Source organism: Sulfuricurvum sp. (assembly GCF_028681615.1).
Taxonomy (GTDB): domain Bacteria; phylum Campylobacterota; class Campylobacteria; order Campylobacterales; family Sulfurimonadaceae; genus Sulfuricurvum.
In genome coordinates, this window is record NZ_JAQUHV010000012.1 from 1 (window position 1) to 57,671 (window position 57,671).

The window sequence follows — 57,671 nt, forward strand, 5'->3', positions numbered from 1 at the left end:
TTCATTTTAGTGCAGAAGTTGGAAAACGTAAGGGGTCATGGAAAGGTGGAACTATCGGGCATAGTATAGAAATGCTCGATGATGAAAGCGTACAAGAGTGTTTCATTCGGTATTGTCAAAAAGAAAATTTAACATTCATTGGACATGAATCAATTAGTAAAGAAGATATTATCAAATGATGTTTGAAGCGCAGCTCCTTGAAGCTATGAAAAATATACAGAAACAACTTGATTCCGCCCTCAATGAAATATCCGAATTAAAAGGGCTGTTTCATAGCGATTATGTAACGGTTGCGGAAGTGGCCGTTATGAAAGGGGTAAGTGAAGAAGCAATCCGAAAGAAGATCCGGAACGGAGATATCGATCCGAAATTTGATATCCGAAAAACAGGGAGAACGACATATATCAAACGTACAGCAATAGAGAAGATCACAGTTCGTAAAAGCGCTTAATAAAATACACTCTACATGTAGTGATGTATTTTACAGAGTCCTTTGAAAACTTATTGTCAAACTGAGCTTTTTATGGAGTGCATAGTAGCTTCGGCACACCAAGTCAAGTACTTCTATATGCTGTACGTATAGAACTTACTTGATGCCTATGCACTACCCAAAGAGCTTTTTATGATGTAGTGGTATGCCATTAGAGGATGTCTGCGCCACTTCATCACCGAGAGTTCAATAAAAGGAATTAATATGCAGCAGTATATTGGGACAAAAATTATTAATGCAAAACCTATGAATCGGTTGGAATACAATCAGTTTCGTGGGTGGGAGTTGCCCGCTGATGAAAATGGGGCTGATGAGGTGTTTTTGGTTGAGTATGTCGATGGAGGGCAAGCAAATACCTCTGAATTTGCTGGGTATATTTCATGGTCTCCCTCTGAAGTGTTTGAAAATGCTTATAAATCTTCGGGGAATTTGTCTATAGGCGATGCTATTGTATATCTTGGAAAAGGGTATACAGTCACACGTAAAATATGGAAAGAGCAAAATTTATACCTTCGTCAGATTGAAATCGATGGCGTTACATCTATAGTACTTATTGCTAAGGATGATAATCATATGCAAGTATTTCATGCCCAACATCATGATTTAATTGCTAATGATTATGTAATTAATTTTTAAATATTTCCCACTAATTGTGGGAAATATAGCTTTTTATAAAGTGCAATATTATGGGATCACTCATGGGAGTGGGTTGCACTGTACGAAGAGTTTAATTTAATAAAGGGGGTACATTGATGGCATTGGATACAATTCCTCGCCCACAAAGCACCGGCAAGAATGGAGGCGACATGAGCGCATACAAGTATTGCCGATCTCGTGATGGCTTTGTCCATCTCGATGTTATCGTGGATGGTAAACGGTTCCGTAGAAGTACGGGTCGGCCTGATACCCCCGCGAATTTAAAATATGTTGATAAAAACTGGCAGTCCGAAGTTGATCGGATTTTGAAAAAAGGCCAAGCAGAAGTGATCGAAGAGGGTGAAATAACTGTTGAAAAATACGGGTATAAATCCCTTCACGCAAATCGTATCGACCGTAAAGATACAACCAATACCGATTATAGGCAGGGGTTTGAAAAACACATCATTCCTATTTTCGGAAATATACCGATATCCAAGGTCAAACAATCCGATCTTAAAGCATGGCAAACCTACCTCAAGGAAGAAAAGAAACTATCCGGGAAGAGGATACATGCTATCAGTACTGTTTTTCAAGGAATTATGCGGGATGCAGTGAATGATGAGCTGATTACTAAGAGCCCTTTTTATGGAATGAAAGGGGTTTCAAGAGCTGCTATGAAAGAGATTACCCCATTTACTTTTGACGAAGTACGGTATATTTTATCGAATGCAGAGGGATGGTTCAAAAATTGGCTTGCGGTAGCATTTTTTACAGGGATGCGTACCGGGGAGATCAATGCATTAAGCTGGGAAGATATCAGCATTCATTCCGGAAAAATAATAGTCCGAAAAACAATGACTCGCGGTGTTATGAGTACAACTAAAACCGGAACAATACGAGAGATAGATATGCTTCCGCCAGTATTGGAAGCATTGAAAGAGCAGTTTAAAATCACCGGTTTAAAAGGTGAAAGTGTATTTTACAGTAGATGGACTCAAGAAGCCTTTACAAATACAAGTACACTCGGAAGATATCATTTTAAGCCGTTGTTAAAACGGTTATTACTTGGTGATCGTAACATCTACCAAACACGACATACCTTTGCAACGATGATGATCAGCAAGGGTGAGGATATTACTTGGGTCAGTAAGATGCTGGGGCATTCAAACCCTGCTATCACGCTGAGTGTTTATACCAAGTATCGGGAGGATCAGTCGGTCAAGAGAGCGTCATTTCTTGATCAGGTGGACGTTTTTAAATCTGCTGATAAGTCACGTGAGTGTCACGTATCTGTCACGCAGAGTGATTCTGATAAATTATTAAAGATATCTTAAAGTACAAAGTGCCATAAATACGGGGCTACAAAGCTTTTTAAAAAGGTGTTTTTTTCTGCACCTCAGAAGCAATGATCCTTGAGGGTATCTAACTATTCATATTCAATTAACAAATATTTACCCAACTATGACTACAATGCCATCATTCTTTACAGACAGGTTTCTCAATGAATAAAATTCTCTCACTCTTGAGCTCCATGAAAACCATGGCGGTTCTTATGCTCATTTTTGCCGTATCGATCGGCTATGCTACCTTTATTGAAAACGATTACGGCACGATGACTGCGAAAGCGGATGTTTACAATGCCCGTTGGTTTGAAGCTCTATTAGGTCTTTTAGCCCTTAACCTCGTTTTGAATATTATTAATTTTAACATGGCTCGAAAAGCTAAACTCTTAGTGTTTACGTTTCATGCCTCGTTCTTGATCATCTTAGTCGGTGCAGCGGTAACGCGTTATGTCGGGTATGAGGGGACAATGCATATCCGTGAAGGGGAACAGAGCGATGTTTTGGTCAGTTCTGAACCATACGTGACATTCAATGTTACCAAAGGGGATAAAACGTATCCGTTTAAAGAACAGTTGTACCTTTCCAAACGCAGTTCTAATCATTTTGAACGTGTATTGGATGCGGGCGGCGAAAAGATCAAGGTTAATCTGAATAACTATATGGGGGATGCCAGTTATGAAGCGGTAGCCGATCCTAAGGGTGAGCCGATTTTCAAACTGATGGTTACCGGTGCAGGCGGTGCACAGCAGGTATCGCTTAAACGCGGTGAATTTATTGAAGCGAACGATGTCGTAATCGATTTTGATTCGAATAAAACATTCGAAAAACCGGTTGTCGCACTGAGTGTTGAAGGAGATAAAGCCTATATCGATACTCCGAATTCTCTAAACACGCTCAGCATGGATACGCAGCAAAACTCGAGTTTGGCTTCAGGCAAACATGAAATGACGAAGCGTACCCTTTTCCAAACGGCGCAAAGTGGATTCGTATTGCGTGATTTCTTCTCGAAAGCATCAATGCAGCTGGTTTCAAAACCTACCAAAGGAAAAGGTCCTATGATGCAGCAAGGTGCACAGGACGCTTTGACATTGAGTTTTATGATCGGAGATAAAAAAGCGACGGCTGTCGTCATGGGGACACCGGGTGATGTGGGCGATCCTGAACGTGTAACGTTGGGTGATACCGTGATTGATACATCATACGGATCGATCGAACGTAAACTCCCTGTAGCAATCAAACTGCGCGACTTTCAGCTTGAGCGCTATCCAGGCTCCATGTCACCTGCATCGTATGCGAGTGAAGTGACGGTTATTGATCCGATCAAACAATCCAAATTCGATTTCCGTATCTATATGAACCATATTCTCGATTATGAAGGGTACCGTTTCTTCCAATCGTCATTCGATCAGGATGAGCTCGGTACGGTCCTTTCCGTCAATCATGATCCGGGGACTTTGATCACCTATATCGGTTATTTATTGCTTGCTATCGGATTGTTTGGGGTATTGATTGTCAGAAACGGCCGTTTCAACGCACTCAGTGAGAAACTCAAAAAAATGGATTCACAAAAAATCGTTGCATCATTGGCATTAGCGGTGATGGCGCTTTCAACAACAAACGCGGTAGCGGCGGATGAGAATAATCCGGTCGTTCAAACGGCAAAAGCGTTTGATAAAGCGCATGCGGACAAATTCGGTCATTTGATTATCCAAGATGCCGGCGGTCGTATGAAACCGATCGATACCCTTTCTCATGAGATTTTGGCCAAACTCAATCGTAATGACACGTTTATGGGATTGACGTCCAATCAAGTCGTTTTGGGGATGATACTTCGTCCTGATGCATGGCGTGAAATTGCTATGATCCGTACGGGAGACAAGGAAGTCAATAAACTGATCGGACTCCCTGCGGATGCAAAAACAGCGGCTTTCTCACAATTCTTTGACGTACCGGATCAAATCAGCGGGTATAAATTAGCCGCTTTGGTGGATGAAGCCAACCGTAAAGCACCTGGGAAACGGGATAAATTTGACAAAGCATTAATGCAGGTCGACGAACGGGTCAATGTCGCATACATGGTGTATACCGGATCATTGATGCGCATGTGGCCGGTACCGAATGATAAAAATCATAAATGGGATGCTACGATCGAGGCATTGCAAAGCATGCCGCCGAAAGAGTCGGAAGTTATCCGATTGTTGGCAATCGGCTATTTCAGCGCCATCGATGAAGCGACAAAAAGCGGTGACTGGTCCAAAGCGGATGACGCGCTCTCTCGAATCGATAAGTATCAACGCTTCGTAGGTGCAAGTGTTTATCCGAACGACGCTAAAGTGAAAATCGAGATTTTCTATAACCATGCGAATATTTTTGAACAATTGTGGCCGCTCTATTTTATTGTCGGATTTATACTTTTGATCTTATCGTTTATCAAAATTCTCAAACCCGGGTTCAGTGCAGAATGGCTTCGCAAGATTTCGTTCGGTTTCTTGATCGGGTTCTTTTTAGCCCATACTGCCGGATTGATTATGCGTTGGTATATCGCGGGTCATGCTCCGTGGTCAAACGGATATGAATCGATGATCTATATCGGGTGGGCGAGTGTGTTGGCCGGATTCATCTTCTCTCGCAAATCGTTAATGACGATGGCGGCTACGTCTATCATGACGGGGCTTATCCTCTTCGTCGCTCATCTCAACTGGATGGATCCGCAGGTGACCAATCTGGTACCGGTACTCCAATCGTACTGGCTGGCTATTCACGTTGCCATGATTACGGCGAGTTACGGATTCTTGGGTCTTGGAGCGTTGTTGGGGATGATTACCCTCATCCTCTTTATTCTCAAAAAACCGCATAATGAAGATCGTTTGAATCTTGCGATCAAAGAACTTAACGCGATCAATGAGATGAGTTTGATTTTTGGTTTGGTACTCTTGACCGTCGGTAACTTCCTCGGAGGGGTCTGGGCGAATGAGAGCTGGGGCCGTTATTGGGGATGGGACCCGAAAGAGACTTGGGCCTTGGTAACGATTCTGGTCTATGCCGTCGTGATCCATATCCGATTTATCAAAGGTCTTTATACCGACTATGCGTACAGTGTTATCTCCCTGTTGGCATTTACCTCGGTATTGATGACCTATTTCGGGGTCAACTATTATCTCGCCGGTATGCACTCGTATGCCAAAGGCGATCCGGTTCCGGTACCTGATTTCGTTCCGTGGACATATGCGGTCATTGCCATCGTAATCGCGATGGCGTATCCGAAGCGAGCGACTAAATAGAATGACGGAAGCGTTAAAAGAACTTTTTAACGCCTATAAAAATCTCCCTGTCGGGGTGATTTTTTTTAAACAAAAACGGCTCTTCTTTGTCAATGACCATCTCCGAAATATCTTATTGCTCCAAAATTTAGAGAGTGAAGAAGTCATCCATATCATTGGGGATATGATGGGGCTTGAAAATACTTCTCATGAATCTCTTTGCGATTTTTTATCCACTACAGACTATTTTCTATATCATGACCGACTTTTACAAATTGATCGGCAGCATTTTGACACAATCGATATTTTTGTGATTGTCCGTATCAATGATCAATCGATCAAAATGGTGGATGAGACACGTTCGTTGCGTCAAATGCGTCAGACAAGTGTTCTAACACCATCTAATTTACTGCATGATGAACATGAATTATTGACCAAAGCATTTGGAAATTGGGAAAAAATCAATCTCCCTTCCACCGTTTTATATCAAGGTATTCCAATCAAATCAGATTGTACTATCGTCCATGCTCACGAAGGTGAAATAGCAATAAAAGTAGAGAAAAAGCAGCTTTCTGCAGCGCAAATCGGTGTGCGATGGCTGATTGGAAAAAGACGTGATAAAATGGTTTCGGGTGAGGTTACAAAATATGATTTGGCCCAATCCGTAGTATGGCTAAACAATCTTCAAATCGTCGACAGCGGATTTCATCTTCGTCAAGTGATACGATACGGGGTATCTCCGGAAGATCAAATGCTATTCTCCATCAACGGTAAAAGATACGTTTCGGCATTACATGATATTTCGGAAAAAGGGACATCGATTGAAACGGATAATGGGGCACTTTTGGTCGCATTGTCATCGGTTAAAGGGAAAACACTCGATGCAGAATTGATTCTATCGGGTATGAAAATAGCCGTAAAAGTGGTTTGGCTGTATACGATTGCATTAGAATCGGGAACACAAATGAAAGTGGCATTCAGTATCGGATATGATTTGCATAACGGCAGTTTACTGCGGGAATGGCTGAATGCAAAACAGCTGAGGCTCATTAAAGAAGTACGTACGTTCGTCCAAATGATTCCGCCTTCGGAAGAGACGAAACCGGCAGATTGGATTATTTAAACCACTTGTTCACTCAAAAGAATGTCTGTTTGAAGATGATTCTTAGAATATTGTTCATATTTTGATCTTTTTGAAATCAATCTGTGTCATAAATTGGTATACAATGAATTGAGTTAAACTCTCTGAGAATGAGAATGTATGAAAAATGCATTTGATAATGATATTGATTTACCCATTTTTATGATTTAGGAAGAGCGCTATGGCAAGTATGGACAATGTATGTGACATCATTATTTTTGGCGGGCACGGGGATCTTTCATTCCGAAAATTGATTCCGGCATTGTACCATCTGAGCAATGACGGTTATCTATCACACGAGAGCCGGATCGTTATCGTAACGCGGCAGCATTTGAGCGATGAAGAGCATGAAGTATTGGTACGCACCAAATTGGAGGAGTTTTTAGGGGAGGGGGCATTTGTAGAATCCAAGTTTCAACGTTTCCTGTCGCAGCTCTATATGGCGACGGTCGATTTTGATAACGAAGAGAGCTACACGGGGCTTAAGTCCCTCCTCGATCTTTATCCTGAGCGGGAGCGGGTCAATTATCTCTCTACTGCCCCCGATTTTTTTGCAACGATCTGCAAAATGCTCAAGACGCGGAATCTCATCTCACCACAAAGCCGTGTCGTACTTGAAAAACCGATCGGAAGAGACTTGGTCTCTTCACGGGCAATCAATGTCGAAGTGTTGAAATACTTTGAGGAGAGACAGATTTACCGTATCGATCACTATCTGGGTAAAGATACGGTTCAAAATATCATGGCTCTGCGCTTTTCGAACCGATTTTTTATGCCGTTGTGGGATGCGAACAACATCGATCACGTACAGATCACCGTCTCCGAGAGTGTCGGGGTTGAGGGGCGATGGGGATACTATGATGAATACGGTGCGATGCGTGATATGATCCAAAATCACCTGATGCAGCTGCTGTGCCTGATTGCGATGGAACCGCCGTGTTCGTTGGAAGCGGACAGCGTGCGTGATGAGAAGGTGAAAGTGCTTCGCTCTTTGCGTCCGATGAGTCCTGCGGATATTGAGAAAAAAACAGTCCGTGCGCAGTACACACCGGGATCGATTGACGGTAAGCCCGTACCGGGCTATCGGGAAGGGACGGGAATGGCTGAGAGTACGACCGAAACGTTTGCTGCCGTTCGTGTCGATATCGATAACTGGCGATGGAACGGAGTCCCGTTTTATCTCCGGAGCGGGAAACGGATGTCCAAGCGAAATTCGGAAATCGTGATTCAGTTTAAGACGATTCCGTACTCCATATTTGCTAACAAAGGGAGCTGCATTTCTCAAAACAAGCTGGTGATCTCGCTTCAGCCCAAAGAGAGTATCCAGCTAAAGCTTATGAATAAAATTCCGGGATTGAGCGATCAAATGCGGCTTCAACAGGTTGAATTGGAGTTGAACTCACCGATTAACGAAGCACGAAAACCCGAAGCCTATGAGCGGCTTCTCCTCGATGTCATCCGCTCCAATCCGACTCTTTTCATGCGGCTGGATGAAGTGGAAGCGGCGTGGAAGTGGGCCGACGTGATACTGCAAGGGTGGGCAGATAATGTTGTTCCGATGAAAAAATATCCGGCAGGTTCCGATGGGCCGAGTGCGTCGATTCAGCTGGTAGTGCAAGACGGGGTAAACTGGAATGGTGAATAGACATCTCTTTACTCATTCGGATGAACTGCTCAGTGCCTTGTGCACAGCGATTGTTGCTAATTTGGAAGAGACGATCTCGAAAAAAGGAAGTGCGGTGCTGCTCGTATCCGGAGGAAGCACTCCAAAACCTTTGTTCAAACGTCTCAGCGAAACGCCTATTGCATGGGAAAACGTCCGTATCGGTTTGTGTGATGAGCGGTGGGTGAGTCCTGAACACATCGACAGCAATGAAAAATCGGTGCGGGAACTGTTGTTGAGAGCGTATGCTTCAAAAGCCCGGTTTATAGGGTTGTATTGTAGCGGTATGAGTGCGGATGAAGCACAGGATGTATGCTCAAAGAGGGTAAAAAGCGAGTTATGGTCTATCGACGTGTGCGTTTTAGGGATGGGGGATGATGGACATACGGCATCGTTGTTTCCGCATAATCCCAAACTTTTGGAAGGATTGGAGGAGAAGAATGAAAATCTCTGTATCGCAATCACACCCGAAACGGCTCCTCATCCGAGAATGAGTTTAACGTTTTCAGCTATTATAAGTGCTGAAAATCTCTATCTTCACTTCGAAGGGGAGAAAAAACGTTTGGTTTTTAATGAGGCGCTGCACGGAGACGATACGGAAGCGATGCCGATCCGTGCATTTTTGCATCAAGAGATTAAGGATATAGAGGTCTATTATGCATGAAGTTATCCGAAACGTCACCGACCGAATCATTGAACGCTCCGCACCCACGCGAGCTCTTTATCTTGAACGAATAAGAGCTGCATCCGTCCACGGAGTCAATCGTCAGCGTTTGGGGTGCAGTAATCTCGCCCATGCGATGGCACCGATGAATGAGAGAGAAAAAAACGCACTTTCCCATATGACACAACCTAATATCGGGATTGTTACGGCATACAACGATATGCTCTCCGCGCATGAGCCGTACAAACTCTATCCGGCGTTGATCAAACGGACACTGATGGATTTGGGTGCTACCGCACAGGTAGCAGGAGGAGTTCCTGCAATGTGTGATGGAGTTACGCAGTCGCAACCGGGAATGGAACTGAGTCTTTTCAGCCGCGATAATATTGCGATGGGGACTGCGATAGCCCTTTCGCATAACGTCTATGACGGAGCATTGTATCTGGGGATATGCGATAAAATCGTTCCCGGATTATTGATCGGAGCATTGGCGTTCGGTCATCTTCCCGCACTGTTTGTTCCGGCCGGTCCGATGCCCTCTGGGATCAGCAATGCCGAAAAAGCGAAAATCCGTCAAGGATATGCCATAGGGGCAGTGAGTGAAGATGCACTGCTCAAAGCCGAAGCGGCGTCGTACCACAGCAGCGGGACGTGTACGTTTTACGGTACTGCCAACTCCAATCAGATGTTGCTTGAGATGATGGGCCTTCAGCTCCCGAATGGCTCTTTTGTCAACACTAATACCCCTTTGCGCGAAGCGCTCACCCAAGAAGCGGCTAGAACGCTCCTTACCCTCATTGAGGGGCGCGGCGAGTACAAACCGATCGGGGGACTGATCGATGAACGGAGTTTTGTCAACGCGATCGTCGGGCTGATGGCGACGGGCGGCTCTACCAATCACACCATCCATTTGATCGCTATGGCCAAAGCGGCGGGAATATGGCTGAATTGGGACGATTTTGATGCGATCTCAAAAGTGACGCCGCTGTTGTGCCGTATGTATCCCAACGGCCAAGCCGACGTGAACCATTTTCGCGATGCCGGGGGGATGAGTGTCGTTATTTCGCAGCTTTTGGAGGGGGGACTCGTCCATTCGGATGTGGAAACGGTAGTCGGCAGAGGGCTTGAACGCTATATCGTGGAACCCTCTATTTCAAACGGTGCCTTCGGATTTATGTCGGGGGCACGTTTGTCACGTAATAAGGAAGTCATTTCATCGGTTGCAGAGCCTTTTAGCGATGAAGGGGGCTTGAAACTCCTGTGCGGCAATCTCGGACGCAGTATCATCAAAACCTCTGCACTCAAACCCGCGGGATATCTGATCGAAGCCGATGCGATTGTATTTGAGTCTCAAGAAGAGCTGCAAAGTGCGTTCAAACGCGGAGAACTGGAACGCGACTTTATCGCTGTGGTCCGTTTTCAGGGGCCAAAAGCGAACGGTATGCCTGAACTTCACGGCTTGATGCCTCCGTTGGGACTGTTGCAGGATCGCGGATTCCATGTGGCTGTTGTGACCGACGGCCGGATGTCGGGGGCTTCGGGAAAAGTCCCTTCGGCCATCCACCTTACGCCCGAAGCGGCGAAGGGGGGAATTTTGGCCAAAGTGATGAACGGTGATCGGATGCGGCTCGATGTCGAAAACGGCACATTGGAGTTGTTGGTTTCCGCAGAAGAACTGGAATCACGAACCTTGCTTCATCCTGATCTAAGCGGCAACCGTCACGGCTTCGGACGTGAATTGTTCAGTACGATCCGCGCTTCGGTTTCGAGCGCGGAAGAGGGCGGATCGATATTTGATACCGTCGGAAAGGAGAGAGGATGAATCCCCGTGACATTATGGGAATTTCCCCGATCGTTCCCGTCATCGCACTGGAGAGGGCGGAAGATGCATTGCCTCTGGCGGATGCATTGATGGAAGGGGGGATATTTATCATGGAAATTACCCTCCGTACCGATGCGGGGCTCGCAGCGATTGCAGCGATTGCAGCCGAGCGTCCGCAGATGCATGTCGGTGCGGGAACCGTGTTGAACCGTGCATCGTTCACCCAAGCGGTGGAGCATGGGGCGCAGTTCGTTTTTAGCCCCGGTATCAGCGAAGAGCTGATGCAGAGCTCCCGAGAGCTGAATACTCCGTTTATCCCCGGTGTCGCTACCGCTTCGGAGGTAATGATGGCGTATAACGGAGGCTTCGAGCAATGTAAACTTTTTCCTGCCACGATTGCAGGGGGAATAGAGGCGCTTAAAGCGTTTGCGGGACCGTTTGGTTCCATGCAGTTTTGTCCGACGGGCGGAGTGAATGGTGAGAATTTTACCGATTTTTTAAAGCTCGGTAATGTACTATGTGTGGGAGGAAGCTGGATTGTTCCTAAAGATGCCATAGCGCACAAGGATTTTCAAGCAATCACCCGACTGTGCAAAGAGGCATTTGAGCGGTTAAGCTAAGACGCAGTAGAAAACGGAGAAACAGACAATAGATGAATGACGATGCAACCTACGCTTCATTAGAGAAGCATTTCCATACGATCGAGAAAATCATATTATCTCGCCAAGATCCGATCACGGGATTATTGCCGGCGAGTACCGCGGTCAATGCCCACGGCGATTATACCGATGCGTGGGTGAGGGATAATGTCTACAGCATCCTTAGCGTATGGGGGCTGGCTGTCTCGTATCGTAAATACTATCCGGAACATTGTCGCAGTTATGTCTTGAGTCAGAGTGTCGTTAAACTGATGCGCGGACTCCTTATGGCGATGATGCGCCAATCCCACCACGTCGAAGCGTTCAAATACTCACTCAATCCGATCGATGCACTGCATGCGAAGTACGGCACCCATACCGGGTTGCCAGTGGTCGGAAATGATGAGTGGGGGCATTTACAGCTCGATGCGACGTCGCTCTATGTGCTGATGATGGCGCAGATGATTGCGTCGGGATTGGAGCTTATCTATACGATCGATGAGGTAAATTTCGTCCAAAATCTTGTCCATTACATCAGCCGTACCTATTGTACCCCCGATTACGGAATCTGGGAAAGAGGGAATAAAATCAATCACGGTGCAGCTGAGATCAACTGCAGCTCGGTCGGTATGGCAAAAGCGGCTCTCGAAGCGATTGACGGATTTAATCTTTTCGGTTCGGTAGAGAGTCAAGCCGGGGTTATCCATGTGGTATCGAGTGACATTGCCCGGTCTCGTTTTACTTTACAGGGGCTTCTTCCCCGTGAATCGAATTCGAAAGAGACCGACGCGGCATTGTTGAGTATCATCGGATATCCGGGGTATGCGGTTGAGGATGAAAAACTGGTTCAGCTGACGCGGGAGAAAATCATCAAAAAACTCTGTGGCCGCTACGGCTGCAAACGATTTTTGCTCGATGGTCACCAAAGCGCTATCGAAGATGTTTCCCGACTCCACTACGAGCCTACAGAGCTGCGTGAATTTGAGCATATCGAATCGGAATGGCCTCTGTTTTTCACCTATTTGCTTCTCGATGCGCTGATGCGTGAAAATTATGGTGAGGCGAGAGAGTGGCGTGAACGGCTTGCACCATTGTTTGTCGAACACGATGGAGAAATGCTTTTGCCGGAGCTTTACATCGTCCCGAAAGAGCTGATTGCCGATGAAAAATTGAGACCCGGTTCTCAGATACGCTATGCCAATGAAAATGTCCCGTTGGTCTGGGCGCAGAGTTTGTATATCCTTTCCGATATGATTTTCGACGGTGTTCTGCAACCGAGTGATATCGATCCGCTTCGCCGTCATAAACGGATAGGGCATAAACGCACAATCCATCCGATGGTGGCGATACTGGCTGAAAACGCTTCGATTAAAGAAAAACTATCTCATTCTGGAATCCAAAGCGAAACGCTCGATGAATTAAGACCGCTTCGTATTATGCATGCATCGCTCCTCTCAGAGGTACATACTCTTCTGGGAAAAAATGAGAAACTCGGCTTAAGCGGCCGCCCTTTTGCGGTCATGCGGGTGATTGCAACGTCGCGGATTCATGCAATTGAGGATGAAGAGGTCGTTTTCCTCCCGTATTATTTCAATCCGCAAGGCTTTTATTTTAGTTACGATAACAAACTGCTGGTAGAACATTTTCGCTCCACCTTGAAATTTCTCTCCAGACACTGGGATCAGCCCGGACAGCCTATCGTCGTCTTTTTGGTACGCGAAGATATGTTTGCGGAGAGTGAAAAAGAGGTCGTAGTTGAACTTTTACACCATTTGCAGAGCGGAAAGTATGATTCACTAATGATCCAAACCGGGACAATGAGAGAATTATTGCAGCACACGGATAAAGAACGGATAAACCATTTGGACGGTTTCAATCCTAAAGAGATTGAGTTGAATGCCCTCAAAAAAGAGATTTGCTCTGCGGATAAGAATCTAAACCGTTATCATCCTCTAACGGCACAGGAGCTTCAGGATTTGGAGATGTTGAACGACGAAGCATTGATTGCGGTTGTAGTGGACAGTGTAAATCCACAGCTCAAAGCCAATGCCGTCAAACTGTTATGGAGATCGAGAGGATCGGATTTTACCGTTCAGAGCGAGGGAGAAGAGGTTACACTCTTTAAGATTGCCGAGCGCTTATACGAGTCATCAGCGATCTGTCACGATTGGGCTGTGGTTCGTCGCATGGCCGATTTGATCGGAACGTATGATGATCGTATTGAAGATGCGCTGCTCGATATTGTCATCCGTCAAAAACGTCTCGCCGTCGGCCGTGCCTACAATGAAAATGCAACGTTTTCGAAACCGCATGAGAGTACGGGCATTATTAAAATCATTGCCGAATTTTGCGGTAACAACCCAGCCGAGAGGGTTTTAACGCAAGAAATCCTTTTGCATCTGGGGCATCTTATCCGGAGTGAGCCGGAGCTGTTTACCAACATGATCACGTTGCGTACCTGGTATTTCGTACAGCTGCTTGTCGGACAGATTACACGCGAATACAGAGTCTCTATGGGGGATGCATATGAGCTTTTGATCTCGTTGGCACCGCATGATATTTACGATCGCCTCCGAAGAATATTGAATGCCTTTACAATCGAAGTGAACCAGCTGATCGATCAGGAAAACCTTCAAGCCTCGGGTGCGGTGAGTTTGGACACACTCGGAGAGATCAGCATTGATACACACGGGCAGGATGTAGAGGATTGGGGTCACTGGCGCGAACAGATGGGGCTGATCGGTAAGCTGACTCCGAAGTTTTACAAGAACATCTGGCATTTGTTACAGCAATGCAACGGTCTCGTCATCGGGGATAAATACAGCATCCAAAGCCGCATCGGTGCCGAGCTCACACTCGATTCGACCGCAGGCGAACACAATTTTGCTCTGTGTGTCGATACCCTGCTGCAAAGTATCCATGCACCCGATTACCGTCAGCTTAATCTGGAAGCGATCGAAAGCCTCTCGAGAATTTTGCATGAGAGCCCGGAACTCAGAGTTGAAAACGATTTAATCCTGGACGTTTTGATCGGACATGCAGTTCGAATTACATGGGAGAAGGATCACGGATCGGAAAATTATGATGATCAGCGTGCAGAGGCTTGGCATGCGTTTTACAAACTTTCCCCTAGAGAAACCGACAAAGCCTTTATCGAAGCATTTGTCTATTTGCTCACGCCCGATCATTCGCACGTCAACAATAGCTAAGGGGGATACATGATACTCGCAGGTGACATCGGCGGAACCAAAACGAATCTGGCGCTGTTTGAAATGGTAGAAGGCACGCCGCGGATACAGGTTCGTCAGCAGTATGAGAGTCGCGCTTTTTCGAGTCTGAGTGATGTGATCACCGCATTTAAAGCGGATATAAAGGAGTGGACGGTCGATGCCGCGTGTTTCGGGATTGCAGGGCCGATAATCGCCGGAAACTGTAAAACGACGAATCTGCCGTGGGAGATCACGACAGCCGATCTGCAAACACAGCTTCAGACCGATAAAGTCCGTCTCCTCAACGATCTCGAAGCGACGGCATACGGGATGCTCTATCTCAGGGATGAAGAGTTTGTCACGCTGAACACGGGAGAAAGTGTCAATGCCAACCGTGCCGTAATTGCCGCAGGTACGGGTCTTGGGGAAGCAATGCTGTTTTGGGACGGAGCAGGGTACTACCCCGTCGGATCAGAGGGTGGACACACCGATTTTGCCCCTATGAACGAGCAACACGATGATTTGCTGCGATGGCTGCGAGTGCGTTATCTGAGTCATGTGAGCATTGAGCGGATTTTATCGGGTCCGGGGATTGCCGCCGTGTATTACTTTTTGCGGGAGAGCGGTTTCGCGCCGGAGCCCAAGGCGATGCTTGGCCTTTCCGAGGGGGAAGACCGCAGTGCGCTTATCAGCAGATGCGCATTGGAGGAGAACGATCCGTTGTGCGTTGAGACTTTGCGGCTGTTTGTCGAAATTTACGGTTCGGAAGCGGGAAATCTGGCTTTGAAAACGATGTCGCTTGGCGGAGTGTACATCGGTGGAGGGATCGCACCCAAAATATTGCCCGCTATCGTGAGCGGTACTTTTATGGAAGCGTTTGTGAAAAAAGGGCGCTTTGAAGCGCTTTTACGCAGTATGCCCGTCAAAATATCGCTGAACGCCGAAACGGCACTGCTCGGAGCCGCCCATTTCGCAGCGGACAGGCTTTAAGAGGGGTTGCTTTACACTGTTAGAAATGAAATATTTAGAGTATGCTATAATTTTGTATATTTAAAAAGGAGTGGAAATGGCATATCTTATAAGAGATGGAAAGCTTGAAAAAGCTCAACCTATAACAAGTCTTACTCCTGAACAAAAAAAAGTTTTGAGAGTTAGCACTGCAAAACAGGCTTCTAAGCTAAAAGAACTTAAAGCTCAAAAAGAAGAGAAAAAAGCAAGTTGAGTAATATTGGAATAAATCCATTAAATATTCAAGATTTAAAATCGTTTTTTGATAAATTTGATTTTGAAAAAGACTCTGAACACATAAAACAATATATAGGTTTAGTTAAAGAGTTAGCTTTTTGTCAGCAAGTGATTATATATGAGGGCTATGATTTAATCAAAGAAGATTCTTTTGGATTTTTTGCATTAAAACAACTCATGATGACATTGACAATGTTCCCGGTATTCTCGTTGAGTTTCTATATCTAAAAACTGAATACAGATCAAAAATAGAAGAATTTTCAAATACAAAATACAGTTTTTTATTACTTGATTATGTAATCAATGTTGCCATAGATGTTCAAAAGTTAGTGGCTATAAATCATGTTTATTTAGTTCCCATCAGCGATAAAATGAGAACAATATATAATGAATACGGCTTTGTAAATATTCCGAGCTCTGGTAAGAATAAATATGAAGATTATATGGTATTTAACCTATTGGATGAAGACCCGACGTTGTTATAAACACTATCATTTATGGCAAGGAAATATCCTTACCGTTCACCCTGAGTTTGTCGAAGGGTTTATTTAAACCACCCTTTGACTTTTTCAAATGCCGATTCAAACAGGCTCTCATGAGGTTTTGATTCGATGCCGAAACTCTCTTGGAGTTTTTGGAGCAGCTCTTCCTGCTCGGCACTTAGACGGTTAGGGTAGGTGAGGTGGATTTGAGCGATCAAATCCCCTTTGCCGCGTCCGTGAACGTCCGCTATCCCCTCACCGCGGAAACGGTACTGTTGTCCGTCTTTGGTTCCCGTTTCGAGTTCGAGTGTTACTTCACCGTTGAGTGACGGGATCGTAATGTCTTCGCCGAGTACCGCTTGGGTAAAGAAGACCGGAACTTCGAGATAGATGTCGTTCCCGTTACGGATAAAGTGGCTGTCTTCTTCTACTTCAAACGTGACATACAGATCGCCTCTTACACCGCTTTTACCGGTATTTCCGCGCCCCGATACGCGAAGTCGGTTACCCGTATCGATACCCGCAGGGACTTTGATCGTGACGCTCTCTTTTGATTCCGTGTAGCTTTTGCCCTTACAATCGCCGCATTTCTCACTTGCCATCGTCCCTTCGCCGTGACACGCAGGGCAGGTTTGTGAGAAGGTCATAAACCCTTGGCGTACATACACCTGTCCTTTGCCGCCGCATTGGCTACAGGTGGTGACTTTACCGTCTTTGGCTCCGGTTCCTTTACAGGTTTTACACGATGTTTTGGTGGTAAATGTCACCTCTTTTTCGCACCCGAAAACCGCTTCTTTGAAGCTGACGCGCATTTCGACACCCATATCGAGCGGGAATTTATCGGACGGTGCACGTGATTGTCTGCGACCGCCGCCGCCGAAACCGTTGAACATCTCTTCGAAAATACTGCCCAAATCGTCAAACCCGCCGCTGCTTCTGCGACCGCCGCCCCCTTGAAGACCTTCTTTACCGTAACGGTCATAGATTGAGCGTTGTTGATCGTCGCTGAGGACTTGATACGCTTCATTACAGAGTTTGAACTTATGTTCCGCCGTCGGATCGCCCGGATTGCGGTCGGGATGGTAGAGTTTCGCCATTTTACGGTAGGCTTTTTTGATTTCGTCACCGTTGGCGCTTTTACTAACCTCTAAAATCTCATAATAGCTCATTTCTTCCACGCATAGACTCCAAAAACATATTTTTCGCGCAATTATACCATGTCAAAAAGAGTGTTAGCTTAATTGAGTCATAAAGACTAAACTATTTTTGGAACAACCTTTGCTACAATACGTCCATGAAACGTTCCCTAGAGAAATTTAACCGCCTTGTTGATGCCCTGCAGCAACTCCCGACGATCGGACAGAAATCGGCAACCCGTCTGGCGTATCATATGGTGATGCACGACAGTTTCGGTGCGCTCAAACTCGCCCATGCGATCGAAAATGCGATTACAAGCCTCAAAAAATGCCGATCGTGCGGCGGGCTGAGTGAAGACGAGTTATGCTCCATTTGCAGTGACGAACGCCGAAATCATGAAATCCTCTGTATCGTCGAAAACGCCAAAGATATTTTGACCTTTGAGGAAAACGCCCTGTTCGACGGACGCTATTTTGTCCTCGATTCCCTCGAAGAACTCGATCTCGCTCACTTGCGCGGTGTCGTGCAAAGCGGGATAAAAGAGATCATTTTTGCGCTGACCCCCTCTATCGCCAATCAAGGGGTCATGCTCTATATCGAAGACAAACTGAGCACGTGCGATGTCCGTTTCAGCCGTATCGCTCAGGGGGTTCCGACGGGGGTGAGTTTGGAGAATGTCGATATCCTCTCATTGACGAAGGCGATGGAAGATCGGGTCAGTATTTAACTCCCCATATATTTTTTCGTTCTGCTCGTCGCCTCTGCGGTGCGGGGATCATCCGGCCAATAGTGCTTCGGATAGCGCCCCTTGAGCTCTTTTTTGACATCTACGTACGAACCGTTCCAAAATCCGACTAAATCCCGCGTGACCTGTATCGGACGGCGTGCCGGAGAGAGCAGATGCACCAGAAGCGGAATTTTTCCCTCCATGACGCTCGGATGCTCGCTCAGCCCGAAAACCTCCTGAATCCGTACCGCCAGTATAACCGCTTCGGGATCGGAATAATCGAGTGCGATAGTGCTTCCGGTAGGGGCGGTGAAATGGGTGGGCAGTAGTGTGTCCAATCGCTTCGTCTGCTCCCACGAAAGCTGTGATGATAGGATCGCGTAGAGATCGAGGGATTCGCAGTCGCGGAATGAACTTTGGGTAGTGATATGAGGCAATAGCCACATTTCGAGTGATGCTAAGAGTGCTTCGTCGCTGAAATCCCCGAAGGAATTCTCCGCTGAGTGATGGTGCAGGGCTTGGAGACGATGGCGCAGCGAGAGTGCGGACGGCGACCAGACCAGAGCTTCTAAGCCGTGGGTGTGTATCGCTTCCAATAGTCTTTTCCTGACCTTGGCAGGATCGGGATTTTGCAGCGGGCGCGATTCGATGATGATGGCTCCGATGCGGCGTATCTCTCTGGCTTCGACCCGTTTTGACTCGTTGTTCCACACGATCGCTTCTTCGTTCTCAAAGAGTTCGGGCGTATGCGTTTCCAATAGATCGATATCCAAAGGTGCACACCGATAGATGCGTGCCATCGTCGAATTTCCGTCGCTCTCGGTGACCACGAGCCACTCTTCGCCGCTCAGATCATCTTCATGCGGTAAAATCGCCTCTTTACCGTTGCTGAGGAGGTATTTTTCATCTTTGGCCGTACGCAGGCGGGCGATTCGGTCGGGATAGGTGAGGGCGAGCAGGAGGGCGATCATGGGGGAGGCAAAATCGCTCGATAAGCGAAGCGATATCTTGAGCCGACTTGATAGTTCCCGTGCGGTTTTGAGGATCGTTTCGGCACTCTCTCTGAACTCGTGAGGGATCCCTTTGCCGTTCAGATAATCCGATAAAGCCCAAAAACGTTCTCGCATATCGGCGGACCGGCTGATACTTCGCGAAAAGAGATCGCGTTCGCCCAGCAGTGAGGCAAGGAGGATCGCTTCGCTCTCACATCCCAAAGTTCGTCCGATAAGGATCATATGGGCCAAACGGGGATGTATCCCTAGCCCCATCATCGCTTTGCCGTGCGGGGTAATAGAGCCTTTGGTATCGGTAGCGCCCAAACTGTGAAGCAATGCGGCGCCGTGTTCGATTGCTTTTGCAGGAGGAGGCGTAATCCATGAGAGATCCGTGTCACCCCATGCACTCAGTTCCAAGGAAAGCGGCGTCAGGTCGCAAAGCCGAATTTCGGGTTCTTTGTGGGGGATGAGTGCATGGTGGCTAGCCGCCGTCCACAGGCGGTAGCATTTCCCCGCACTCAGCCTCCCCGCTCGGCCGGCACGCTGATCCGCCGAGGCACGTGAGATTTTCTGGGTAATGAGACGTTCCATTCCGCTGAGGGGATCAAACATGAGCACTTTTTCGAGGCCTGAATCGACGACGATGGTGATTCCCTCGATGGTGAGACTCGTTTCGGCGATGTTGGTTGCGAGGACGATTTTGCGGCTCTCAGATGGCGCTATGGCACGTTCTTGGGCCTCTTTGGAGAGTTCGCCGTACAGCGGAGAAATAGTGATCTGCATATTGCGGCAATGCTCTTTTAATGCCGCTTCTAACATTCTGATTTCGCGTGTTCCGGGTAAAAAGACGAGGATGTTGCCTCTCTCGTTTGCGATAATGTCCGGTAGAAGAGCCATCAATGCAGGGACGATCTTTTTCGCCTCAACCGGAGGAGAATTCGGCGGCAAGTGCTCTATGGTAATCGGATAACTGCGCCCTTCGCTGGTAAGCAGCGGAGGATGGTTCAGCAACGATTGCAGAGCATCGGTATCGAGTGTCGCCGACATCACAACGATTTTCAGATCCTCGCGTAAAAACTCCTGAGTCTGGAGGGCAAAAGCGAGAGAAAGATCACTCTGCAGGTGGCGCTCATGGAACTCATCGAAGAGAATGAGGGCGACGTTTTCGAGGGAAGGATCGCGTTGGAGCATTCGGGTTAAAATCCCCTCGGTAACGACGAGGATTTTGGTCTGTTTACTGCTCTTTTTGTCGGCTCGGATGTGGTATCCGACCCGCATCCCGACCTTTTCGCCTAAGAGCTGTGCCATCCGTGCGGCGGAACTTCGTGCGGCAATACGGCGCGGTTCGAGCATGATGATCTGTTTACCCTCCAGCCACGGCTCATCCATGAGAGCGAGGGGGACGACGGTTGTTTTTCCCGCACCGGGTGGGGCTTGGAGGATGAGGCGGTTGTTGCATTTGAGGAGCGATTTGAGCTCCTCAATGACGTCGTGAATCGGGAGTGTAGCCATTAAAAGGGGAGTTTAAACCGTCGCGCTTCGACACCGTGAATGACGTAGTAGAGTTCATAATAATGGTTGACTATGGTTTCGAACTGCTCCAAACTCGGTCGGGTCGTAGCAAACAGCAATCGGTCGTTCGGTTGCAGAAGCGTATCTGCTTTCGGTAAAAGGATAAACTCTCCACTCGGACGTTCAAGCCCTAAAATGACGATTTCCAAATCTTTATCATCGCGGTAGGGGTTATTGATTAATTGGCCCAGCCTTACCGGAAACTCGCGTAAATAGCGGCTTAATGCATACATATGGAGTTCATCGATCTCCATTTCAATCAGAGCCGGACGTTTGTTGACCCTGCTGGTGATAAGCATCAGAGTATCGACAAAGACCTCTTGATTCTGTTCCGCAATCGCATCGATAAATTTGAATGTCATCGGACGGTCGATGTAGTTGTATCCGTCCAGCGCGGCGATTTGATCGAGGATAAAGATTTTATCGACTTTGAGATTGCTAAAGAGGCTCCGTTCTTCGAGCTCATTTTCACGGACGATGGCAAAAATCTTAGGGTTCAGAGCCCGTGCGGTTGCAATGATAGAGAGGTTGATCGCATCGTCATTGGTTCCGGCGATGATACAGGCGGAGTCCATAATCCCAGCCTGAATGAAAAAATCCTGATCCGAGGAAACTTTTTCATTCGTCTCTTTGTTGATATCGAGATAGGTGTATTCGATATGATTATTGTCCAGCGTTTTTTGGAGGGTTTTCCCGAAACGCCCTTTACTGCACACGATGTACTTTCCGACGGGGAGAATATCGCTTTTGCTGACGTGGAGATTTCCCCCCTGTACCCAGCTGAGTAGATTAAACAAATAGGGGGAGAGGAAGGCAAAATCGATACGTCTGGCAATGATCGAAAACGCATCGATAACATGATCGACACCGATATTCGCTAAATTTTCGCCCCCTTGTTTAATCCCTGAACGGGCGATAATACGAAGTTTTTTATTCAAAATACGGGCACGAACCGAGATTTTGAGATTAAGCTGATCGTCATCGAAGAGGGTAACGAGAAATTTACAATGAGGAGATTCGATTCCCGAGGATTTCAGCACATCCGTCATGGATGCATCGGCAACAATCGCCGGGATAGAGGGGAGATACATTTCACTTTGCAGCGCTTCGATTTTCTCTATATTTTTGTCGATGACGATGATACGGTAGAGATTGTCTTTGTTGAGTCTGTCAATCAGCAATTTCCCTGCATCGGTATACCCGCAGACAATAATAAAGTCCTGTCCGATATGACGGACTTTGCGCCGAAACGTATTCATCTTTATCGCACTGGTAAAGGTTTTTTCCTGAAGCAATGCGATAATGGAACCCAACGCGTAAATCCAAGCCGGAACGGTTGCGTAAATAGTGAGAAAAACAACGATACGCTGGGCATAACTGAATGCGTAGGGGATTTCCCCGAATCCGATCGTCGTCGCCGTATAGGCAACCACATACATTGCATCAAAAAAACTGAGATGCGTAGGCTGCCCGTTATCGCCCGTTCCCGGAACGAGTGTGAGGAGGATAACAGGGATAGCATGGGCAAGATTGAGGACGATGAGGGGAACCCTCATCTTCCGTAAAAAAAGCCAAATGGTCGATTCGTTGCTCATTAATTGCCGTATCAGCGTTTAAGCAGCAGGGTTTCACCGACGAAGAGGGTGACGGAAATGACATTGGCAACCAATGCACCAACGGCTAGAGAAACGACAATGGTAAAGAGTTCAGGAGTCATTACGCTTGTCATGTTGACGATTCCCCAAAACGAGGCGGCCGTGATGAGCTGCAGATCGGCAACAAAGCTGGTAGCAAGGAGGACGGAACCGGTTTGGGTTTTGTCACCCAATTTCATGATCGTGGCAATAATATTGACGGTGATCGCCGCAACCAGCTCATATACGCTGTGATACGCTATAACGTCAAAATCACCATACACAAACCCGAAATTCAGGGTCAGGGCAAGGATGATAAAAAAACCGGAAATTACTTTTTCGGAATTCATAATACCTCTTTCTTTTTATTGTACATAATTTTTACTTTAACCCTTGCTGAGTGTAGACATTACGGGGATTCCATAAAATCCATCCGCAGCTTCCGAATGCCTCGCTGGCAGCGATTTGTTCACGGATCTCTTTTTCTCCGTAAATGCGTCGGTCAAATGCGTAATCCCGAAACGCCTGAAGCCATGGACGATAGGCTTTTGATGAAGTACATGACTTTTTGAGAGCCTGATCCAGTGATTGTTTGACGATTTGGTAGTTTGCCGCTACCGGATTCGGATACCCCGGGATTCCCATATGAAACCCGCTCGGATAGAGCATCGGGGAGAGATAATCGACATACGGTGCGAGAGCATCGACCCGTTGACCGATATCGATATCAGCGTCATTCCAGCTCACATAACCGAAAATATCGGCGGATAAAAAGACGTTATACGGAAGAAGAGTACGGCGTGCCTCTTCCAAAAATCCTGAAATGGCTTTGACCCGTTCCGCCTGAGTATTTTCAACAGCGAATTTTATCCCTTTGCGGTCAGGGAAACGGACGTAGTCGAATTGGATCTCGTCAAAGCCGGCCGCTGCCGCTTCTTCGGCAATGGAGAGGATGTATTTACGAGGCTCTTTACGGGATGCATCGATCCAATAAAGCCCCTCTTTGTCTTTGAAAAGCCCTCCCTCACTGGTGTGAACCCCGTATTGAGGATTGGCGGTGACGTATGGGGTGTCTTTAAACGAGACGATGCGGGCGATGACGTATACCCCTTCTTTGTGCAAATCGGCGACAAATTTTTTCATGTCTTTGAACAAGATAAGATCCTGTGCTCCGATTTTGTTTGCCATGGGATTGTCGGTTTTGAAAGCGACTTGTCCACGATCCATTTTTACATCGATAACAAAGGCATTGATCTCTGTCGTTTGGAGGAGATTTTTGGCATTGCCCATGATTTTAGAGCTTGTAGCTCCGAAACTGGAGAGATAAAGGGCTTTCGGGGTGAACGGGTTTAGATACATTTTACCGCCGCTTTTATAAAACTTGCGGTCGTATCCGATAGCACGTACCCCTATAATGCCTGTTGAAGGGACGATAAAAGAACCGTTACAGTCGGTACGGTACTCTTTGTTATCCGCGATAACGATAGCATCCGCAATCGGTTTGGATGTCGATTTGTCGTAAACTGTTCCGCTGACAAGCGCCCCCCATGATAATGTAAAAAAACCTACTAAAAGCGCCAATGCTTTCACTCATACTCTCCCAAAAATTCAATTGCCGTATCCTAGCAAAAAAAATGCCAGAAATGGGAGGTTTGAAGCGATAAAATGTTAATATATATTAATAACATACCAAAAAGGTACTTACCATATGTCATTTACGACTTTAGGGCTTAGCCCGCACCTCCTCGATACTCTTGAAGCAAAAGGGTACAGTGAGCCGACTCCGATTCAATCACAGGTTATTCCGCTCGTATTGCGCGGACGGGACATCCTCGGAGCCGCCCAAACCGGTACGGGTAAAACCGCCGCATTTGCCCTGCCGATCATCCATAAACTCATCAGTGCAGGCGGTGCCAAACAAGCCAGTGCCAGAGCGTTGATCATCGTTCCGACACGTGAGCTTGCATCGCAGGTAGCCGAAGCGATCCGCTCGTACGCAGAGGGGCTTGAACTCACTACTATCTCCCTGTACGGGGGAGCCAATATGGCACGTCAGGCAAAAGAGCTGGGAGAAGGGGTCGATATCATCGTCGCGACTCCGGGGCGACTGATCGAGCTGAACAAACAGGGGCATGTCCCGTTGTCCCGCATCGAGTATCTGGTGTTTGACGAAGCCGATACGATCTTCGATATGGGATTCATTCGTGAAGTGGGGCAGATCATCGATCTGCTCCCGCTTAAACGTCAAAATATGCTCTTTTCGGCAACCATGACGGGCGCGGTCAAACAGCTGAGCGAAAAGATTCTCAACAAACCTCTGTTGGTTGAGATCGATAACCTCAAAGCCGCCGATATGACACTGCGCCAAGTGGTCCATCCGGTCGAAAAAGAGCGTAAAAAAGAGCTGTTGTCGTACCTGATCGGTTCGAACAACTATCCGCAAGTCCTCGTATTTACCCGAACCAAAGCCGAAGCCGATGAAGTGAGTGCCGATCTCACCGCCAGCGGTCTGAAAAACGTTGTTATCCACGGCGATAAAAAACACGGAGCCAGAGATCGGGCACTCAACGAGTTTAGAGAAGGCAATACCCGTATCCTCGTCGCGACCGATATCGCCGCACGCGGGCTGGATATCGAGGGTCTGGACGTCGTTATTAACTACGACATCCCCCATGTCAGCACCGACTACCTCCATCGTATCGGACGTACGGGACGTGCGGGAAATGACGGATTGGCGATCACGCTTCTCTCATCCGCAGAGCATATCTCATGGTCAAAAATCATCACGATGCTCGGGAAAAATGTCGAGACGATCTTGGTTCCCGGATTCGAACCGCCCGCCGATAATGCGCTGGTAAAAACACGCGGTAAGAGTCTCACCAAAGAGGCCGAGAAAAAGGGCAAAACAGCAGGTGCATTCGGAAACAAACGGAAAAAAGAGCCGGTACAGTCAAAGTTTGTCACGAAACGGGGACTGCGTGTAGCACGTGACGACCTAGCCGGTAAAAGTAATTCCGGCAGAGACAGCGCCTTCGGCAACACCAAAAAACCTTCACCGAAAAAATCGGGCGGACGGGGGAGATAATAGATCGAGTAGATTATGTTACAATCACTCTATTTAAAATCAAAAGGACACGGATGCAAAAAGATCAAGCGCTTGATATTCTAAAGCAGTTTAAAAACGATTTTGCCGATCATTTTGGGATCATCCGTATAGGGCTTTTTGGTTCAACCGTCCGTAATGAAGCAAAATCAAACAGTGATATAGATGTCGTAGTAGAAACTAAAACACCGGATATGTTTGCCATCGTTCATGCTAAAAACGTTCTAGAAAAGCTTTTTCATACCAATGTTGATGTAATCCGTTATCGTGAAAAAATGAATCCCTACCTCAAACAAAATATTGAGAATGAGGCTGTTTTTGTCTAACCAAGTCCTCATCATCCTCGAACAAATCAATGAGGCACTTAAAACGGTTACTACACGCTTTGAACCTGTAATAAATAGCAACTATTTTACCGACTCCCCTGAAGGGAAAGAGAAACTTGACGGTATTTGTATGCAACTCATCGCTATTGGTGAAAGTCTCAAAAAAATTGATAAGCTCACTGATAAAAAATTACTGCAAGAATATTCTGAAATAGACTGGATCGGGGCAAAAGGGGTGAGAGATATTATTTCCCATCACTATTTTGACATTGATGCCGATGAGATATATTGGATATGTGATCAGCAGATCATACCCATGCAGTTAACGGTAGAAAAAATAATTAGTGATATAAATGCTGCAGATTTCCCACACCGTTAGTATCCCCGACTCCGAGATCGAGATAACCGCTATCCGCTCTCAGGGAGCAGGGGGACAAAATGTCAACAAAGTCTCCACCGCCATCCATCTACGATTCGATATCAACGCCTCAACGCTTCCTGATTTCTACAAAGAACGCCTCCTGGAGATTACCGATCACCGTATCACCAAAGACGGGATCATCAACATCAAATCCCAAGAATCGAGAAGTCAGGAAGAGAACAAAGAAGCGGCATTGGAACGGCTCAAAGAGCTGATCAAAAGCGTCACTGTCGTTCAGAAGAAACGAAGAGCGACCAAGCCGACGAAGAACTCTCAAAAACGGCGGATGGACAGCAAGACAAAGCACGGGAATATCAAGAAGATGCGGGGTAAAGTAGATAAAGGTGAAGGATGATTATAAAGAGGTTTTAGCGTATTAAAATTCCCAACAAACATGTTGGGAATAGAGACCTGAATTTTAGTCATCGCTATTGAGAATCTCTTCGATTTCTTCTGCCGTTGCTGATTCTATATCCAAGATTTTTCCTTCGAAAACGAGATCTATACCCGCGAGTGGATGATTTCCATCGAGTGTGGCACGATCACCTTCTATATCAGTGACCGTATAGATAATGACATCTTCGCCATCTTCATCGAGATAGCCGTCGACTTCCATGCCGATAGTTACCTCTGCGGGGAGTTCGCTGAGTGCTTCCGTGACAACCAACTCAGGATCATATTCACCGAATGCTTTGTCGGATGAGAGTTTGACGGTGAAGGTATCATCGACTTCTTTCCCTTCCAATGCCTCTTCGATGGCCTTAAAAATCTGACCGTAATCACCATGGAGATAAACAATCGGTTCATCTTCCTCGTGAAGGAGGTTACCCTCTGTGTCGAAAATCTGATAATCGACAGTGACAATAGAATTTTTAGTGACAGGCATAGGGACTCCAATGGTGTAAGATTTGGATAATTCACTCTGCATTATAGATAGAAATGGATACGATGCTTGTATCGAAACGGTAATATTGAGAGCTACTTACCGCTCAACTCCCGCGATAGCTTTAAAAATGCGTCTCCGTATCGTTCGAATTTCACCTCCCCGATACCGCTGATGCCGAGCATCTCCTCTTTTGTACGCGGAAGCTGTTCGGCGAGTTCATAGAGGGTTTTGTCTCCGAAGACGATGTAGGCAGGGATGCGGTGTTCTTTGGCGATGGTGGCACGGAGGGTTTTGAAATCCTCGAAATGTATCGGTGCATGAAGATCGCGTGTTTTGGTTTTGACAGAGGCTTTTTTAGGGGAGAGACGATCTTGTCGGATGTGGACGCTCTGTTTGCCTTTGAGAATCTCTGCACCGCTCGCGGTAAGTTTCAGCGCTTTGTACTCGTCAGGCTCGATGGCGCCGAGTTCGATGAGCCGTTTGGCAACCGTGTTCCATGTGCTCTTACTCATATCTTTCCCTATCCCGAAAACACTGAGATTTTCATGTGCGTTGGAGAGGATTTTCTCTTTTTCCTCTCCGCAGAGCACTTCGGAAAGATAGGTTGCGCCGAAACGTTCCCCTGTTTTGTAGAGACACGAGAGGAATTTTTGGGCGGGGACGGTGATGTCGGTTTTGGGACTGCCTGAGTCTTTGCAGTTGTCGCACCGATCACCGCAGGGTTCTACGGTGTCGCTGAAATAAGAGGCGATCAGACGGTGACGACACTCTTCGGCGGTGGCATAATCCATCGCGGCACGGAGTTTGGCGAGGATCATCTCGCGATACTGAGGGTCGCTTCCCTCATCGATGAGTCTTTTTTTGTTGTAAAAATCGCTCCCTGAATAAAAGAGGACGGCTTCGGAGTCGATCCCGTCACGTCCCGCACGCCCGATCTCCTGATAGTAGTTCTCGATCGTTTTAGGCAAAGAGGTGTGGATGACGAAGCGGATATCCCCCTTATCGATCCCCATCCCGAATGCGACGGTGGCGACGATGATCTGGGTCTCGTCGTTTAAGAATGCCTGATGGACGCTTTGGCGCTGCTCTGAACTCATCCCCGCATGGTAGGCCGCACAGCGCAGCGATTTTTTTGATAGAAAGTCGGCGACTTCTTCGGTCTCTTTGCGGGAAAAGGCGTAGATGATCCCGCTCTCCCCCTCGTGTTTGTTCAAAATGTTCATGAGTTCGGTTCGCCATCCGCTGTCGCGTTCACGGACGGTGATCGTGATGTTTTTGCGCAGTACGGGTGCACGTAGTATCAGAGGATCGTTCAGTCCCAACTGGGAGAGGATGTCTTCACGTACTTTCGGGGTGGCAGTGGCGGTAAAGGCGGCGATAGGGGTATGCGGGAATGCGGAACGTAGCTCGCCGAGTCGTCGGTAGTCGTCGCGGAACTCATGCCCCCATTCACTGATACAGTGGGCTTCGTCGATGACGAAAAAGTTAATATCCAGTGTCGCCAGCCACGAGATGAATCCTCCGTTTGCCAACCGTTCAGGAGCGATGTAGAGGAACTTTAAGATGCCGTTTTTTGCTTTTGAAAAGCTCTCCTGCTGCTCTTGTGCCGATTGTGCGGATGAGATCATCGCCGCCTCGATGCCGAGCTCATGGAGGGCGAGTACCTGATCGTGCATGAGGGCTATAAGAGGAGAAACAACGATAGTTATCCCCTTCATCATTAGGGTAGGGAGCTGATAACAGAGCGATTTTCCCCCTCCGGTCGGGAGCAGCATCGCCAGATCGCGCCGGCTTAGAATCGCGTCCACCGCCTCTTCTTGCATCTCTCGAAAACCTGGGAATCCGAAGGTATGTTTGAGGACTTTGTATGTGTCGGTGAGAGGTTCGGACAAGAGGCGCCTTTTCAGGGATGAATTCCGCCATTATAGCATGCAGGTAAAAGATGAAGCAGTGCTATGCACTTTTAGATTTTATTCTATTCATTATTATCTGCTTCTCTAATAAAAATTCTGACTTTTGGCTCGATTATTGATACAATTGGAAATTCATCCGCTTCAATGAGTAGAGATTTATATGACATTTTTAGCGGATACGGATTGGGGAGTTAATGAAGCAGATAAACGAGAGTATAAAAGAGCAGATCAAAGAAGCGATTGAGAGTGCCGAACGTCAAAGCTCGTGTGAGTTTGTCGCCGTGATTACTCAAAAAAGCGGTAATTATCGAATATACGCTTTTTTCGTTGCGGCACTTAGTGCATTGCTAATACCCCATTTGATTTTTTGGCTAACCGATTGGTTTAGTATTGAAAAAATATTTCAGTTGCAGATTACTTCCTTTATTCTATTGATGATCCTCACCCAATTATCCGTAGTCACAAATGGATTAGTTCCTTCGGCGGTCAAACATCGTCAAGCGGCATTGGTTGCACAGCAGAGTTTCCGAAAGTTCGGATTGTACCGGACGTCGAAGCGGCGGGCAATTTTGTTTTTTGTCTCCATCGATGAGAAATATGCCGAGATCATCACCGATATCGGAATCGATGCGAAAATATCAACTGAAACATGGCAAGCGGTTATCGAAGAGTTTCGTCAGAATTTAGAGACGAAAAATGTAGCACAAGGCTATTTGGAAGCGATCGAAGCGTGTGGTGCGATTTTGAAGAGAGAATTTCCGGCCGAAGCTGGAGATGTGGACGAGTTGCCGAACGAGCTGATTATCGATCAAAATTGAGAGTGTTTTTACACAAAATTTATAGATGATGAGTATGCTTATGCAAAAATAGAAGGATACCCTATGCGTCGTCTTTCCCTGTTATCGATTTTACTTCCGATGTATATGTTCGCCGCTTCAATCCCTGAAAAAGCCCTTTATCTCCAAGGTCAAAGCGATAAAGGGATCATTTTGGCACACGGTAAAGGGATGAACCCTGATTTTAAAGTCGTTAAGCCTCTGCGCTTGGCGCTCAATAAAGACATCGGTTTTCATACCTTATCGCTGCAAATGCCCAATCAATACGAAGGGTATGAAGAGTATGAGAAAGAGCAGCCGAAAGTCGATGCGATGATCGATCAGGCGATCGAGTTTTTACACAGTAAAGGGGTCAAAACGATCTATTTGATGGGGCATTCGCTGGGTGCGGGGATGACCAGCAGTTATCTGGTTTCTCATCCCAATGCTCCGATCGCGGGTTATATCGCTATTGGGTGCCGTGGAAATAAGAGCAAGCTGATTTCGTGTACCGACAACATGCCGAAAATTAAGATCAAAACACTCGATATCTGGGGCAGAGGCAACAGCGAAGATGAAAATTTTGCTGTACTGCGTGCGCCGCTTGTCGCAGAACATTATCAACAGTACGGTGTCGAAGGTGCGGATCATCTCTTGGACGGATCGATGGAATTTGTCGTTGAGGACGTTGAAGGGTGGTTGGAGCAGTAGAGATATTTGAATAATAAATATGCTGCAAGCTTTTATGTTGTATTATATTTAAAAGAATTATGAGGTTCCAGGAATGCAACGTAACACTATTCACTTTTTTATCATCATTATAGCGCTGGCAATGTTTGCAGGATGTGCACAGCATAGCGTCGAAAAAGATACGATACTTCCGGGACCTAAAGCCGACACCAATGCTTCGTCCGCACATCTGGCTACTGTACCGGTAGAAAAGACGGCAGAGAATAAAAAAAGTCCGCCTAGTAAAATCGCTTCTAAAAAAGAGCTCTCTAAAAAATCCAATAAAACTTCCATGAGTACGGAAGCGGAAATCGAAGTCAATATTGATGAACTCAATCAAAAGGTCAAAGAGAATAAAACAAGGGAAGTTCGCGAAATCTTGCATGCAAATCCGAAAGCGTTCGAGATGATCGAAGAATCCGATAATAAACTTTTTTATGTCGGTCCGAGCGGCTGGAGAGTAATCAATATCATAGAAGGGTTACGGAACAAGCGATTACATCAAAAAGAGATTATAAAACACATTCAAACAGCCAAATCACCCTATAAAATGTACACATACCATGAAATTCAAGTGTTGTTGAAAAATAAAATCCCATTTCGAGTCATAAATACGATGATGACGGTCTCGAAGTAGGGCATTATTCCCAGATTACAGTATTACGTCCGCTCTCTTTTGCCCGATATAATTTTTGGTCTGCATCATTCAAGAATTCGGAAAAACTTTTAAACTGCGGCTGAAATTCAGAGACACCCAGACTGACGGTGCAGGATACCGATCCGTTTATGGACGGGATAACCAACGATGCAATGCTCTCTTTGATCTCTTCAGCTAAAATTACCGCTTGTTCAACAGAGATACTTGGCAGTAAAAGGACAAATTCTTCCCCCCCGATACGGGCAAAAATGTCATCTTTACGAATGCGTGTTTTGACGCTTTGGGTAATGCAGATCAGAACATTATCACCGCTTTGATGGCCATAAGTATCATTGATGACTTTAAAAAAGTCGATATCGAATAAGATTAACGATAACGGAGTCCTATATCGTGCGGCATGGGCGATTTCCCTCGTTGCATTCTCTTCGAGATAGCGCCGGTTGTAAATGTGGGTGAGCGGATCGGTAATGGCCAACTGCATCAGCATCTCATTCGCTTTTTGAAGTTCTGCCGTTTTCTTTTGTATTTCGCTCTCAAGATTTTGGGCCAATGACTCCAATGCATTGTTCGATTGCAAAAGCAAATCGTTCGTTTCATTGACCTGACGGAGCAAAACTCCGAAAAAGAGGGTTGATGTCATAAGTGCCGCGATAAATTCCTGTATGTAGAGCGTATTCTGTACGGGGGTAAAAACCGAGAACGGACCCTGATGGTGAATGGTGTAATAAATAGCGATCATACTGATGATCATCCCCATCGTCATCCCTGAACGGAGTCCGTTACGATAGACGATCCATAGGGTAATCAAAACAAAAATCATGGGGGTTGTGGGTAGGACACTCGGGGTAAATCCGATCGAAAAAAGGGAAAACGCAAGGGCAATAGTCGCGGTATCGGTAAAAATGGATTCGTAAAGATGCTGAGTGAAAAGAAATTTTTTCGGGTATTCCAACCAAGAAAGGATAAAAGGGGTTAGGAATAGTATACCGAGTGAATCGCCGAAAAACCGGATTCGCCAAGAAGCTATAAAGTCATCCAGTACGTCGATTTGAGTGTTATAGAAAAGCTCTACGAAGAGTGCGCTGAACGATGGGTTGATTGCAAGGGCGATAACGATGAACAAAAGGACAAAACGGATATTGTTGAAACTTTGATGCGTCGTACAAAGGCGTTGCATAAGATAGGCGGAGAGCATGGTTTCTCCGAGATTGATCATCGCAAACCAAAATGCCTGAAGAGGAGTAAAAACGGAACTGTCGGCAATGACTTCAGCTGTAATGATCGATAATGCAATCCATATCCATTCTCGTACAGGGCGCAGGAGAAAAGCCGCTAATAAGATACCGTTTTGGAACCAAACGATCGACATCCCCTCACTCATGGTAGTAAAGGCAAGGCTAAACTTATTTGCAGCAATATAAGCAGCCATCAAAATGAGGAGAAAGAGCGGATAGTATTTAATTATATGGAAACGTTTATCGATATCCATACTGCTTCCTCCTTATCGGGAAAAGAATCATTATAGCTTATAAATGTAGCACGAGTTGATTTTAAAACCTTTAAGGAGTTGTATTGAATCGGATATTAAAGGTTGTCCCTTCATGAAGATGCGATTCAACTGTGATCGGAAAATGGTATTCCTGACAAATCATATGGACGATATTGAGGCCGATTCCGAATCCTCCGTTTGCATCATCAAAACGGGTATAGCGTAAAAAAATATCGTTTAGTTTATCTTTGGGTATTCCGATACCTGTATCGCTAACGGATAAAAGGCCGTTTTTTAAAACGACTGTAATATGTCCGGAGCGTTTATTATATTTGATAGCATTGGAGAGGAGATTATCGAGAACTCGAATCAGTTTTTCCGAATGGGCTTTTACAAACGTGGGTTGAATATTCAACTCAAAAGTGATTTTTTTGGCATCGGCAAGTGGACGAAAATAATGGATGCGTTCTTCGAGTATGGGGGCAAGATCGAGTGATTGTACGGCATAGGCAGTTTTTTGATAGAGTGTCAGAAACGTCAGGTCGTTGTACAGATGCGAAATCGTCCGTAGTGCAACCGTTATGCGCCCAAGATGTTTGTCGATTTTCGGATCGGGTCCTTCTTCATACAAACGTTCGACACTCATTGTAATAATCGAGAGAGGCGTATTGAGCTCGTGGGTCGTATCCCGAATAAAACGGTCGAGTTTACTGATATACACGCGCAACGGGCGAAGAAAAAGTTTGGAGAGCGTATAGATGACAAGCGTCATAAAGATGATTGAGAAGGTCAATACGATAAAAATACTTTTACGGGTTTTGGCAAGTTCTTTGTCAATGGAATCGGCACGGATGACTAAATATCGGCAGCGGTGGAGCTTTTCCATATCGATCGGTTCTATAGAATAGAAGTGATTGTTATATTCGAAAACGCCTAATTTAAAGGGGATTGCAAAAGGTTTGTCTGACGTATAGACGACTTTTTTTTTGTCATCCAGGATGGCTACTTCAAAACGGGGATCGCCGATCATCCAGTCTTTGATGTCCTGTATGGAAGTGGCAGAGTAGATGTTTTCATCCACTTTATCCGCATAATAGCGTATTGAATTTTGGCGTATATCGAAATAGATGTTTTTTTGATAGTAATAATAGAGGATCGAGAGGGTCAATAAAAACAGGGTATTCAGGCCAACAAAGACCGATACGAACTGGATGAGTGGTTTGCGTTCAATGTTGAGCAAGATAATAACCCTGACCCCGTATATTGACGATGGTCTCTTTCCCTAAGATCTTGCGGAGATTCTTGATGTGGGTTCGCAGACTTTCTTCTTTTGTGTCATCATCGTAGTCCCATGCGGCGGAAAAAAATTGCTCATTACTGATTATTTCTCCGGGATGGGTGAGGAGCATTTTGAGTATTTTCGACTCTTTTCTGGCTAGGGGTACCTCTTTATCATCTTCATAAAGCCGATTGAGCTGAGGGTTAAAATAGATATTTTTTGTAATGGTGATTTTATCGTTTGATTTATGGAAAAATTGTCGCTTCATAAGCGATTTGATCCTGATTTCCAGTTCTTTGAGCTCAAAAGGTTTGCGTAGAAAATCATCGCATCCCGAATCAAATGCTTTGGAAAGGTCATCGATGCTTGAGAGGGAACTGATAAAAATAGCAGGGTTCTCTTTTCCCTCGTGACGGAGTTGCTTTAATACATCGAAACCGTTTTGTAACGGCACTTTGATATCCAGTAAGTAGAGGTCAAATGCTTCATCGTAGGCGGTATCCACTGCTTCGAAACCGTCATAGACACAGACGACTTCATATCCGAGTTCTTCAAGGAACTCTTGAATGATTTCAGAGAGGGTTTCATCGTCTTCTAGCAATAAAATTTTTTGGCGCGATATTGGATTGGTTTGCATAGTCGGATTATAGCATCGTTAGAAAATAGAACTCATCCTTTATCAAAAAGTCTTACAATTTTTTAAGCAATTTATTCTATAATAACGTTATATCATTTAAGATATAACGTTTGAATGAAAGGGGTTGATATGACAAAAATAATGAGTAGGGGGATAAAAAACATTACCCCTGAAATTCCCGCGTTGCCGTCACTCCATCTGTATATGATATGGGGAGAGGAGAAAATCCGTCAAATGGTCCGTTATCACCACAATTTACTGCGTCTTAGTGAATTGGATAATTTCTTATCGAATGATCACGATAAGTTTGAACATGCTACTCGTAAAACTGCTGATTTTTTTGTGGATGTTCTATCGAATGGTAGATTTTCAAAAACACAATACGCTTATCCGGCTCTAAAAATGCGTTATTTTCAAATAACCGTTGATGAACATGCACGTGATGTATGGCTGGAGATGTATAAAAAAGCGATCAAAGATATGAAAATGCCATCTGAATGCATCGAAGATTTTTGGAATTGGATTGAACCTTTGTCACTTTGGATGATCAACCGTCGCACCATGGCACACGTACCCCGATATCCTTATAAAGATATTTGGATTGACTTTGTAGAGATGAAGATGTTTGGTTCGTGCAGTGGATAGGCATAGAGGAGGGGAGGATAGTCTTCTCAGTCAATTTCATTTAGATGGTATTGACTGAGGCGACTACGCCTCAAAGACATCGACAATACCGTTTTATGTATCATTGGAATTTTTTTAGCTCCTGCTCTGCTCTTGCGTTAATTGCGAATTACCACTTCATAAATACGTAGATTCTAGATGATACATAAAACGGGGAGGTAAGACAATCGACCTCCATTACGCTGCAAAAATCAGGTTTCCGCTATAAAGTTCATGTGAAGATGTTTTCATTGGCTCTTTTTGAAGCATGATCGAAAAGATTTTCATTGCATCGGTGCGGTTTTTGGAAGCGATGGTTTCAATCGCTTCTTCCATATCAATTACCATGATGTGTTCATGATGTAATTTGTCTCGAATAGCTATGGTATCCAAACCCAAAAAGCGGCAAAATTCTCCCAGACTCTTAGTGTGCAGAGCATTGGGCAAAAGTTGTGATGCGCATGAAGATGTTATTTCTCCCATCGATGCGAGAGACACTATCTGTTCTGAGAGTTTTTTCAGTTTTTGCCGCATCATATAAACATGCATCGGGATGACACCCAAAAAGAGAAATCCGGCACCCATATGATAACCCGTTACATCAAACGGATAAAGTCCGGATTGATTCAGAACGACAGTGATTACAATCATAAGGACACTGGCGATCATTAACGAAATCGTTACCGCTTTTAATACTACTCTACTTTTCATCTCTACCCCTTTTTGAAAAAAGTACATTATATCTTTTTTGATATAATGATTGATGTTATGATATATGCATAAAGTATTCACGATGAACGGGTAGATTATTTCGATTAATATTAAACAAAAATAAGTATGCGCTATATCATCATATACATAAGCTAAAATTTAAGTTTATTTGCGTGATACTTTCGTCAACCGCAGACATTCATCCAAAATTTTTAAAGGATATGTCATGAAAACAAGTGCACGTAACGAGATCAAAGGGACCATTACCGAGATCAAAAAAGGTCAGATTAACAGTGAAGTTGTCCTCTCGGTAGGCGGCGATGTCGTTTTGAAATCTGTAATTACCAATGATTCTGTAGATGAGATGGAATTAGTCGTCGGCGAAACGATTTGTGCCATCATCAAAGCTCCCTTTGTTATGGTTGCAAAAGAAAAACCGGGTAAAATCAGCACTCGAAATATCATTGAAACCAAAGTAACCGAAGTAAAAAAAGGGATCGTTAACGGCGAATTGAAACTCGCTATGGGTGATCAAACCCTCACTGCCGTAATCACGGAAGATTCTGTCGAAGATTTGGATTTTAAAGTAGGCGATACCGTTTACGCCCTCATCAAAGCAAACTTCATCATCCTCGCTAAATAATTCTCTCTTTTCCGGGCATTGCCCGGTATGTAATCAGCACTGTTTATTTCTCTATTTAGGTATGTCGAGTGAAGAGAGCGGGATAAGCAACAATGAACCCAATGCATGGATCATTTCTATGTCGTCATCAAAATGTGTACCGTCACTGCCCAGTAAATGAATCGCTTGTTCTAGGACCATAGTACGAATTGCAGTCGAGGCACACTGAATCTGATCGATAGCCTTGCTCAATGAGCTGAGTGAAACATCGGAGTGGTAGGAAAGTGTCGGAAGGATTAGAGCCGTTCTCAGGGCTTCTATCGACTCATTAATACGTTTTTCATTGCCAAATTGAGTTTGGATCAGCAGCGAAAAGAGGACACTGAGCGGCTCTTGAATCTCTTCTATTTTTCTATAACGCTCTCTTGGTGCTTTGGAGAGTCCAAACTCCCGATCCAGCGGGGTCAAAACGATTGCATGCAGCGACCATTCCCAGATCGAAACAACCTGATCCATCTCTATCAAGTCGATAACGGTTTGACGAAAAACACGGTATTGCTGTTCAGACATCATTTTAAGCGACGGGATTGAGAGATTGATGAGATCGAGATGGGCACCGCGCGGCAGATCAAGCATCTTAGTATAGGTACTGGTGATATTTTTGTACAACATCGGAGAGATATTTTTGAGATATTTTTCTTGTTTTAGGAGGGTAATATTCTCTGTGCTTAGAAGTAATGTCAATATAATCCACTGGGCACTCAGTGCGTTCGCACACATTGTATGTAACGAGTCGGGCAGGGCATCAATACGGGTACGGGCATATTTGAGATTTTGATTACCGGGTTGCTGGGCGATACGTGAGAGGGTATCGATCACTATCGGACTTGTTAACACCGAAGCGGCTGAGGAAGGGATGAATTCAGATTCGGATACGTTAGAGGTGGATTTTGAACGTATCGGTGATTTCGTCTCTTTTAGAACAAACTTCCCGTTCCATGACGGGTCTATTCGACGGATTCGGTCTTGGAGTTTCGGATGTGTTGAGAAAAAATGATCCCAAAAATTGGTAATACCGTCGGCAAAAAAGAGGTGAGCATAGGTTCCTCCGGCAGAAGATCGGATGGAAGCGCCTTCCGAAGAGGCTCCTATTTTGATAAGGGCGTTGGCGATTCCCTGAGGGTAGCGTGTATATTGAACGGCTGAAGCGTCTGCGAGATATTCTCTTTGGCGCGAAATCATTGCTTTGATCCATTCGCCGATAAAGGTACCGATCCATCCCAACACCATCAATCCTAACCCTAACAGGTAGAGGGCAACGATAGGATTCCCCCCTTTTTTAGTATCGGAACTGCGTGATACGTATCTGTCCAGATGGGAATCATGGAGTGCATCGACGATAAATCTGCCGACGGCACCGATAAAAACGATTCCGTATACCATACCGCTAAGATGGAGATTGATGCGCATATCGCCGTTAAAAATATGGCTGAACTCATGGGCTATCACCCCTTGAAGCTCTTCACGGTTTAGTTGGTCCAATGCCCCTTGTGTAACTCCGATCACGGCGTCATTGTAGGTAAATCCGGCTGCAAAAGCGTTGATCCCACTATCCGATAACAGATAGACACTCGGCGGGGAAATTCCTGAGGCAATGGACATCTCTTCGACGACATTAAGGAGAACCTGATGCGATTTCTCTTGGGATAACGCCGTAATAAGTCTCCCGCCGAGAGAGAGGGCAACAACTTTTCCTCCATCTTTGAGCATAAAGTATTGAAAAAATGAAGCCATACCAACGATAAAAATGACTGAAATAAATGATCGTATAAATAGAGCTTCTTCAAAGTGTTTTGGGATAAATTTTCCGGTTAATAGATAGTGATCAATACTAAGTATCAACATCGAGATAGAGGCTGCAAAACCGCCAACACCTAGTATAAATACAATAATCAGACGGCTAGTGGATGCTTTTGCTTGCTGTTGTGCATCAAAAAAATTCATGCCGAACCGCTAAAATGCCATTTTTGGAGGATTCTGAATCTCTTTCGCATCCTCAAACTCGATCATGGCAGCATCACTCGTATGTCCGAATAGGGTGGCAAACAGGGTTTGCGGAAAAGATTGACGATAGATATTGTATTCCATGACCGAATCATTATAAAACTGTCGGGCGAAGGCGATTTTGTTTTCGGTGGTGGCAAGCTCTTCTTGGAGGTTTTGCATCGTCGTATCGGCTTTGATCTGAGGATAATTTTCCATCACCATACTAAAATGCGAAATTGCACCGCGAAGTGTGTTTTCGGCTTCAGACATTTGGCGGATGGCAGTAGGATCGGCAGGGTTATTATGCGCTTCACGCAATTGTTTTGATGCTCCGTTACGTGCGGCAATTACCCGTTCAAGGGTACTCTGTTCGTGCTCCATGTACCGTTTTGCCACTTCGACCAAGGAAGGGATCAGATCGTAGCGGCGTTTGAGCTGTACATCGATTTGGGAAAAGGCATTGATGTATCGGTTCTTGGTAACAACGAGACGGTTAAAAATCGAAATAATATAAAAAATTACCCCGAAAATAACTATCCCGACAAAGTATTTTCCCATTTAAACTATCTCCCTATTTTTTTGTAAAGACAGTATACAAAAAAATATTTTATTTTGATAGATTAAATGATCGAATCAGTGATGGTGATGAAACTCCAAGACTTCTTTGATCTCTTCCGGAGTCGCTTCATGAATATCCAGAACCGTCCCCTCAAAAATGAGATCCATTCCTGCTAGCGGGTGATTTCCGTCCATAGTGGCATGATCTCCATTGATTTCAGTGACGGTATAAATGATGACGTCATCGGAATCTTCTTCGAAATATCCGTCGAGTTCCATCCCGACACTTACCTCTACCGGCAACTCGCTGAGAGCTTCTGTGATCACGAGAGAGGGATCATATTTTCCGAATGCTTTATCCGATGTAAGGGTGATTTTGAACGTTTCTCCGATGCTTTTGCCTTCCAACGCTTGTTCGACCGTAGGGAAGATGTGGCCGTAATTACCGTGGAGATAGACAAGAGACTCCTCTTCTTCGTGGAGAAGGTTTCCCTCCGTGTCGTTGATATGGTAATCGATGGTAACGAGACAATTTTTGGTGATGGTCATAAGGTTCCTTAGGGTAGCGGTATGAGGATAGGGTTAAACGCTTTGGTCGAGATTATAGCGTGTCCGCCCACACGTAGTTCTGAAGCCTCAGTGGAGCTAAGAACGGTACGAACGACGGAGGAGCCTACGAGCAGTGTTACGATCACGGCTGGAGAGTCCTCTTCGATTTTGAGAACCTCGCCGATGAGCTGCAGTTTTCCGCTGAGGGCTTGCGGACTAAAGAACTCCATTGGGGGGCAGATCGATTTGATCCGTCCCGATTCGACGGAAGCGAGACGGTCGGAGAGCTTGACGGTTTCGGCGATGTCGTGGCTGACCAGAAGGGTCGTAACACCGAGACGTTGATGGATCAGGGTAAGTTCGTCCTGGAGTTTCTGGCGCATAAGAGGATCAAGCGCCGAGAGCGGTTCATCGAGGAGGAGAATTTTAGGACGGCGCACTAATGCACGGGCAAGGGCAACCCGCTGTTTCTGTCCGCCCGAGAGCGTGGAGGGGAGACGATCGGAGAGTGCGGTCAGCTCGACGAGTTCGATCAGCTCATCAATATTGGAACGTTGTTCACTGTTGTCCGCGGCAAACAGGAGATTCTCACGTACGCTCATCGTAGGGAATAGGGCATAGTCTTGGAATACAAATCCGATGCTCCGTTTCTGGGGAGGGAGATTGATTTTTTTCGTACTGTCGAACCACACTTCTCCGTCTACTTCGATCACTCCGCTATCGGGTTTTTCGAGACCTGCAATCATCCGCATCAACGTCGTTTTTCCCGCACCTGAGGGACCGAAGAGGGTTATAAATTCCCCATCCTCGATTTTTAGCTCAAAATGGGCTTGAAGTATCCCCTCTGCGGTGTCGAGCCGCTTTGTAATATTAAGAAATATCATCGAATACCGCCCAACGATTTTTTATTGAGGGTGTAGACGAGAAGCAGTATCGCAAAGGTAACCGCAAAAAGGGTGAGGGCGTATTGGTGCGCCAGTGCGTAGTTGAGCGATTCGACCTCGTCATAGATGGCGATGGAAGCGACGCGGGTTTCACCCGGAATGTTTCCGCCTATCATGAGGATCACCCCGAACTCTCCGACCGTGTGGGCAAATGCGAGGACGATTCCGGAGATAAGACCGTGACGGATTGAGGGGAGGATGACACGCACCATCGTCTGGAGTTTTGATTTACCGAGGGTATAGGCGGCTTCAAAAATCGAAGGCGGTACTTGGGAAAGGGCCGATTGGATCGGATGTACCATAAACGGTAAACTAAAGAGGACAGAGCCGACGACGAGCCCGTCAAAACTGAATGCAAGGCGGATGCCGTGTTCGGTCAAAAATTTTCCGATAAATGATGAGGGGGTAAAGGCGAGGAGGAGATAAAACCCTAAAACGGACGGAGGCAGGACAAGCGGCATGGAAACGATTGTCTCTACGATACTTTTAAACCGCATGCGGCTAAAGACCAAGAACGATGCAAGGGGAATCGCAATCACAAGCAGTATCAGTGTCGTAACGGAGGCGAGTTTAAAGGTCAGCACCATCGTGCTGATGAATTCAGATTCCATGGGTCTCTCTCAATAAGGATATTTCGCTCGGTTGAACCATCCAGCACACCTCGTCGCCTTCACGTATAGAGAGGGTGTTGAACGTCACTGTCGGCACGAGTGCCATGATCGTCGTCTCATGATAGGTGAGAGTGACTTGTGAGAGGATGATTCCGCGCTCTATGGTCTGAACCGACGCACGCTGCATGTTTGCGGTGGCGGCAGAGAGTGTGTCGGAAAGGATAACCTCGGTCTCTTTAAATGCCAGAGTCACAGGGGTATTGAGCAAATTTTTTTCATTTGACGCTTCGGCGAGGAGAAGATAAAACGTATCTTCCCCGACGGCAACCCCTAAACAGGAGAGGTGTTCGGATGAGGTGACGGAGGTAATGGAGGCTTTTAAAATATTCATAGCGGCTCAATTTTCACTTTGATATCGGCAGGCTGCGCGTTGTAGGGCGATGAGGTGACGATCATATCGACTCCCGTACTTGCATATTCGGCGATATTTTTAGTACTGATCCCTCCGGTCGCGATCAGGGTGATGTGAGGATAGTCGGCGCGCAATATACGGACGGCATCGGAGAGTTTGGTGAGAGGGAATTTCTCCAGTTGTAGAATATCGGCTCCCATACTGGCAAATTTCAACGCCTGAGCGATGTCTTCGGCTTCCATGACGATCTTTTTCTCGGGGTTCGATTTTTTGGTTTTATTGAGCGCTTCTGCGAATGCTTCATCTGCCGGAAAAAAGACGCGGTGGTAGTCGAAGATGAGGATGCTTTCTGAGAGTCCCAAACGGTGAGCGACACCGCCACCCGATTCGACGGCTTTGATCGCAATCTTTTTTGTAAACGGGGTCGTTTTGCGGGTAGTGGCGACGACGATATCGGGGTTGATCGAACGGGCTAAGAGGACCGCTTCGCGGGTATAGGTGGCGATACCGCTGGCGTAGTCGATCAGGTTTTGGACAGACTTCCAGATGCGGTGGATGTTTCCCGCTTCGCCGTGGGCTTCGAGAAAGACGCTTTTAGGGGGGATAAGGGTTCCGGATTTCACAAATCCGTCGATCTCCAAACCATACAATCCGCACAGGCGTACGGCCTCTTCCATGCAGGAGACGACGAGAGGGCGTTCACGGGTGGCAAAGGTGATGCGGGCACGCTGCTCACCGATCCCGAGCGATGCGGTTGTCAGATCGCCGTAGGGGACGTCTTCGCTCAAAAATGCTTCAAGTTCATGGTCATTGAGGATAATCATACCGATGTCTCCCATCCGATAAATGCCCAGTTGACGGCACGTGGAGGACGCTTTTGTCCAACGATCACCTCACGGTAATATTCGCGTGCTTTGAGTTTTTGCTCTTCGCTCAGCTCGTGTACGCTCCAGATCAACGATTCGACGAATTCATCTTCGGTGTTGCTTCGGACACTGCCTCTGCCTGTTTCGATGTAATCGACGCGGGGGAGATAGCCTTGTGAATAGAGGAGGATAGGGATGTACCAATAGTCGGGTTTGGTTTTGACCTTTTTGCCGATGTAATCGAGGATGCTCATGTCGACGAAACTCCCTCCTACTTTGTAGGTGAGATAGCACCGTTTACGCGCATGCGCAGACATTTTGGAGAGGGCGGCATCGACGTCGGAGACCTCCATGGATCGGGAAGCGACAACGATATCGATCTGCGGCAACCGGCTCCAGTCATCTTCCCATCCGATATGATATGTTTTAATATTAGTGACCCCTTCGCGCGCGGCGTAGGCTTTCAGCTCTTCGAGCATTTGTGCGGAGAAGTCGATAGCAATGACCTCTTTGACCCGTTTTGCCAGCGGGATGGCCAATGTTCCCGGCCCGCATCCAATATCGAGAACGACCTCGTCACCGCTAATGTTCATGCGGGAAATAAAGTCGTCGACATACGGGCTGTTGATGACGGATGCCGCCATATCGGCAGATTTTTCGTCCCAGTCACTGCTGGTTTTGCCTTTGAAATCGGTAGTGGCTTTGTGCTCTTTGTACATTGCCGCAAAATCGATCGGTTCTAAAAACATTGGGTGTCCTTTATAAACTGGATTAATTGTATCCTATTTGATCTAACGAATAGTTTTTTTCTAAGTATTTTATTCACTGGGAACTAGCCCCTTTTTTATAGAGTTTGAATGCAGAGAGGGTCAAAATTACTGCTAGCAAGAGTTGCAACATAGAACTGGGAATGCTTCCCAACATACTTTTACCGACCCATGCCCCGATAATCGATCCTGCAGCCATCCATGCAATAAAACGGAGATTGGGTTTGACGATTCGGAACGGTTCTTTTTTCCGGTAGCGGTATAAACCGATCATGATTGTAGGGAGGCTGATCATCAGACTGAGTGTTCCTGCGATTTTAATATCCACACCGTACAATAGGGCAATGGTTGGGATAATCAGTTCACCTCCCGCAACCCCTAGCATACTGCTAAAAAGTCCGATGATGATCCCTGCACTAAATCCCAAAAACGTCAATGCGCTTTGACCCAGTTCCAAGGGATTGAAATGGACTCTGGATTCGATGATCATAACAATCGCCAATCCTCCAAGCAATACGGCGACAATCTTGTCTAGGCGTTTTTCGTCGATGCGTGATGCGATTCCTACTCCCATTGATGCTCCGATAAGAGAACCTGACAACAAGGTAGCGACGATCGGTAAAAAAGAGGATACGGCACTCCATGATTCCCATCTGAAACTAAGCGATGATGCGACGGTAATCCAAGAAATGATCAGATTGATGATTATCGCGTGAACGGTAGAAAATTGGAAGATGAACGTGAGCAGCGGAAGACGAAATTCTGCTCCGCCAAGCCCTATCAATCCCCCTAAGATACCGATGAGGGCACCGTACAAAAACGGTTTAAACATGATCATCCTTCTGAATTCTAATCTGATTTTCACTGATCAGTGCAAAGATTTTTAACGGATCATTTTTGTTGTCGTTCGCAATCTTTTCTAACGTATGTTCGAGATTGTATATCACAATCCCTTTTCGATCTAAAAATTCGCCTGCACTGTCGATACAAATGTTTAATCCCTCGCACAGTTCTCGAAGCGACCTTTGTTTAAACGTTTTGAGATGTGCATGATTGGTGCACGGCTGTTTTGCACCGCCCGTTGTGACGATCGAGAAGAACTCTTTGAGGAGTTTTTTTAATTTTTCCCGTCTCAAATAAATATGGACCGGAAGAATCGTCATGACGAGTACCCCGGCAATCACATGGTATCTCATGATGTTTTGGTTGTAGGCTCTATCGAACGTGATGAAAGCAGTTGAACTCAAGGTCAGCATCAGTATGAGCATCACAAGGATGACAACAACTTTGAGAAAGGTTTCAGTTTGCATAAGTCCCCTTTTTCATACAGATAAAGCTTTCTCGTGTCCATCGACGGTAAAGACAGTTATAGCAAGAATTGTGTGCCGTAGTGGTGATCAATTCGTCCTCGTCTTTATCAAGTTTAAACGCTTCACATGCCGCTTCAATCGCTTTTTCGTAAGAATCTTTGCCGTATCGAAAGATAACATTTCCATTTTCTAGTATAAACATGGTTTTACCTCAGTAATTTTTGAGTTTTTCTTTGCCGAGTGGGCGATAATTATCGCCGTCCGGTTCGACCAGTAAAACACATTTATGATTGAGATAGACGATTTTGAGCTCCTCTTCTGTGAGGATAAGGGCATTCTCAGAAATCAATGCTCCGTTACTCAGTTGAATCTCGTCGATAAGATCATTATTTAGAAGCGTTTGAACCTCGATCGTTTGGGTATCGAGGCGAAATTTGCCTTTAATACGTCCATCACTACCGTATGCACGCAGGGCGATTCCCGCTACTGCACCTATGACCCCTTGTCCGGTGTTTTTGAGTTCGCGTAAAAAGAGGTTATGCTTTTCTGCAATAGCATAGGCACTCTCTTTACTCAGCACTTTAACTTTGGCATCAAAACCATAGGCGATTAATGCTTCCATATCACCGATCTCGTCTTCAAATGCAATACATACCCCCGGATCGGAGGTCGGAGCGCTGATATTTTCAACATGTTCGAGAATAAATCGTGTGACCTCTTCTCGCTCTTTTTTACTCAGATAGGTTGTAAAACACATCGAACTGTTGTGCGATGTGTAGGGAATGTCCTCATGAAGATAGAGCTGGTGACGTGTGATGGGCGCCGCCAAAACGGAGTAATGTTTCATGATATGTTCCCGAATCGCTTCGCAAATCTCTCCTGTCGAGGTATGGTAACCGATCTCATCCGTATCGTCGATACTGATATAAGTCTTTTTTCGTATCATCGATTAAAACGTGTATCTGAGATTGGCAAAAAATTCTCGGCCTGCCATCGGGAAGCCCAAATCGTATGCATAAAGTTTGTCAGTGAGGTTTTTAACGCCTATTTCGGCTGTAATAGCTTCTGTGGCTTTATAGACACCTTTGATATCAAAGGTAGTAAAGGTCGGATTGATTACATACGATTTATCGGCTTTTTGCTCATACGCCCCTTTGCGAAATTTCATATCCCCATAGAGTGAAAATCCGCATCCCAACTCTTTTTGTGCAAAAGCAAAAATTTGATGTTTAGGTACGTCAATTTGTTTGATAGTTTCGTTCGTACGGTTTTTGACTGAAATGTAGGTGTAATTTCCGCCGGCTTCAAGTCCGTCAGATTTATAATTTAACTCGGTTTCAACACCGCGATGATCGAAACTGCCTACGTTTTGGTTTTGCGTATAGGCTGGATTTGGTGCATATACGACACTTTGAATAGCGTCATCTTGGCGTGTAAAGAACCCATTGAGGCGAGCGGTAAATTCTCCAAGTTGTTTTTGATAGCTTAGCTCATAGTGGGTTGCTACTTCATTTTGGAGATCGACATTCGGAACTGAACTGTTGAATTTGCGAGAATAGCGGTCTTTCATAGAAGGCATATACGTCTTTTTAGAGACACTCGCACGTATTTTTGAGGTTGTATCCGGTGTGAAAATAACTGCGGCTTGCGGATTGATCGAACTTTGTGTTTTGAGTGCGAGCATATTGATATAGGCGGTATTGGTATCAAATATCTTATCGCCTTCGCGACGATCGTAACTGACTCCGCCGAGCAGCTGCCATTGGGTATTGACCGTGTAGGTATCTTCAAGACCTAATGAAATACTATGATCTTCATAGTTTTCACTCATGCTATCAACACCGGTGGTTTTGCTGATGTCATATCCTTTATGGGAATCTTTTTTGTAATTTGCCGCCGCAGTTAGGAAGTTTTTTTCCAGTTCAACACCGTATTCCAGTCGTCCGCCGTAGCTATAGTCATCGTATTTGCTTTTAAATGACTTGCCTGTGTTCATTGTCGAATAGGAGACATTGTCATAGGCATAGAGTGAATTTTTAGACGTATCGTAGTAGGCCAGCGCTTTGATATAGCCGGCAGCAAGATTTTTTTGTCCTGAGATAAAGAGAGTTTCTTTATCCCAATAAGGCCAATCCCAATATTTTGATTGACTGTAAGCCGGGTCACTTACCGGAGGCTGTTGCTTCTGGCCATTTTGGTTTGAATAGCCGATAGCAACTTCACTGCCGTCGTCGGCGATATATCCTCCCTTAAGACTGATCTTATAGTCTTCGGATTGTGAATGCAAACGATCGCCTTTGGGTTGTACACTTCCGCTGGGTGGTGTATAGTTGTCACTGAGCCGGAAATGGCTTTGATCGCTGTATACGGCACCGAGCTGTGCATAAAGGTGATCTTGACGTGTACCGAGGTTCAGTGAGGCTGTCTTGCGGGAGAATGCCGTATCACTGTCAAGTACCATTCCTACTTTCATATCTCCTTCCAGTGCTTTTGTAGGACGTTTAGAAACGATATTGACAACTCCGCCCATTGTATTGGCACCGTAAACTATGGATGAATATCCTTTTTCAACATCGATTTCGGCAATATCGTTCGTGAGGAAACGGTCATAGTCGAAGTTGCCGTCATAGGGGACATAAATAGGGATACCATCGATAAAAACACCGATTCGTCGTGCATCAAAACCGCGAATGTAGAGAGTAGATTCCCCGCGCCCCCCTTGGACATCTTGATTGATACCGCTTATATTATCCAGTGCATCGGAAACCGTTTCGCTGTTTTGCGTCGCGATTGTGTCGGATGTTATTACTTGCTCAAAAGGGCTCTCATCAAGAGGAACATTTAGGACATTGATCTGTCCTAACGTAAAGGTATCGGCCAGTACCGTAGAGGCGGCGAGTGATATGAGTAGTAAGTGTTTTTTCATTGCATTTCCTTTAGATTAAATATGGGGTCTGATGTGGGTGTTGAAGACATTGAGCATCGTTCGATTTTGACTCGGATCGGACGATGAGGGTTTGAGAACGAGATGAATGTCCGGCAGTGCGTTTTGGATGGTTTGAATTGTTTTTAGGCACTCTCTGTAGGTTCCGATAATGGCATTGTCAAAAAACTTTTGACCGTCGAAAAAAGCTTCGCGCTCCAACAAAATAGCGTTGTATTTTTCGCGGTTCCATTTTGGAGCGGGAATTTCGGAAGATGCGGCGCGCATCGATTTGACAAAATGATCGATAGAAGGGCGGGCGATGCGGTAGGCATCGTCATAGCTGTCGGCGACACAAAATACCCGCATCAAAACGATCTCCGGATTCACTCCGGCAATAGAGCGGTAAAGTTTTTGGGCTTCCAAACACTCATCCAAACTGGCCCCCTGTGACATCAGCAGCCCGTATCCCTGACGTGCGGCAAAACGGATCGTATCGGGATTGGCAAACGTAGCGACAAAAAACGGGATCCTTTTTTGGAGCGGTTTAGGCTGAAGGGTTGTATTCTCGAATGAGACAAATGCGCCGTTATACGAGGTGGTTTTGGTATGAAGCAGCGCGTCGACCGCTTCGGTGGTCTCAAACATGGCATTGCGCAGATTATCGGGATCACGGCTGAAATGTTTGGTGTCGGGTGCGAATCCCCCCTTGGCAAATCCTGCGTTGATCCGTCCGCCGGAGAGGTTGTCCAATACGGCGATACTCTCGGCCAAACGGACCGGATGGTAAAAAGGGGCGAGAAATCCGGCAGTCCCCAGTCGGATACATCCGGTTCGGGCTGCTGCGAAAGCGATCATAGAGCAGGGATCGGGGATAACGCTAAAACCGTTGAAATGGTGTTCACCGAACCATGCCTCGTCAAATCCGAGCTGATCGGCAAGTTCGACCAGACGAAGCTGTTCCATTATGCTCTCTTGAACGCTCCCCTCAAAATGTTCGGTAAGACAAAAAAGTCCTATTTTCATGGCTCTCTCCTCATTTGGTGATAACAGCCCAAAAGCCGCTTTCATCGTCGATAATATTAAACTTGGACGGTCTGAGCGAAGCAAGAATCCCAGGAAGTGCTTCGCGTTCCGGTTTTATCCGGTCTTTGAATGAGTTACGCCAATCGGGATTGTTATCGCTCATCGTTTTGACGATACTGTCGCGAAGAGCCGCATTACCGAATCCGCCTCCGATGTAGGCCATTCCTCCCGGTTTTAGAATCCGAATGATTTCGCTGTAGGCTTTATGCCAATCGTCCCAAAACGGTGAAGATCCTCGGCTGATGACGAGATGGACATCCTCGTCGATCAACGGTATGGCATGAATGTCCCCTCGGATAAACGTACTGCGATCATTCAAATTATGAGATGACGCATAATCCGATGCCAGATTGAGCATCTCTTCGGATTGGTCAAAAAAACTCATATGTAAATCGGTGATATTGGCCAGAGCGATTCCCAGAGCACCCGTTCCGCATCCTGCGTCGAGGCATCGACCGGAAGTGATTGCCGTTCGATTTACGATTTGTTCCGCAATCACGGGATAGATCGGTGCGAAGACGTTACGGACGATGTGATCGAAACTTTGCGGATTGGTTGAGTGTTTCACGGTTTTGCTCCCATAGGTGTTTTTCGGTATTCGATCGTCGGATGCAGAACTTCTTGCAACTGATCGTTTGTCAGATCCACATTCATAAACAGACGATAAAACTCTTTGGTCTCTTTTTTGAGATCGATTTTGTACTCTTTCGGATAGAGGGCATTCATCAACCATTTGAGACCCATAATCCGCATGAACGACGGCGGACGGTCAAACCAGTTGAACGGTGCTTTCGGTATTAAAAAGACCCGCTTGTTTCTGACGGCGTTGATATTGGCCCAGATCGGGGTAGTGTAGACGATGTCGTAAAACATCTTTTCCTGAACGATCATGACATCGGGGTTATAGGCAAGTACGGTTTCCATCGACATCTTCTCAAAGCCTTTGTGGTTTGAGGTGTGACATCGGTGTACGTCGACGTCTCCGGCGAGTTTGAGCAGCTGAACATGGATGGAATCGTCGCACTCGGTACTAAGACCGTCTAATCCTTCGGCATAATAGACCTTCGGACGTTTTTCGGGTGGGACTTTGGCTACGGTATTACGGACGTAGGCAAACGTTTTTTCGGTATAGGCGGCGAGTTTGTTGCCCCGTTCTTCTTTGTTTAGCGCTTTGCCTAAGAATTTGAATATATTGGTGTAATCCTCGATACTCTCATCGACGGCATAGACGAACGGAGTATTCAGAATTTTGAGTTTCTCGGCTTCTTTTGCGTTGAATTCGTTTTGGTGCGCCCACATGAGAATCAAATCCGGCTTGGCTGCAAGCAGCACTTCAAGATTGGCACTTTGACCGGCACCGAATACCCGTCCGATGGTTGGAAGGGTCTGCATCCGTTTATTCAGATAGGGATAATTCGCCTCATCGATCTCAAAAATCCAACCTGCGAGTAAAGACGGATCCATAGCGTATAGGGCATACGAACCGTACGGAGAGGGTGCGTATACTTTTTTTGGATTTTCCGGAACATCGACTTTGCGCCCTTGCATATCGGTGATTTCACGTGCAGAGGCTACGAAGCTGATCGAGAGGATCAAAAATCCCATCAGGAGCGGTAAAAAGGGTCTCATCTCTCTCATCCTTAAAATTCCATCGTGATTTCAGCACCGAACGTACGTCCGCGATCGTAGTAGTATCCTGTGGTATATCGGGTCGCATATTGCTCATTCGTGAGGTTGCGTCCGTAGAAAGTGAGTCGGGCGTCGATACTGCCGAGTTTGAGTTCTCGAATGAGGTTCGCATCAAACCGTGTAAAATCTCCTAACGGAACATTGGTAGCGGTTCCCATAGCGGATGTGGAACTGGTCCATAAGCTCTCTTTTTTAGCGGAGAGGTTGGCGCGGTATTGATCCCATTCATGGCTTAGGGCGAGGGTATAGAGGTTTACCGGATTGGAAAGGGCGTTATTATCGGTTACGACGCCGGTACTGCTGACCGATTCGTTGGTAACCATATGAGTCCAGCTTGCTTTATACGAGGTACCGAAATCGAATTTCCCTTTTAGAAGAAGCTCTATTCCTTGGCGATGAAGGTCAGACTGGGTGTAATAGTACAGTGTCTCACCGTTTTGTACATAGGTGTTGGTTGTCGCCGTTTTATAATTATCGATTTTGATATCAAACCATGTCAGCATCGGGGTAAATGCTTTGGAAAAATTTGCTTCGAGTGAGGTTTCGAGCCGCTTTTGGGTCTCAGGATCGAGCGTTCCGGTTTGCGATCTGACATCGAAATCTCCCATCGTTCCTTGTGATCCGTGGTAGTAACGGCCCGTAAGGTTATAGGTCGGAGTGACATACCATTTTGCCCCGAGTGCGTAGATTTTGGCAGGAGCCATATCGACGTCATTATTGGCACTGTTATTTGCGGCAGAGGTGCTTGAATTGGTAATATGTTTGGTGTCTTGGCGATATCCGCCATCGAGGATGACATTCCCCTCAAAGAGCTTTTGTTCGACCGAAGCCGAGTAGCCTTTGACCGTAGTATCAAAACGTCTGTAATTGCTATTGGTTTCAGGACCGAATCCTGCATCGTTAGCTCTTTGGAAACCTAACATCACTTTTGTATCGCCATAATGGATGTTATGTCGGAAACTGGAACCGGAAGTGTCTTCGTAATAGTGTTTTGCAGCGGTTACGGTAGCTGAGGCAAAACTGTCGTCATGTTCGGTTTGGTCATAGTTTGTGCGAAAGTAGGAGAGGATGGACGTATGGTGCTCATCCCACTGCACAGTCGCATCGGTGGTGAAAATATGGGTAGTGATCGGGTCGTAATACCACTTGGAGGTATCAAGGGAACCGTCAATTTTGACTCCTCTTTGCATCTCAAAACGCCCTGAATCGTCATAGATCATCGCTTTAGCACTGAAACGCCCGGCATTGATTCCGGCATTGACCATTTTAGCTTGGGCATTTTGACCGTCAAACCATGTCTCTTTGCTCGGACGCTCCATCCCTGACATCATCCCCCCGATGTAACCGTTGAAATCGGACGAACCGAATACAAAGCTGGTATAGATACTCTCGTGGTTTGCAGTGGGTTGATCGACGGCTTTTTCAGCTCCTCCTGTGAGGATCAGAGAGGTTTTTTTCGGCTGTTTGGTACGGATAACGATAAATCCGGTATTCAGTCCCGATCCGGAGTTGGATGATCCGATATTGATCGAAGGGCCTATAGGGAGTGAAGTGGAACCACGGACGATGTCGATTTGCTCAATAGCCGACATAGGAATCTTTTGGAGGATACGGTTACTGGTAGAGGGCAAAATGGCGCCGTCGATGATATAGGTAAAGCTTCCGCCGCCTCGGTCATTGACAAAAAACGGACTTTTGCGCCCTTGATAGGTGATGTCTAGACCGACCGCTTTTTCTAAGAGATCGAAAACATCTTTCGGTGCGAGGTTCTGAATATCTTTTTCGGTAAAAATTTCGGTCCCAGCCTGTGCCGTCGTTTCGACGCGGTAAGGATTGCTTGGGCTTTGCGGATCGAGATAATCGTGTTCGAGTATCGTCGATGCGGTGACGTTAACCGGATCGAGTGAACTGGCAGTCGTATCGGCAGCAGCAAGAGCCGATAGCGGTGAGAGAACCAATGCAGCCACAAAGCTGATGGCAACAGTTTTTGTATTTGAATTTTTACTCATTTTCATCTTTTTTCCTTAAGTTTGAATGCTTAGACACTTTTTATATCATAATTGATATAATGTTATATAAATTTTTTTCCTCCCTTTTACTGTTTGTATTGGGGAAAGAAGAGTTTAATAAACCGTTTTTCCTCTTGATCGATCGGTTTGATTAGGTCGGGATAAAACGAGTGGATAAGCCACCGTATCCCCATCAGACGCATGAGTGAAGGGGGACGGCTGATATAGTTGAACGGAACGGTAGGGACGGTGAGAACGTGTCCTGTTTTGACCGCACGCAGGTTTTGCCATTGCGGATTCGTTTTGACCGAGGATGCGAATGATCCCTCCATTGCTACGATAACATCGGGGTCGGCTATGAGGATCGTTTCCATCGAGATTTTTTCCATCCCGTAGTTGGAAGACATTTTACAGTTGAGGGCATTTTTGGCTCCGCTGTAGGTGAAAGGTTCGAGGTGAAACGACCCGTCGCATTCACTGGCAAAACCGTCCGGACTTTCAGCAAAGTAATATCGGACATCTTTTCGTGCATTGACTTTCGTTTGCAATGATTGGATCAGTCCAAGCGTCTCTTTGGTGTAGTTCATAAGCTCCGAAGCACGTTTCGTATTTCCGGTGAGTTTGCCTAAAAGTTCGAATTGGACTATGAGGTCGTTGATCGATTCGTTATGAACCATGAGTACAGGGATACCGAGTAAGGAGAGTTTTTTTAATTCATTGTCGGCACCCGTCGCTTTTCCCCACATGAGGATGACATCGGGCTTGATTGCTGCGATGTTTTCGAAATTCGGGGTTTGCCCCTGACCGAAATATCCGCCCGCCACCGGCTTGGATGCGGCGACACCGACGTAGGGTTTTTGATCCTCTTTGAACGGAAAGTTCAAAGCTGCGACGAGAGACGGATCGAATGCCGTTACACTGATAGTAATGGGCGGGGATACCGAATAAATTTTAGTGATTTTATCGGGGATGGTAACGACCCGTCCAAAATCATCGGTAAGGGTACGCGCTTCTATAATATTAGAAAATATCAATAAAGAAATGAAGAGGGTTAAAAGTTTCATAGGGTTCCTTTATTGAAGATTGGGAGACAGCGGGTGTGGGTATCGTGGACGATGAGGTCGGCCTCGATTCCGTAGACGTTACGGATCATTTCAGGGGTTATTACCTCTTCAGGAATACCATCGGCGATGATTTTACCTTTGTTCATTACCGCGACTCGACTGGAGACGAGCAGGGCATGGTCGGGGTAATGGGTCGTTTTTAGAAAAGTATACCCTTGCGTACTGAGTGAGACGATCAACTCCAAAAGACGGATTTGATTGCCGTAATCCAGACCCGAAACCGGCTCGTCCATAATAAATGTATTGACCCCCTGAGAGAGCGCGCGTGCGAGAAGCACCATCTGTTTTTGCCCGCCGCTGAGCTGACCGAAGGGACGCGATGCCAAATCAGGAATCCCGACTCTCTCCAGTGATTCACGGGCAATGACGTAATCCTGCGCGGAGGGGGCGGCAAAAAAACCGAGTTTGGAAACTCTCCCCATAAGAACCATCTCCAGAACGCTGTAGTTGAACGGTACGTTGTTGTATTGCGGGATGTATGCGATATGTTCTGCAATCTCTCGGTGCGAGTAGCGGTGGAGAGTTTTTTCATTGAGCCATATTTCACCCTGTTGTGCATGGATCAGTTTGAGGATGAGGCGGATGAGGGTGCTTTTACCGCATCCGTTCGGTCCTAGCAAGCTTACGACTTCGCCGCGGCGGAGGGTGAAATCAATCCCCTCTAATACCGGACGTTTAGGATAAGAGAAATGGAGGTCGTTGACCGCTATTATAGGTTTTAGTTCCATGCTGCCCTCGCGTTTTTAAGTACGATGATAAAGACGGGGATACCGATGAGCGATGTAAGGATTCCGATCGGGACTTCGACGCTGAATGCCAATCTGGAGATCGTATCGGCGAGAAGCAAAAACGCTCCGCCCACTATCGCTGAGAGCGGCATCAGCAAACGGTGCGAAGGGCCGACCGCCATACGGATGATATGGGGGATAATCAGCCCTATCCATCCGATTATTCCTGCCATAACGACGGAGAGGGAACTGGCGATCGTCGCCAAAATGATAGCTCCCAGCCGAACCATCGTGACATTGATCCCCAATGCCTTCGCCTCTTCGTCTCCCAAACTCATTAGATCGAAATATTTCCCTAAAACAATCAGACCGATGACACTGGCGAGCATCGGAACAGATATGAGCAACACGCCGTGCAGATCCGCCATCGTCAGACTTCCCATCAGCCAATAGACGATTGCAGGGAGGGTACTGTAAGGATCGGCGAGGTATTTGATGATCGAGAGCAACGAGGTAAAGAGGGCACTGCTGATCACACCGCCGAGTACCAGCATGACGGTGGAACGTGAGTTGGTCACCATTGTGCCGATGAGTACGGCGACCCCGACCGCGACAAAACCGAATGCGAATGCGAGCAATTGGACGACAAACCATTGGTCAGAAATAAGCATCCCCATCGCCGCACCGAACGATGCCCCCGCGAGTACCCCTAAAATCCCGGGAGATACGAGGGGATTGACGAACATCGCCTGAAACGCGGCACCTGATGTAGCGAGGGCAGATCCGATGAGTATGGCGAGCAGAACGCGCGGAAGACGAATCTGCAAGATGATGTTATCGAGCATCGTAAAGGTATCGTTCCCCACCCCTCCGAAGACTTTAAACTGCAGGTAGCTGATCAACGTATCGAGTGTGATCGGATATTGCCCCCAGAGTAGGGATAATGTGGCGACAACGAGTAAAAGCACGCTAGCGCCGATTATCCAACTGATCGGTTTGAACTTTTTCATCATAGCCCTTAAAACTTCAGATTGATACTGCCATAAAGTCCGAACGGTGCACCCGTATTATAGGTACTTGCCGTTCCGGTCGCTGCCAAGAAGTTATCGGCGGCATTGATCGTAGCGATGTATTTTTCGTTCGTCAGGTTGGTAGCCGTCAGACGGAAAAGGGCGTTATGTGAACCCATAAACTGTGCCATACGATAGGCGACATCGAAATCGATCAGGGTAAAGGCGTCTATTTTTTGGGTATTGGCGACATCTCCCCATCGGCTGGAGGTATATCGGGCGCTTGGGGTGAGCGTCCAGTCGCCTAGGTGATATGAAAGTGCCGCTTTTGCCATGTATTTCGGAGCGTCAGGGAGCTGTTTACCGTCGGTTTCAACGGTAGAAGAAGCGCCACTTTGGAAGTTTTGGGTGAATTGATAGCGGTTGTACGAGAGACCGAGCAAGAGTTCCAAATTTTCGCTGATCGGTCCGTATGCCGAGAATTCCGCTCCGTATCCGAGGGCATCTCCAACATTGGCAGGATAATTGACGCCGTAGGCAGGATCATAGATATTAGCCTGTTTGTTTTTGACGAACGAAACATAAAGACTTGGATTGAGAGTGAGCCCTCCAAGCGTTGTTTTGACTCCGAGATCAATATTATCGGAGAGTTCCAAATCGAGTTTATCCCACAGCTGTTGCAAGGTGACGTTTTGAGCTACAAAACTCGAACGACTGGAAATATAGGTCGGGAATAGATTGACGTCGAATCCGTAGGTACGGGAATAATCGAGATATGCCATGGTCGATGGTGAAATCGTATATCCGAGGTAGAGCGACGGAATGAACGTATTAAAGGTTTTAGCCTCTACGCTTGCCCACGGATCAATGGCAGTCGATGCGATCGCAGCGTCATAGTCAGGATTGGCAGCGGATGTTTGATTTCCGTTGGTATGGCTTTTAAGCGAGCCGAGTTTGAATGTTTGGTACTGTGCTCCTGCCACATAGGTGAAACGATCAATCGTACCGCTGATTTGGGCAAACGGTGCTTGGAGTGTATGGTAGTCGTTATTGGCGAGAACCGCATAGCCATCAAAGACCAAAGCACCGTTGACCACTTTGTATTTGATCTGGTCGCTCGGAGGCCCCGGAGGGAGCTGTTTGTGGTACCAATACCCGATTTTGGTTTTTAAAGCTTCGGAAAACTCATGGTCGTACGCAGCGGTTGCACCGTAGAGATCATGCTCCATACGCCAGTTCATGACACGCTGTTTTGCCGCAGCGGTATCGAATTTAGAAAACCAGTAATCTCCCTCATCTTTTTTATAATACGGTTTGACCGTGATCGTATCACTCGTGGTTGGCTTGTATTCGAATTCTCCCAACAGAGCCGTTGTCAGGAAACTTTGTTTGTTCCAGTCGTAATAGTTGACATCATTGGAGGCGGTCGGCTGAGTCGTGGCAAAATCTTTGTTGAAATTTGCCCCTAAATTATTGGCTTCATTAAACGAGAGATTATAGTAGTTGTGGTGATCATCCGAGTTACGGATAGCCGTGACTTTGGCTTTGAACGTATTAGTAGGGGTGTAGGTAAGGCCCAAAGTACCGTTGAGACGTTTGAGATCCCCTTCACCTTTGGTTTTGTCATTGGAGAGATGAGAGAATGAGCCGAATACCGCTATATCGCCGACTTTGCCCGAATCGAATCGTACAAAAGTACGCTGAAAGTTATCCGAACCGAATGATTGAGAGACTTCCGCTCCGGCTTTTGATTTAGCCGTAAGGAGATTCAAATCGACTTTTCCGATGAGACTCGAGAAACCGAGGTTCTTATCGGCCGGTAGATACCCTTTGAGCAAATCGATCGAACTGACGTTTTCCATATCCACGAGCTGTTTTCCGCCTCCGGGATTACTGGAGATCGGCATTCCGTCGATCATATAGACACCGCCGGGGCCGCTTTGGCTTTTTCCTCGTATACGGATCGGATCATGATACGAGGGTTCGTTGGAACCGGCCTGATCGACGGGGGTAAAGTTGACCGATGGGGAATAAGCGATCACGCTGTAGGGATTCATATTCGCCTGAGTCGAGAGGGTTGCGATACTTTTGCCCGTGAAGGTTTGATTCGCACTGCTTTGATTGGT

55 protein-coding genes (1 of these 55 running past the window's edge) are annotated in these 57,671 nt (G+C 46.3%); 23 read left to right on the forward strand and 32 right to left on the reverse strand.

The annotated features are described in order from the left end of the window. The first annotated feature begins 175 nt into the window (after positions 1-175). From PHE37_RS10355 to PHE37_RS10415, 13 genes are all read left to right on the forward strand, one after another. Positions 176-451 (forward strand): helix-turn-helix domain-containing protein, encoded by a 276-nt coding sequence (locus PHE37_RS10355; protein WP_299993542.1) that lies wholly within the window; start codon positions 176-178, stop codon positions 449-451. A gap of 243 nt (positions 452-694) precedes the next feature. Beyond that, positions 695-1,126, forward strand: a complete 432-nt coding sequence (locus PHE37_RS10360) for an MW1434 family type I TA system toxin (RefSeq protein ID WP_299993543.1) — start codon at positions 695-697, stop codon at positions 1,124-1,126. Positions 1,127-1,242: 116 nt separating this feature from the next. Next, entirely contained in the window at positions 1,243-2,463 is a 1,221-nt protein-coding gene (locus PHE37_RS10365) for a tyrosine-type recombinase/integrase (RefSeq protein ID WP_299993544.1), read from the forward strand. Positions 2,464-2,630: 167 nt separating this feature from the next. Continuing rightward, the gene (ccsA, locus tag PHE37_RS10370) at positions 2,631-5,753 is read left to right on the forward strand and encodes a cytochrome c biogenesis protein CcsA (protein ID WP_299993545.1); all 3,123 of its coding nucleotides are present in this window, start codon (positions 2,631-2,633) and stop codon (positions 5,751-5,753) included. A gap of 1 nt (position 5,754) precedes the next feature. Beyond that, positions 5,755-6,855, forward strand: coding sequence for a hypothetical protein (locus PHE37_RS10375; protein ID WP_299993547.1), 1,101 nt, complete (start codon positions 5,755-5,757; stop codon positions 6,853-6,855). A gap of 199 nt (positions 6,856-7,054) precedes the next feature. Then, positions 7,055-8,518, forward strand: coding sequence for a glucose-6-phosphate dehydrogenase (gene zwf / locus PHE37_RS10380; protein WP_300008574.1), 1,464 nt, complete (start codon positions 7,055-7,057; stop codon positions 8,516-8,518). Further along, entirely contained in the window at positions 8,508-9,200 is a 693-nt protein-coding gene (gene pgl, locus PHE37_RS10385; protein ID WP_299993549.1) for a 6-phosphogluconolactonase, read from the forward strand. Before zwf ends, pgl begins: the two co-directional genes overlap by 11 nt. Further along, on the forward strand, positions 9,193-11,022 hold the full coding sequence (gene edd / locus PHE37_RS10390; protein WP_299993550.1) for a phosphogluconate dehydratase: 1,830 nt from the start codon (positions 9,193-9,195) through the stop codon (positions 11,020-11,022). The genes pgl and edd overlap by 8 nt, the downstream gene beginning before the upstream one ends. After that, positions 11,019-11,642: a bifunctional 4-hydroxy-2-oxoglutarate aldolase/2-dehydro-3-deoxy-phosphogluconate aldolase gene (eda, locus tag PHE37_RS10395; RefSeq protein ID WP_299993551.1), complete on the forward strand. Its 624-nt coding sequence runs from the start codon at positions 11,019-11,021 to the stop codon at positions 11,640-11,642. Before edd ends, eda begins: the two co-directional genes overlap by 4 nt. A 32-nt stretch (positions 11,643-11,674) precedes the next feature. Then, a complete protein-coding gene (locus PHE37_RS10400) occupies positions 11,675-14,869 on the forward strand; it encodes a glycoside hydrolase family 15 protein (protein ID WP_300008576.1) in 3,195 nt (1,064 codons plus the stop codon). 9 nt (positions 14,870-14,878) lie between these two features. Beyond that, positions 14,879-15,859, forward strand: coding sequence for a glucokinase (gene glk / locus PHE37_RS10405; RefSeq protein ID WP_300008578.1), 981 nt, complete (start codon positions 14,879-14,881; stop codon positions 15,857-15,859). A 76-nt stretch (positions 15,860-15,935) separates the two neighbouring features. After that, positions 15,936-16,091, forward strand: coding sequence for a hypothetical protein (locus PHE37_RS10410; RefSeq protein ID WP_299998064.1), 156 nt, complete (start codon positions 15,936-15,938; stop codon positions 16,089-16,091). Next, positions 16,088-16,342, forward strand: a complete 255-nt coding sequence (locus PHE37_RS10415) for a hypothetical protein (protein WP_299998066.1) — start codon at positions 16,088-16,090, stop codon at positions 16,340-16,342. Before PHE37_RS10410 ends, PHE37_RS10415 begins: the two co-directional genes overlap by 4 nt. Positions 16,343-16,658: 316 nt before the next feature. On the opposite strand, the gene dnaJ is transcribed toward PHE37_RS10415, so the two are convergent. Further along, complete coding sequence (gene dnaJ / locus PHE37_RS10420; RefSeq protein ID WP_300008580.1) at positions 16,659-17,774, reverse strand: molecular chaperone DnaJ; 1,116 nt, start codon at positions 17,772-17,774, stop codon at positions 16,659-16,661. Between the two features lie 116 nt (positions 17,775-17,890). Between dnaJ and recR the strand changes: the two genes are divergently transcribed. Further along, complete coding sequence (gene recR / locus PHE37_RS10425) at positions 17,891-18,460, forward strand: recombination mediator RecR (RefSeq protein ID WP_299997659.1); 570 nt, start codon at positions 17,891-17,893, stop codon at positions 18,458-18,460. Here the strand turns inward: recR and hrpB are convergent. From hrpB to PHE37_RS10445, 4 genes are read right to left on the reverse strand one after another with little or no spacing between them, the layout of a single operon-like run. Next, positions 18,457-20,967, reverse strand: a complete 2,511-nt coding sequence (hrpB, locus tag PHE37_RS10430) for an ATP-dependent helicase HrpB (protein ID WP_299997656.1) — start codon at positions 20,965-20,967, stop codon at positions 18,457-18,459. The genes recR and hrpB overlap by 4 nt on opposite strands. After that, positions 20,967-22,622 carry a TrkA family potassium uptake protein gene (locus tag PHE37_RS10435; protein ID WP_299997653.1) on the reverse strand — a complete coding sequence of 552 codons (1,656 nt, stop codon included), beginning with the start codon at positions 22,620-22,622 and terminating at the stop codon, positions 20,967-20,969. Before PHE37_RS10435 ends, hrpB begins: the two co-directional genes overlap by 1 nt. Positions 22,623-22,633: 11 nt before the next feature. Further along, positions 22,634-23,011, reverse strand: a complete 378-nt coding sequence (locus PHE37_RS10440) for a DUF6394 family protein (protein ID WP_299997650.1) — start codon at positions 23,009-23,011, stop codon at positions 22,634-22,636. Between the two features lie 31 nt (positions 23,012-23,042). Further along, positions 23,043-24,251, reverse strand: a complete 1,209-nt coding sequence (locus tag PHE37_RS10445; protein WP_300008582.1) for a putative glycoside hydrolase — start codon at positions 24,249-24,251, stop codon at positions 23,043-23,045. A 118-nt stretch (positions 24,252-24,369) separates the two neighbouring features. Here PHE37_RS10445 and PHE37_RS10450 point away from each other — a divergent pair, with 118 nt between their 5' ends. Genes PHE37_RS10450 through arfB form a run of 4 tightly spaced genes read left to right on the forward strand, consistent with a single transcriptional unit; the run spans position 24,370 to position 26,866 of the window. Beyond that, positions 24,370-25,746, forward strand: a complete 1,377-nt coding sequence (locus PHE37_RS10450; protein WP_299997894.1) for a DEAD/DEAH box helicase — start codon at positions 24,370-24,372, stop codon at positions 25,744-25,746. Between the two features lie 53 nt (positions 25,747-25,799). Beyond that, the gene (locus PHE37_RS10455; RefSeq protein WP_299997891.1) at positions 25,800-26,090 is read left to right on the forward strand and encodes a nucleotidyltransferase domain-containing protein; all 291 of its coding nucleotides are present in this window, start codon (positions 25,800-25,802) and stop codon (positions 26,088-26,090) included. Continuing rightward, on the forward strand, positions 26,083-26,469 hold the full coding sequence (locus PHE37_RS10460; protein ID WP_299997888.1) for a HepT-like ribonuclease domain-containing protein: 387 nt from the start codon (positions 26,083-26,085) through the stop codon (positions 26,467-26,469). The genes PHE37_RS10455 and PHE37_RS10460 overlap by 8 nt, the downstream gene beginning before the upstream one ends. After that, complete coding sequence (gene arfB / locus PHE37_RS10465; protein ID WP_299997885.1) at positions 26,444-26,866, forward strand: alternative ribosome rescue aminoacyl-tRNA hydrolase ArfB; 423 nt, start codon at positions 26,444-26,446, stop codon at positions 26,864-26,866. Before PHE37_RS10460 ends, arfB begins: the two co-directional genes overlap by 26 nt. 63 nt (positions 26,867-26,929) lie before the next feature. Here the strand turns inward: arfB and PHE37_RS10470 are convergent, their stop codons facing one another. Then, on the reverse strand, positions 26,930-27,397 hold the full coding sequence (locus tag PHE37_RS10470) for a peptidylprolyl isomerase (protein WP_299998050.1): 468 nt from the start codon (positions 27,395-27,397) through the stop codon (positions 26,930-26,932). Between the two features lie 92 nt (positions 27,398-27,489). Further along, a complete protein-coding gene (recQ, locus tag PHE37_RS10475; RefSeq protein ID WP_300008584.1) occupies positions 27,490-29,289 on the reverse strand; it encodes a DNA helicase RecQ in 1,800 nt (599 codons plus the stop codon). A gap of 215 nt (positions 29,290-29,504) precedes the next feature. Here recQ and PHE37_RS10480 point away from each other — a divergent pair, with 215 nt between their 5' ends. The 3 genes from PHE37_RS10480 (at position 29,505) to PHE37_RS10490 (ending at position 31,491) form a co-directional block, all read left to right on the forward strand. Continuing rightward, complete coding sequence (locus PHE37_RS10480; RefSeq protein ID WP_299998022.1) at positions 29,505-30,128, forward strand: TPM domain-containing protein; 624 nt, start codon at positions 29,505-29,507, stop codon at positions 30,126-30,128. 63 nt (positions 30,129-30,191) lie between these two features. Then, positions 30,192-30,836: a DUF3530 family protein gene (locus tag PHE37_RS10485; protein WP_299998021.1), complete on the forward strand. Its 645-nt coding sequence runs from the start codon at positions 30,192-30,194 to the stop codon at positions 30,834-30,836. 73 nt (positions 30,837-30,909) lie between these two features. Further along, complete coding sequence (locus PHE37_RS10490; RefSeq protein ID WP_299998020.1) at positions 30,910-31,491, forward strand: hypothetical protein; 582 nt, start codon at positions 30,910-30,912, stop codon at positions 31,489-31,491. A gap of 4 nt (positions 31,492-31,495) precedes the next feature. Here PHE37_RS10490 and PHE37_RS10495 read toward each other — a convergent pair whose 3' ends face one another. From PHE37_RS10495 to PHE37_RS10505, 3 genes are all read right to left on the reverse strand, one after another. Further along, positions 31,496-33,001: a diguanylate cyclase gene (locus PHE37_RS10495; RefSeq protein ID WP_300008586.1), complete on the reverse strand. Its 1,506-nt coding sequence runs from the start codon at positions 32,999-33,001 to the stop codon at positions 31,496-31,498. A gap of 70 nt (positions 33,002-33,071) precedes the next feature. Further along, positions 33,072-34,241 (reverse strand): HAMP domain-containing sensor histidine kinase, encoded by a 1,170-nt coding sequence (locus tag PHE37_RS10500; protein WP_299995945.1) that lies wholly within the window; start codon positions 34,239-34,241, stop codon positions 33,072-33,074. Next, positions 34,228-34,917 (reverse strand): response regulator transcription factor, encoded by a 690-nt coding sequence (locus tag PHE37_RS10505; protein WP_299995947.1) that lies wholly within the window; start codon positions 34,915-34,917, stop codon positions 34,228-34,230. The genes PHE37_RS10500 and PHE37_RS10505 overlap by 14 nt, the downstream gene beginning before the upstream one ends. Before the next feature lie 129 nt (positions 34,918-35,046). On the opposite strand from PHE37_RS10505, the gene PHE37_RS10510 reads away from it, so the two are divergent. Beyond that, on the forward strand, positions 35,047-35,562 hold the full coding sequence (locus PHE37_RS10510; protein ID WP_299995949.1) for a globin: 516 nt from the start codon (positions 35,047-35,049) through the stop codon (positions 35,560-35,562). Positions 35,563-35,778: 216 nt separating this feature from the next. Here the strand turns inward: PHE37_RS10510 and PHE37_RS10515 are convergent, their stop codons facing one another. Then, positions 35,779-36,291, reverse strand: a complete 513-nt coding sequence (locus PHE37_RS10515; RefSeq protein WP_299995951.1) for a hypothetical protein — start codon at positions 36,289-36,291, stop codon at positions 35,779-35,781. 226 nt (positions 36,292-36,517) lie between these two features. Here PHE37_RS10515 and PHE37_RS10520 point away from each other — a divergent pair, with 226 nt between their 5' ends. Next, positions 36,518-36,934, forward strand: a complete 417-nt coding sequence (locus PHE37_RS10520) for a TOBE domain-containing protein (protein WP_299995953.1) — start codon at positions 36,518-36,520, stop codon at positions 36,932-36,934. A gap of 51 nt (positions 36,935-36,985) precedes the next feature. Here the strand turns inward: PHE37_RS10520 and PHE37_RS10525 are convergent, their stop codons facing one another. The 21 genes from PHE37_RS10525 to PHE37_RS10625 all read right to left on the reverse strand — a co-directional run. Further along, positions 36,986-38,917 (reverse strand): M48 family metallopeptidase, encoded by a 1,932-nt coding sequence (locus PHE37_RS10525; protein WP_299995955.1) that lies wholly within the window; start codon positions 38,915-38,917, stop codon positions 36,986-36,988. A gap of 9 nt (positions 38,918-38,926) precedes the next feature. Beyond that, positions 38,927-39,517 (reverse strand): LemA family protein, encoded by a 591-nt coding sequence (locus PHE37_RS10530; RefSeq protein WP_299995957.1) that lies wholly within the window; start codon positions 39,515-39,517, stop codon positions 38,927-38,929. Between the two features lie 75 nt (positions 39,518-39,592). Then, positions 39,593-40,066: a peptidylprolyl isomerase gene (locus PHE37_RS10535; RefSeq protein ID WP_299995959.1), complete on the reverse strand. Its 474-nt coding sequence runs from the start codon at positions 40,064-40,066 to the stop codon at positions 39,593-39,595. Positions 40,067-40,074: 8 nt separating this feature from the next. Then, positions 40,075-40,950 carry an ATP-binding cassette domain-containing protein gene (locus tag PHE37_RS10540; RefSeq protein ID WP_299995961.1) on the reverse strand — a complete coding sequence of 292 codons (876 nt, stop codon included), beginning with the start codon at positions 40,948-40,950 and terminating at the stop codon, positions 40,075-40,077. Beyond that, the gene (gene modB, locus PHE37_RS10545) at positions 40,947-41,621 is read right to left on the reverse strand and encodes a molybdate ABC transporter permease subunit (RefSeq protein ID WP_300008588.1); all 675 of its coding nucleotides are present in this window, start codon (positions 41,619-41,621) and stop codon (positions 40,947-40,949) included. Before modB ends, PHE37_RS10540 begins: the two co-directional genes overlap by 4 nt. Beyond that, on the reverse strand, positions 41,611-42,012 hold the full coding sequence (locus tag PHE37_RS10550; protein ID WP_299995965.1) for a hypothetical protein: 402 nt from the start codon (positions 42,010-42,012) through the stop codon (positions 41,611-41,613). The genes modB and PHE37_RS10550 overlap by 11 nt, the downstream gene beginning before the upstream one ends. Then, entirely contained in the window at positions 42,009-42,857 is an 849-nt protein-coding gene (gene modD, locus PHE37_RS10555) for a ModD protein (protein WP_299995967.1), read from the reverse strand. The genes PHE37_RS10550 and modD overlap by 4 nt, the downstream gene beginning before the upstream one ends. Beyond that, positions 42,854-43,648, reverse strand: coding sequence for a class I SAM-dependent methyltransferase (locus PHE37_RS10560; RefSeq protein WP_299995969.1), 795 nt, complete (start codon positions 43,646-43,648; stop codon positions 42,854-42,856). The genes modD and PHE37_RS10560 overlap by 4 nt, the downstream gene beginning before the upstream one ends. A gap of 73 nt (positions 43,649-43,721) precedes the next feature. Then, complete coding sequence (locus tag PHE37_RS10565; protein ID WP_299995971.1) at positions 43,722-44,498, reverse strand: sulfite exporter TauE/SafE family protein; 777 nt, start codon at positions 44,496-44,498, stop codon at positions 43,722-43,724. After that, the gene (locus PHE37_RS10570; RefSeq protein WP_299995973.1) at positions 44,491-44,976 is read right to left on the reverse strand and encodes a hypothetical protein; all 486 of its coding nucleotides are present in this window, start codon (positions 44,974-44,976) and stop codon (positions 44,491-44,493) included. The genes PHE37_RS10565 and PHE37_RS10570 overlap by 8 nt, the downstream gene beginning before the upstream one ends. Beyond that, positions 44,966-45,178, reverse strand: a complete 213-nt coding sequence (locus PHE37_RS10575; protein WP_299995975.1) for a molybdopterin biosynthesis protein MoeB — start codon at positions 45,176-45,178, stop codon at positions 44,966-44,968. Before PHE37_RS10575 ends, PHE37_RS10570 begins: the two co-directional genes overlap by 11 nt. Before the next feature lie 9 nt (positions 45,179-45,187). Continuing rightward, positions 45,188-45,922, reverse strand: coding sequence for a hypothetical protein (locus PHE37_RS10580; RefSeq protein ID WP_299995977.1), 735 nt, complete (start codon positions 45,920-45,922; stop codon positions 45,188-45,190). Between the two features lie 3 nt (positions 45,923-45,925). Next, the gene (locus tag PHE37_RS10585; RefSeq protein WP_300008590.1) at positions 45,926-47,902 is read right to left on the reverse strand and encodes a TonB-dependent receptor; all 1,977 of its coding nucleotides are present in this window, start codon (positions 47,900-47,902) and stop codon (positions 45,926-45,928) included. A 15-nt stretch (positions 47,903-47,917) separates the two neighbouring features. After that, the gene (locus tag PHE37_RS10590; protein ID WP_299997936.1) at positions 47,918-48,925 is read right to left on the reverse strand and encodes an LLM class flavin-dependent oxidoreductase; all 1,008 of its coding nucleotides are present in this window, start codon (positions 48,923-48,925) and stop codon (positions 47,918-47,920) included. A gap of 10 nt (positions 48,926-48,935) precedes the next feature. Further along, on the reverse strand, positions 48,936-49,553 hold the full coding sequence (locus PHE37_RS10595) for a class I SAM-dependent methyltransferase (RefSeq protein WP_299997939.1): 618 nt from the start codon (positions 49,551-49,553) through the stop codon (positions 48,936-48,938). Continuing rightward, positions 49,550-50,614, reverse strand: coding sequence for an ABC transporter substrate-binding protein (locus tag PHE37_RS10600; protein ID WP_299997942.1), 1,065 nt, complete (start codon positions 50,612-50,614; stop codon positions 49,550-49,552). The genes PHE37_RS10595 and PHE37_RS10600 overlap by 4 nt, the downstream gene beginning before the upstream one ends. A gap of 11 nt (positions 50,615-50,625) precedes the next feature. Further along, a complete protein-coding gene (locus PHE37_RS10605) occupies positions 50,626-52,689 on the reverse strand; it encodes a TonB-dependent receptor (protein ID WP_300008592.1) in 2,064 nt (687 codons plus the stop codon). Positions 52,690-52,769: 80 nt separating this feature from the next. Beyond that, complete coding sequence (locus PHE37_RS10610) at positions 52,770-53,747, reverse strand: ABC transporter substrate-binding protein (protein ID WP_299993165.1); 978 nt, start codon at positions 53,745-53,747, stop codon at positions 52,770-52,772. Next, positions 53,744-54,535, reverse strand: coding sequence for an ABC transporter ATP-binding protein (locus tag PHE37_RS10615; RefSeq protein WP_299993167.1), 792 nt, complete (start codon positions 54,533-54,535; stop codon positions 53,744-53,746). Before PHE37_RS10615 ends, PHE37_RS10610 begins: the two co-directional genes overlap by 4 nt. Beyond that, positions 54,526-55,545, reverse strand: a complete 1,020-nt coding sequence (locus PHE37_RS10620; protein WP_299993168.1) for an iron ABC transporter permease — start codon at positions 55,543-55,545, stop codon at positions 54,526-54,528. The genes PHE37_RS10615 and PHE37_RS10620 overlap by 10 nt, the downstream gene beginning before the upstream one ends. An 8-nt stretch (positions 55,546-55,553) precedes the next feature. Further along, a protein-coding gene (locus PHE37_RS10625) for a TonB-dependent receptor (protein WP_299993170.1) crosses the window boundary here: on the reverse strand, positions 55,554-57,671 show its 3' portion. 123 nt of this gene lie beyond the right edge of the window; 2,118 of the gene's 2,241 nt are visible here — the last part of the coding sequence; its start codon lies beyond the right edge, outside the window; it ends in the stop codon at positions 55,554-55,556.

Bases quoted from the DNA above. Each gene is read 5' to 3' on its own strand.
- PHE37_RS10495 (WP_300008586.1), bottom strand. From the start codon at position 33,001: ATGGATATCGATAAACGTTTCCATATAATTAAATACTATCCGCTCTTT.
- ccsA (WP_299993545.1), top strand. From the start codon at position 2,631: ATGAATAAAATTCTCTCACTCTTGAGCTCCATGAAAACCATGGCGGTT.
- PHE37_RS10550 (WP_299995965.1), bottom strand. From the start codon at position 42,012: ATGAATATTTTAAAAGCCTCCATTACCTCCGTCACCTCATCCGAACAC.
- PHE37_RS10530 (WP_299995957.1), bottom strand. From the start codon at position 39,517: ATGGGAAAATACTTTGTCGGGATAGTTATTTTCGGGGTAATTTTTTAT.
- PHE37_RS10565 (WP_299995971.1), bottom strand. From the start codon at position 44,498: ATGTTTAAACCGTTTTTGTACGGTGCCCTCATCGGTATCTTAGGGGGA.
- PHE37_RS10400 (WP_300008576.1), top strand. From the start codon at position 11,675: ATGAATGACGATGCAACCTACGCTTCATTAGAGAAGCATTTCCATACG.
- PHE37_RS10410 (WP_299998064.1), top strand. From the start codon at position 15,936: ATGGCATATCTTATAAGAGATGGAAAGCTTGAAAAAGCTCAACCTATA.
- PHE37_RS10610 (WP_299993165.1), bottom strand. From the start codon at position 53,747: ATGAAACTTTTAACCCTCTTCATTTCTTTATTGATATTTTCTAATATT.
- pgl (WP_299993549.1), top strand. From the start codon at position 8,508: ATGGTGAATAGACATCTCTTTACTCATTCGGATGAACTGCTCAGTGCC.
- arfB (WP_299997885.1), top strand. From the start codon at position 26,444: ATGCTGCAGATTTCCCACACCGTTAGTATCCCCGACTCCGAGATCGAG.
- PHE37_RS10455 (WP_299997891.1), top strand. From the start codon at position 25,800: ATGCAAAAAGATCAAGCGCTTGATATTCTAAAGCAGTTTAAAAACGAT.
- PHE37_RS10485 (WP_299998021.1), top strand. From the start codon at position 30,192: ATGCGTCGTCTTTCCCTGTTATCGATTTTACTTCCGATGTATATGTTC.
- PHE37_RS10560 (WP_299995969.1), bottom strand. From the start codon at position 43,648: ATGTTTTTAGAACCGATCGATTTTGCGGCAATGTACAAAGAGCACAAA.
- PHE37_RS10440 (WP_299997650.1), bottom strand. From the start codon at position 23,011: ATGAATTCCGAAAAAGTAATTTCCGGTTTTTTTATCATCCTTGCCCTG.
- PHE37_RS10605 (WP_300008592.1), bottom strand. From the start codon at position 52,689: ATGAAAATGAGTAAAAATTCAAATACAAAAACTGTTGCCATCAGCTTT.
- PHE37_RS10515 (WP_299995951.1), bottom strand. From the start codon at position 36,291: ATGAAAAGTAGAGTAGTATTAAAAGCGGTAACGATTTCGTTAATGATC.
- PHE37_RS10480 (WP_299998022.1), top strand. From the start codon at position 29,505: ATGAAGCAGATAAACGAGAGTATAAAAGAGCAGATCAAAGAAGCGATT.
- PHE37_RS10510 (WP_299995949.1), top strand. From the start codon at position 35,047: ATGACAAAAATAATGAGTAGGGGGATAAAAAACATTACCCCTGAAATT.
- edd (WP_299993550.1), top strand. From the start codon at position 9,193: ATGCATGAAGTTATCCGAAACGTCACCGACCGAATCATTGAACGCTCC.
- PHE37_RS10490 (WP_299998020.1), top strand. From the start codon at position 30,910: ATGCAACGTAACACTATTCACTTTTTTATCATCATTATAGCGCTGGCA.
- eda (WP_299993551.1), top strand. From the start codon at position 11,019: ATGAATCCCCGTGACATTATGGGAATTTCCCCGATCGTTCCCGTCATC.
- zwf (WP_300008574.1), top strand. From the start codon at position 7,055: ATGGCAAGTATGGACAATGTATGTGACATCATTATTTTTGGCGGGCAC.
- PHE37_RS10540 (WP_299995961.1), bottom strand. From the start codon at position 40,950: ATGATATTTCTTAATATTACAAAGCGGCTCGACACCGCAGAGGGGATA.
- PHE37_RS10360 (WP_299993543.1), top strand. From the start codon at position 695: ATGCAGCAGTATATTGGGACAAAAATTATTAATGCAAAACCTATGAAT.
- PHE37_RS10535 (WP_299995959.1), bottom strand. From the start codon at position 40,066: ATGACCATCACCAAAAATTGTCTCGTTACCATCGATTACCATATCAAC.
- PHE37_RS10600 (WP_299997942.1), bottom strand. From the start codon at position 50,614: ATGAGACCCTTTTTACCGCTCCTGATGGGATTTTTGATCCTCTCGATC.
- PHE37_RS10575 (WP_299995975.1), bottom strand. From the start codon at position 45,178: ATGTTTATACTAGAAAATGGAAATGTTATCTTTCGATACGGCAAAGAT.
- recR (WP_299997659.1), top strand. From the start codon at position 17,891: ATGAAACGTTCCCTAGAGAAATTTAACCGCCTTGTTGATGCCCTGCAG.
- PHE37_RS10580 (WP_299995977.1), bottom strand. From the start codon at position 45,922: ATGATACGAAAAAAGACTTATATCAGTATCGACGATACGGATGAGATC.
- PHE37_RS10520 (WP_299995953.1), top strand. From the start codon at position 36,518: ATGAAAACAAGTGCACGTAACGAGATCAAAGGGACCATTACCGAGATC.
- modD (WP_299995967.1), bottom strand. From the start codon at position 42,857: ATGATTATCCTCAATGACCATGAACTTGAAGCATTTTTGAGCGAAGAC.
- hrpB (WP_299997656.1), bottom strand. From the start codon at position 20,967: ATGGCTACACTCCCGATTCACGACGTCATTGAGGAGCTCAAATCGCTC.
- PHE37_RS10375 (WP_299993547.1), top strand. From the start codon at position 5,755: ATGACGGAAGCGTTAAAAGAACTTTTTAACGCCTATAAAAATCTCCCT.
- PHE37_RS10585 (WP_300008590.1), bottom strand. From the start codon at position 47,902: ATGAAAAAACACTTACTACTCATATCACTCGCCGCCTCTACGGTACTG.
- PHE37_RS10470 (WP_299998050.1), bottom strand. From the start codon at position 27,397: ATGCCTGTCACTAAAAATTCTATTGTCACTGTCGATTATCAGATTTTC.
- PHE37_RS10355 (WP_299993542.1), top strand. From the start codon at position 176: ATGATGTTTGAAGCGCAGCTCCTTGAAGCTATGAAAAATATACAGAAA.
- PHE37_RS10590 (WP_299997936.1), bottom strand. From the start codon at position 48,925: ATGAAAATAGGACTTTTTTGTCTTACCGAACATTTTGAGGGGAGCGTT.
- PHE37_RS10570 (WP_299995973.1), bottom strand. From the start codon at position 44,976: ATGCAAACTGAAACCTTTCTCAAAGTTGTTGTCATCCTTGTGATGCTC.
- PHE37_RS10365 (WP_299993544.1), top strand. From the start codon at position 1,243: ATGGCATTGGATACAATTCCTCGCCCACAAAGCACCGGCAAGAATGGA.
- glk (WP_300008578.1), top strand. From the start codon at position 14,879: ATGATACTCGCAGGTGACATCGGCGGAACCAAAACGAATCTGGCGCTG.
- modB (WP_300008588.1), bottom strand. From the start codon at position 41,621: ATGGAATCTGAATTCATCAGCACGATGGTGCTGACCTTTAAACTCGCC.
- PHE37_RS10505 (WP_299995947.1), bottom strand. From the start codon at position 34,917: ATGCAAACCAATCCAATATCGCGCCAAAAAATTTTATTGCTAGAAGAC.
- PHE37_RS10525 (WP_299995955.1), bottom strand. From the start codon at position 38,917: ATGAATTTTTTTGATGCACAACAGCAAGCAAAAGCATCCACTAGCCGT.
- PHE37_RS10620 (WP_299993168.1), bottom strand. From the start codon at position 55,545: ATGAAAAAGTTCAAACCGATCAGTTGGATAATCGGCGCTAGCGTGCTT.
- PHE37_RS10435 (WP_299997653.1), bottom strand. From the start codon at position 22,622: ATGAGCAACGAATCGACCATTTGGCTTTTTTTACGGAAGATGAGGGTT.
- PHE37_RS10615 (WP_299993167.1), bottom strand. From the start codon at position 54,535: ATGGAACTAAAACCTATAATAGCGGTCAACGACCTCCATTTCTCTTAT.
- PHE37_RS10450 (WP_299997894.1), top strand. From the start codon at position 24,370: ATGTCATTTACGACTTTAGGGCTTAGCCCGCACCTCCTCGATACTCTT.